Raw genomic sequence first — 50,984 nt, forward strand, 5'->3', positions numbered from 1 at the left:
AGTTACTGTAAGATCTTCATTTACTGCATCTATACTTGGACCTTGAAGCTCCACATTTATTGGAAACTCATATTCACTGTCATCTGCAACTGCACTCAAATTTTGAGCTAATGTTGAAAAACTAACGAAATTAGAACCGTCGTTAAATGTATCCGCTAGATTATCATCATCTAAGATACATGAAGTTATTGATAACCCCATTACTATTAGTAATGTAATAGACTTTATTATATTTTTCATATCTATAATATTTTTAAATTAGTTTTTATTACTGCATCCAGAATGTATGTCTGTCAAAAGCAGCATTATCCCCCTGCTCAGGAACATTAGCTGAATTTGTAGCTAATTCTGATGTAGGATACAATAAGTTAGATGGAAATACGGGAGAAAAAGCACCTGTAGGAATAGGGATCCCTGAAGGAAAACCTGTTCTAACTCTATCCATCCATACCTCAAATCCAGAAATAAATCCACCAGCAATCCATTTTTGAGTTATAATAGCCTCAATTTCGTTTCCAGCAGCAGCAGCTAAATCCCAGTTGATTTTATTACTAAATGCAGCAGACTCATAAACGTCAGCACCTGTTGCTCCTAGCTCACTAAAAGAAGCAGCTATACCTGCTCTATACAAAGCAGCTGGATCACCAGAAATTAAGCCTCTAAAAGCTGCCTCTGCTTGCAAAAATAAAGATTCAGAACCTAACATAACTTGAAGGTCTTGTGTACTGCTAACTAAAAGACCAGGGCCTAAAGCTGATGTTGCATCAGCTCTTAAAGCATTGGTGTAAACATTTTGTGGAATGCCACGAATTTCTCCATCTGAAGCAGCAGGTACAAAAAGCTGTGTAAGTCTTGGGTCATTATTGTCTCTTAGAAATTCAACAAAAAATTCATTACCCCGCGCAGCTTGATTATTGTTTGTAGGAGTTCCTCCAGGAGTTAAACCAAATATAGTGTAAAATGGATTTTGTTGATTAGCTTGATTTGCATAACCAGGGTTAACAGATACTGTGGTATCTACAAATCCAATACCATTACTTGTTAACTCACTATATTGAGATGATAAATCTACAGCAGTATTAACTTGGCGTAATAACATTCTTAATTTGAGTGTGTTAGCAAATTTTTTCCATTCTTCCATGTCACCACCTAGCATAGCATCAGTAGAAGCAGCCAAAGTTCCAGCAGGCGCATTGTCAATCATACTTATAGCTGTATTTAATTCTTCATAAATAGCATCATATACAGCTTTATCATCATCGTAAGCAGGTTGTGTGTTATTTCCTCTGCCAAAGGCTTCACTATAAGGAATATCTCCATAAGTATCTACCAACATAGCAATATGAAATGCTTTCATTATTTTAGCAATGGCTTTGTAATTATCATAACCATCCGCTTCAAAAGTTTCTATGAAGTTATAGGTAAAAAGTGCTAAAGTATAAGTGTTTTCCCATATTCTTGAATATGTACTATTAAGAATTAAATATTGTTGTTCTGGTTGATACCAAACACGATCCCCAGCATCAGCCAAAACTCCAGCATGTATACTTCCTATTCTATTAAAAGAGTCTCCAGAAGCATTCAACTTATCTGCATCATAAAGCATATCAGCCGAATTCTTTTGAGCTGCAGGCAATACTAAATCAGGTGTTGAAGAAGAAGGACTTGTAGAACTTCCATTAACATCTAAATAATTATCGCTACACGAAAATGACAGTGTCAATAACGTTAGCAGAACTATATTTTTTATATTTTTCATTTTCAAATTTTTAAAATTTCACATTTACTTTAAACCCATAAGTACCACTTGGTGGAGCCTGAGCAGAAGTTCCAATACCAGTTGTTCCGTTTGTCACAGTTGTATTGTTATTAGCACCAATACCAGTATTTTGACCAAAACCTGAGTTAAGTGAAAATTCTGGATCTGTATAGATATTTTCTGCTGCTCTCCACATGATTAAGTTGTTAGCAACAATTCCAAAAGTAATGGTTTCAAAAGGTGTTTTTTCTAAGGTTTTTCTTGGTAATGTATAGTCTAAAGCAATTTCTCTCAACTTAATAGCAGAGGCATCCACTACATAATTTTCTTTAATCTCGTTGTAAGAAGTTTGCCAGAAGTTTCTTGTACCATCTGATGTAGGTCTGTCAGTGTTTTCAACAAATACTCCAGAACCAGGTGCAGTTTCATAAACAGAGTTAGGAAAAATAAATGGCTGTCTGTTTGTAGATACACTGTTTTTTGTTAATCCAGCAAACTCTAAAGCTTCAACTACTGTGCTATAAAAAACATGGCCTGTTTTATAATCAGCAACTGCTCTTAAAGACAAACCTTTATAACTTAATCTAGTAGTAATACCAGCAATAACGTTAGGAACGGTATTTCCTAAATTTTCAAATTCACTAGTTGGAGATGGATTACCATCAGCACCAACAACTATCCTACCTTGTGGGTCTCTCACATAAGCAGGTGCAAATAAAGAAGGATATTGATCGCCTACTACAGCAAATATTCCAGCAGTGTCTGATATTGCGGTGCCGATTTGAATTCTGTCCGCACCATCACTTAATGAAATTACTTCTGAATCATTGGTTGCAAAAGTCAAACCTAAATCCCACTGGAAGTTTTCAGTTTGAAGAGGAATTAAATTTAAATCAATTTCAATTCCTTTATTTTGAATTTCACCTACATTGGTTAAAAATGAACTAGCTCCAGAAGCTCTTGAAGCTGCTGCATTACTAATTTGGTCTTCTGAATTAGCAACATAGTAGTTAGCATCAAGTGTTATTCTTTTTCTTAAAAACTCGGCTCTAAAACCTGCTTCAATAGAAGTTGTAAACTCAGGACTTAAATTTGGATCTACTGCAATAGTAGTAGGTCTTAAACCTGGGTTGGTAAATGGAAAGCCTACTGGAACAATAAGGTTTTCGTTTGTAGATTGAATACCTGCATCTTTACCTACTTTAGCATAACTAACATTAAATTTTAAGAAATCTAAAACATCTCCTTTTAAACCTTGAATAGCATCTGTTGCTATAAATGATAAACCACCACTATAGTATTGATACGTATTATTTTGAACTGGAAGTGTAGAAGATGTATCTTGTCTCCATGATCCAGTTAAAAATAAATAATCTTTAAACCCTAAAGTTACATCACCTAAATAAGAGTATAATCGCTTTTGGAATGTACTTTGTGGAGAAGCAAAATTAGTTGTATTAAATGCTAGATTTCCTTGTCTTACATTTACATTGAAAATTTCATTAGTAAATAAGTTATTACCAATAATATTCATTTGATTATTTCTACGAGATTCTAAGTGTGTTCCTATAATAACTCTTAAATTAAAATCATCTGATAATTGTTTATCTATGTTAAATAAAAGGTCAGAGTTTAATCTGAAGTCACTACTAGTACCATCAGCTACAGCATTTACTTCGTCTGAAGGTCTTGGATAAGGAGTGTTAGGAATATAAGTGAATGCTTCTTGCGTATTTTTAGTTTCTCTATTAGACCATGTACCTCCTAAAGAGTAAGTTGCAGAAAGCCAATCATTAAAAGTATATTTAAAATTTGCAACTGCTTGCAAACGATTTCTTCTGTTAGTGTCTCTATTTTGTTCTATTACTTGATATGGATTTTTAAAGAATGCATTAAAATAAGTGTCTGGAGTAGCAAATTGATCTGTTCTCCAGTTTTTATATTTTTGTAAATCTATGTGGGCAGGTGTATTTAATAAAATTCGGTAAAAACTACCATCATTTGGACTAGGCCCAGCTTGATCAACTTTATCCTGAAAGAAGGATACTATTGTTCCAGTTTCAAATTTACCATATTTTTTAGTTGCATTAAATCTAAAATTGTCTCTAAAATATTTATCACCTGGTGTAATACCAGTTTTGTCAACTCTTTGTGCTGAAAAGAAATATGTAGAGGTATCATCTCCACCACTTATAGAAATAGAGTTTTGAGTTCCAATACCAGTCTCAAAGAAGTTTTCTCTACCATTCTTTACAGGAGCATATTTGCCTGTTTGGAAAGTTCCATCAAGCAATACAGGGCCAATTTGACGAATTGTACCATCATACCTAGGACCCCAACTCTCATTTTCATCTGGAGTATAATTAAAATTATTACTAGAACCACTACCAAATTCACTTTGTGTTTCAGGGAAGAACTTTAATACTTCAAAAGTAACGGCAGAATTTATAGAAACAGTGATTTTTCCATTATTCTTTCCTTTTTTTGTTGTGATAATTAAAGCTCCATTAGCTCCTGCAGAACCATACAAGGTTGCAGAAGATGCACCTTTAAGAGTATTAACCGATTCTATATCATTAGGGTTTAAGTCTGATAGTGCGCTACTAGATTGAGGTACACCATCAATTACGATTAAAGCATCGTTATTTCCGTTAATGGAGGTAGAAGCTCTTAACCTAACAGTAGAGTTAGGTCTAACACCATTATCACTAAAGTTAATATTTAAACCAGATACTTTACCAACCAATGCTGACGTGGCATCTACAGGTGCCGCTTGTATCAGTGTCTCTTGTTCTATTACAGCAGTTGCATAAGCTAACTCTTTAGGCTTACGTTTAATACCTAATGCCGTTACTACAACTTCTTCTAGAGCGGTAGCATCTTCCTGTAATGTAACATTAACTGTATTGGATGCACCAACAGAAACTTCTTGAGTCGTATACCCAACAAAACTAAATACAAGGGTAGCCCTCTCACTAGCTCTAATTGAATATTTTCCGTCGAAATCTGAAGATGTACCAGAACTAGTACCTTTTACTAAGACAGTAGCTCCAGGTAAAGGTAAGCCAGAATCATCTGAAACTGTACCTGAAATTGTCTTTTCTTGCGCAAACGTAAGCTGCACGACAAACGCTAGTAATAGCGTTAGAATTCCACTAAACTTTGTTTTCATTTTATAATTATTTGAATTAGTCAATGCCAAAAATCATAATAAAAAGTTAATAAAACAATAAATAATGGTTAAAATTTGCCTTTTAACGGGAAATTTTAAGAAAAAAATAAAAAAACATAAGCTTATTTCCTTCTTTTTAAAAGCAAAAGAGACTGCCTTTCTAATTCAAATAAATTGTTCTTACTAATGAATTTAGTATGATTTAAAAATAATTTCAGAAGGGATTCAAATAATTTATTTAATTTTTAAAGTACTGTAGAACAAATGGAAGAAGTTATCTGAAAAGTCATTACGATTTAGTTTATCGGTTGAGCCTTTCGACTTCATTTAGTTTCGATGAACTTAACACAGAGTCAGTTTTTCTTTTCAGATAACCTATTTCATATTAATATTTTAAAATTTGTCCCAGAATAATTTTGTTTCTGCTAAATCACCACCAATGGCTGAAGACGCAGCAGTATAATTAGTGGCGTTAATAGTTTGTTCTACTATGGGATATGTATATCTGTTAGGAAAACCCGATACAGCTTCTGTTGGTGTTGCTAAAATAGGGTAGTCCATAGCTCTGATAGAGGTCCAGGCCTCTGGGCCTCTATTAAATAATGAAATCCATCTTTGGATGCCAATAACTTGTCTCCAGGTTTGAGTTCCAATTAATGTTGTATAATCAACAGTTGGTTGAGCTAGGTAAGTAGCCACATCTGTGGCACTCCCTCCCCATTCGTTTATGGAAGCCGTAACTGCATTTGTGTAATGATTGGCAGCCGTATCTCCTGTGTCGTAACCCCTTTCTGCACCTTCTGCTAGCAGAAATTGTATTTCTGAGTATGACATAATAACACCAGGAGCATCTGCTGCTGTAACTTGATCTGATAGTGGAGAATGATTTGAGTAAGCTGAAGGGCTTCCTATTTCTCCTCCTACATATACACCACCAACCGTTTTAAACCATAAAGGCCTTCTTGGATCATTAAGGGTGTTCATCATATCAATTAAAGTAGCACCTCCAACAAAATCATTTCTTCCACTAAGGATAACGTTGGTGTGTACTGGGTGTGTATTTGGAGCTGAAGATAAATAATGCATGTGGGCGTTCTCATTACTACTAGTAATAATTCCACTCGTTATTGCAGATTCTATTGTTGTTTTTGCGAAAGCATCATCGGCATCTGCTAAGAGCATTCCCATTCTTAATTTTAAAGAATTTGCGAATTTTTTCCAGCTCGTCACATCGCCATTAAAAATGTTGTCACCGACAACAAAACTTTTTTGACTGGTGTCTAAATCATTAATTGCTGTTGATAATCTTGCAATTAAATCTTTGTAAATAGTCATACCGTCATCATAAGCTGGTGTTAAAATATCTATATTCAAAGCTTCAGTGTAAGGAATATTTCCAAAAGTTTCAACTAAATGACTAAAAGCATAAGTTTTCATGATCTCAATAATCATTAGTTTGTTGTTTGTATACTGATCTTCTGGACTAAGATATGTAGTTGCAGAAATTATTTTTCCAGCCTCATCTAAATCTTTTAATGCGTCTTTGTATATAGCACTCCAAAGATTTTCCGGAATGGTTCTGGTTACTTGATCGTAATTACTTTCATCTGTATATGTGGTTTCCTGTAAAAACTGAGACCAAAGTTTCGTATTATTTTCATTTACGTTTATTTGGACAATCTGATCTACTAAAGCTTTTTGGGCTCCAGTAAAAAGAGATTCACCTGATACAGAATCAGGATCCTTAGTGTTTTTGTTCAAGTCTTCTAAGTTGCTTGAACATGATACAATTAGAAATGCTATCGCTATAATATATATGTTTTTCATGATATGAATTTTTAGAATTGTAATTTAATATTGAAACCAATATCTCTTGTGGTAGGAAGTGAACCTGTTGTATAGCCTTGTAGATTACCCGCTCCCAATCCAGATTCTGGATCTGCATGAGGAAGGTTTTTATCTATAATCCATAAATTAGAACCAATTAAACTAAATGAAGCACCTGTGATGAACCAATCTTTCATAAGGCTTTTAGGTAGGCTATATGTCAAGGTAACTTCTCTTAGCTTTACATATCCCGCATCATAAGAAAAGGCTTTGTCTGGTAATCCTCTTCTATATCCCCAAGCTCCAAACCTATCGGCTCTAATACGTGTTTGATTCACAGAGCCATCTGGATTTACACCTTGGTTAATAAATCCGCCGCTATCTGCATTGTAATTTCCTACGGTTCCAGTAACTGGATTTCTAACGGGGTTTCCCAAGTCATTAAGGAAAGATGTTTCTTCAGGTAATCCCGTTGCAAGCCCATAATATTGATCTAAAGACCAGATGCTTCCTCCTTTTTGAATATCGATTAAGAAACTAAAAGAAAGATTTTTGTAGATAAAGTTGTTACTGATACCCATTTGCCAATCTGGATTAGAATCACCAATAATATTATCGGATGTTGATGTTTTTAAATACTGTCCGCTTACAGGATCAATTAGTCGTTCGCTAGCTTTAGGGTTGTCTGGATTTAAATATGTATAATCAGAACCATAAATAACACCATAAGGTTTGCCTACTTCAGCATTAATTGTTATACCTCCTTGAAAACTACCTAATTGTAAAGTTTGTAATCCTTCTGGAAGTGATAACACTTTATTTCTGTTTCTGGTCCAATTTACGCTAGCGTTCCAGGTAAAATTATCATTTTTAATAGGGGTTCCGGATAAAGTCATTTCTACACCTTTATTTTCTATTTCACCAGCATTAATTCTTTTAAATAAATAACCCGTGGCTTCAGAAACCCTAACACCTACAATTTGGTCAATAGAATTTGAATGATAATATGCGATATCTAGTCCTAAACGATTTTTTAAAAAATCCAATTCAAGACCTAATTCATAACTGTCCGTTCGTTCAGGTTTTAAGTTTGGATTGTTTTTGGTATTACCAACTGATGTGCTTGCAGATCCAATGGGTGTATTTACATCATAAAAATCTTGTAATTGATTAGGACCAGAGGCTCCATTACCAACTTCGGCATAATTTGCACTTAACTTTCCAAAGGATAGCCAGTTTACATCTACTAGTTTGCTAAATATAAAACTTCCAGAAACTCCAGGATAATAAAAGGTGCTATTATCTTTTGGCAGGGTTGATACATGATCTCTTCTAAGAGTAACATCTAAGAAGAATGTGTCATCATATCCTAAAGAAACACTGCCGTAGATACCATCAGTACCATTTTTCCAGACAGTTTCAACTGGTAAAGCTAATGGGTCTTTACTATTTTTTAAAGCATAAAGTCCAGGTACACTAATCCCTCCTTGCGTAGCTGAAGTTAGTCTGCTAAATTCTCTTCTGTTAATATTAACCCCTAATATTGCTTTTAAATTAAGCGCATCACTTAGGTTTTTATCAATATTAAACATTAAGTCGTAGTTGCTTTCAGTTGCTGTAATATCTCTTCTCAGGTATCCCGAATCTACCGTATTCCTGTTAATACTTCCGTCTGCTCCTGTCCCAATACCAAAACCAGTAGGAACACTTCCTACTTGTCGTCGTTCTTCTTGTAGTTCATTGTAGGTATCGGTGGCAACTCTACCAGTTATGGTTAACCAATCCTTTAAATCGTAAGTCAAAGAAGCATTACCTATAAACCTATTTCTCTCGTCTGTTTGGTAATTTTCATATCTAGTCCAATAAGGGTTGTCCCAATAAATAGGAGTTAAGTTATTATGACTACTAGGGTTCCATGTTATGTTTCTTTTCGTAGCGAAATAAATACCTTTTTGTTGTTGAATGTCAACATTGGTTTGCCACCACTGTCTGAAACCACCAACAAGGTTGTCATTGTATCCTGTAGAATTCCTCCCAAGACCATTAACTTTAATGTAGTTTGCGTATCCTGTTGCATGCAATTTTTTATTAAAATCATGACTTCCGCTCATAGAAAAATTATGCCTTTTAATTGAGCTGTTTGGCATTAATCCTTTTTGATCAAAATTGGTATAATTGATTCTAAAGGAACCATTTTCATTAGCCTGATCTATAGATATAGAGTTTGTAATGGTTACTGGCGTTTCAAAAAATGATATTGGACCATTTTTAGCGTTAACCCATGGAGTTGGCATACCAAAATTGGGATTATCAGGATCTAAAGAGTCCCATTGGTATATTAGTAGATTAGGGTCAAATCTAGCACCATAAGATCCATCTTCCGTGAAAGGAACGGAGATGTCTAGTGTACCGTCTCCATTAACGTCAATATGATTATTTAAGTACAAACACTCGCAGTCACCGTAATAAGGTCCGTAACCTGCTCCATAATCTTGCTGGTATTTAATGAAAGTGCTTTTATCTATAGAACCGAACGTAATCCCAGAGTTTATGGTAACTCCATAGCCTTTAGAGGCTTTACCTTTTTTAGTCGTAATCATAATAACGCCGTTCGCAGCTCTAGAACCATAAAGAGCGGAAGCTGCTGCGCCTTTTAAGACATTAACGGATTCAATATCATCAGGATTTATATCAGAAGCTGCATTGCCATAATCGTAATTACCCCCAGTAGCTTGTTCTTGACCTCTGGTATTAGTACTTCTATTGCTAATAGGGATACCATCAATAACAAATAAAGCTTGATTGTTTCCTGTGAGGGATGTGTTACCCCTAATTAACACGTTAGTCGAACCTCCCAAATTATTTGTTCTGGTAATTTTTATACCAGAAGCTTTGCCAGAAAGTGCATTTGTGAAATTACCACTCTTTACGGCAGTAAGTTCTTCTCCTCTAACTTCTTGAGTAGCGTATCCTAAAGACTTTTTGTCTCTGGAAATACCAAGAGCCGTGATAACTACCTCGTCTAGAGTAGAGGTGTCTTCTTGTAGCAAGACATTTATTGTGTTGGAAGCTCCAACCGTAATTTCTTGAGTCGTGTACCCTAAAAAACTAAAGACAAGAATTTCTCCTTGAGAAGCTTCAATAGAATATTTACCATCAAAATTAGATGAGGTACCAGAATTTGTACCTTTAACTAAAACAGTTGTTCCTGGAAGAGGTAAACCAGAACCGTCTGAAACAATTCCTGATACTGTTTTTTTTTGCGCAAATGTAAATTGCACAGCTAACACTAACAATAATGTTAGCATTACACTAAATTTTGTTTTCATTTTATAATTATTTTGAATTAGTCAATTATAAAAGTCGGGGACAAAACTTACTCCAAAAGGATAATAGGTTACCTGAGAAGGATTTATTAAAATGTGTTAGAAATATTTATTAGAAGTGATGATGCTAAGGCTCTGTAAAATAAAATGTTAACGTTTAAGGGTAGGAGGTTTGAATATTTAATGAGGAACTCATTTAGACTTTTTCAATTTGCTAAAAAATTGCTGTTTTCAGCTCTGTTTTTGTCTTTTTTTCCTTCCATAGCTCTGCTATTGCAACTCAAAAAAGTCTTCAACATAGGCAAAAACTTCTAATTTTCGCTTAAATCCAAAAAGTCTAAAATGAGTTTGAGAATAAGAAATATATGAAGAAAACATAACAAAAGTTAGAAATTTGCTATTAAACTTATATGTATTTTAGAATTGGAGAGTTTAAATTTTTGATTTTCACTTTTACCATTTGCATAATTAAACCTAAATAATCCAGCTTGTGTAAGGATACCAAATCCAAATCCATATCCGAAAAGTTTTTCTTTGGTGTCTATAATTTTATTTTCAAAATAGGCAGCATCTATAATAGAGTGAATGTAAATTGAATTGTTAAGCTGGTACCTGTATTCTGTGTTAATTAAACCGAATAAAGAGGAAAACAGGCTGTTTTCTTCAAATCCCCTAATAGAGTTTATGCCTCCAAATCTTAGTAATTCATTTTCGAAATAAGTATTAGAATTTAAGGAAGCACCGTTCAATCTTAAAAACACACTGTTTTTTCTATTTAAGTTAAAGATTTTAAAGGCATCAATAGAAAAGTGAGATTGTTTTTCTTGGGTGTTGAGTGCTTTTCTTTCTCCAAAATTTGTTTCTAGATATAGCTTAGAATTTATTGAAAATAGTAAATTGTATGGTTGTGGTTTTATGAACTCGTATGCAAATGAGTAATATTGCGTTTTATAATCTGAAATTGCCAGTGAAGTATTTTCTGTTAATAAATTATTTGACTCGGTAGAAAGAAGACCGGTATAAATTTTATGCTTAGAATTTATTTGATAATGTAGTTTTAATGCTTGGTTTATGGTTGTGAAGGATGAATCTTTTTTAAAAATCCGTAATCCTAAATCAATCCCGATAGGTGATTTAAGCAAATAGGGGAGTGTTAAATCAGCTTGAAATGTTTTTTGATCATTTTCATCACTTTTGTATAATAGTTTAAATGATTCGCCAAAGTTTAAATTATTGGTTAAATTTAAATTTAAGTAACCATCAAACTCTAATTGGTTTGTTTCTTCATTAGTTCCAAAACCTAAAAAGCCATCAAAAGAGTTGCTTTTTGCTTTTTCAAGATATAAATACAGAGTTGTAGAGTCTTTAGAAAACAAAACTTCTGGAGACTTTATTTCGTTAGCGAACCTTAAATTGTTTAGTTGATTCGTCTTGTTTTTAATTTTAGTTAAATCGAAAACTTGAGAAGGCTTAATTTTCAAAAAGTGTTTTAGATAGGAACGGGGAAATTTTTCATAACCTTTAATTATGATATTGCTAATAATTCTTTTCTTTGTTTCCGATTTGATAATCAATTCTGCTGATAAATCAGAAGTATCCTTAACTTTAATATTTGATAAGTACAATTTTGAAAAAGGAAATCCTTCATCTGAAATTTTAGAATTAATAAAATTTAGAGTGCTTTCAATTTTGCTAAATTCTAGTTCGAAATAATCATCAAAAATATTTTTTGAAATGGGCTCTAAAAGGGAGCGTTCAATTTCAGTTTCATTATAGTATATATATATGGTGTTAAATTTCTTTTTTAAATGTATTTGAGTTTTGAATGATGAGTCATTTATCTTAGTAATATTTTTTAACTCATTTTCAATATATCCTATTTTAAAAAGTCTTTTTTGAGTAGAATCGATCTCATGCTTAATAGAACTATAATCTTTATGAGTTTTAGTATAGCTTAAAGAATCTATAGTACTAGTTTCATGTTCAGTATTACCATCAATTTTCAGGTGTAAATTTTGGCAAAACAATTCCGAAGAAAAAAGAATATATATAATAAGGAGTAAAAAAGAAACTTTTTTCACTTTATAGCTAGCTGTTTATTGTGTAAATCTAACGGAAAACATAGACTTATAATATAGCGGACGAGATAATTTTTGAATTCTATTAAAAACGTTTTGTGTTTTTTGTGAAAAAATGTCTAATAATAGTTAATTGTTTTAAGGTTAGAATTAGACAAGTGTTTAGGTAAATAAAGTGATTGAAACTTGAGCTGAATGTGGTCGGAGTATCAAGTAAAAAATAAAAATTCATTAGGATGTGAAAATTAATGATTTAGGGTTTGAATTATTAATTTTAATTTCTACCTTTGCAGCCCTCTTAGAAGAGGATTTTAAAATTTATATATAATATATATGCCAACAATTTCACAATTAGTAAGAACAGGAAGAGCCAAAATAACCAAGAAGAGTAAATCGGCTGCTTTAGATTCTTGTCCGCAAAGACGTGGTGTGTGTACTCGTGTTTACACGACAACTCCTAAAAAACCAAACTCAGCAATGCGTAAGGTAGCAAGGGTTCGTTTAACAAACGGTAACGAGGTGAATGCATACATTGGTGGAGAAGGACACAATCTACAAGAGCACTCGATAGTATTGGTTAGAGGTGGAAGGGTAAAAGATTTGCCAGGAGTTAGATATCACATCGTACGTGGTGCTTTAGACACCGCAGGTGTTTCAGGTAGAACACAACGTAGATCTAAGTATGGTGCAAAACGCCCTAAGAAGTAATTTAAAACTTTAAGAAGAAGACATGAGAAAAAGAGCAGCAAAAAAGAGACCGCTTTTACCAGATCCACGTTTTAACGATCAGTTAGTAACTCGTTTCGTTAATATGATGATGTGGGATGGAAAGAAGTCTGTCGCTTTTAAAGTATTCTACGATGCCATTGATATTGTAGATTCGAAAAAAACTGACGAAGAAAAAACAGCTTTAGAAACTTGGAAAGATGCTTTATCAAATGTGATGCCTCACGTAGAAGTACGTAGTCGTCGTGTTGGTGGTGCAACATTCCAAATTCCAATGCAGATTCGTCCAGATCGTAAAGTTTCTACAGCAATGAAATGGCTAATTAGCTATGCACGTAAAAGAAACGAAAAATCTATGGCTAATCGTTTAGCTTCAGAAATTTTAGCAGCAGCTAAAGAAGAAGGAGCAGCCGTTAAGAAAAGAGTTGATACTCACAAAATGGCAGAAGCAAACAAAGCATTCTCTCACTTTAGATTTTAATACGACATGGCAAGAGATTTAAAATTCACTAGAAATATAGGTATTGCTGCTCACATTGATGCAGGAAAAACTACTACTACAGAGCGTATTCTTTATTATACAGGTGTATCTCATAAAATTGGAGAAGTACATGATGGTGCTGCTACAATGGACTGGATGGAGCAAGAGCAAGAAAGAGGTATTACAATTACTTCTGCAGCGACAACTTGTGAGTGGGAATTTCCAATTGAGAATGGAGAACCAACACCAGACACTAAAGGATATCACTTTAATATAATTGACACACCGGGTCACGTAGATTTTACAGTTGAAGTAAATCGTTCATTACGTGTACTTGATGGCTTAGTATTCTTATTTAGTGCAGTTGATGGTGTTGAACCACAATCTGAAACTAACTGGAGACTAGCAGATAACTATAAAGTGCCTAGAATTGGGTTCGTTAATAAAATGGACCGTCAGGGATCTAACTTTTTAGGTGTTTGTCAACAAGTAAAAGATATGTTAAAATCTAATGCAGTGCCAATCGTTTTGAACATTGGTGACGAAATAGATTTTAAAGGTATTATAGATTTAGTTAAAAATAGAGCCATTGTTTGGCATGATGAAACTCAAGGGGCAACTTTTGATGTTGTTGAGATTCCAGAGGAATTGAAAGAAGAAGCTCGTAAATACCGTGCACTACTTATTGAAGAAGTTGCTGGTTATGACGAGAATCTTTTAGAGAAATTCATGGAAGATGAAGATTCAATTACAGAAGAAGAAGTGCATGCTGCACTTAGAGCTGCTGTGATGGATATGGCTATCATTCCAATGATTTGTGGTTCTGCATTTAAAAATAAAGGTGTTCAGTTCTTATTAGATGCTGTATGTCGTTATTTGCCTTCTCCAACAGATAAAGAAGGTATTGTAGGTACAGATCCAGATTCTGGAGAAGAAATTCTACGTAAGCCTGATGTAAAGGAGCCATTTGCTGCTTTAGCATTTAAAATTGCTACCGATCCTTTTGTTGGTCGTTTAGCATTCTTTAGAGCGTATTCAGGTCGTTTAGATGCTGGTTCTTACGTGCTAAATAATCGTTCAGGTAAAAAAGAACGTATTTCTCGTATCTATCAAATGCACGCTAACAAGCAAAATGCAATTGATTATATAGAAGCTGGTGATATTGGAGCTGCTGTTGGATTTAAATCTATCAAAACAGGAGATACACTTTCATCTGAAAAACATCCTATTGTTTTAGAATCTATGGACTTCCCAGATCCAGTAATTGGTATTGCGGTTGAACCAAAAACTAAAGCAGACGTTGATAAGTTAGGTATTGGTTTAGCTAAGTTAGCTGAAGAAGATCCTACATTTACTGTACGTTCAGATGAAGCTTCAGGACAGACTATTATTTCTGGAATGGGTGAGCTTCACTTAGATGTAATTGTTGATCGTTTAAAACGAGAATTCAAAGTTGAGGTTAATCAAGGGCAACCACAAGTTGAATACAAAGAAGCTATTACACAAGCGGCTGATCATAGAGAAGTTTATAAGAAACAATCTGGTGGTCGTGGTAAATTTGCCGATATCGTATTTACGGTTGAGCCAGCTGAAGAAGGTAAAACAGGTCTTGAATTTATTTCAACAATTAAAGGTGGTAACGTTCCTAAAGAATTTATCCCTTCAATTGAAAAAGGATTTAAAATGGCAATGGTTAACGGACCTTTAGCAGGATATGAAATTGATGCTATGAAAGTAACCTTGAAAGATGGATCTTACCATGATGTGGATTCTGATCAACTATCTTTCGAATTAGCTGCAAAGATTGGATTTAAAAATGCTGCAAAAGCTGCAAAAGCAGTTGTTATGGAGCCTATAATGAAACTTGAGGTAATTACTCCTGAAGAAAATATGGGTGATATTGTAGGCGATTTAAATAGAAGAAGAGGACAAGTAAGTGATATGGGTGACAGAGCTGGTGCAAAAACTGTAAAAGCAACTGTGCCATTATCTGAAATGTTTGGATATGTTACAACATTAAGAACATTGTCTTCAGGCCGTGCAACATCAACAATGGAATTTTCACACTACGCTGAAACACCTTCAAATATATCTGAAGAAGTTATCAAAGCAGCTAAAGGAGAACAATCTTAAAAGTTAAGAAAATGAGTCAAAAAATTAGAATAAAATTAAAGTCTTACGATCATAACTTAGTAGACAAGTCTGCTGACAAGATTGTAAAAACAGTAAAAAGTACTGGTGCTGTTGTAACTGGACCAATTCCTTTACCAACACACAAGAAAATTTTCACTGTATTACGTTCTCCACACGTAAACAAGAAATCAAGAGAACAATTTCAATTAAGCTCTTATAAGAGATTATTAGATATTTACTCTTCGTCATCAAAAACAATTGATGCGTTAATGAAGCTTGAATTACCAAGTGGCGTTGAAGTAGAGATTAAAGTATAATTTGTCATTCCTGCGAAGGCAGGAATCTCATAAATTGAAACTAGAAGTTTCAAGACATGTCCAGAGCTGCGAGCGAAGGAAAAACGGAAAAATGCATTTCAGGGACGAAAGGTATTTTGTCCCTGAAATTTTTTAAATAGGTAATGTTGAAACTTGTTTCAACGAAATAATAATAATTAATAAATAATAATATGTCTGGGTTAATTGGAAAAAAAATCGGTATGACCAGCATCTTCGATGAAAATGGTAAGAATATGCCATGTACAGTAATCGAAGCTGGACCATGTATCGTTACCCAAGTCAGAACCGAAGAAGTTGATGGTTATGAAGCTGTCCAACTTGGTTTCGATGACGCGACAGAAAAAAGCGCTACTAAAGCAGACTTAGGTCATGCTAAAAAAGCGGGTACTTCTGTAAAACGCAAAGTTGTTGAATTCAAAGGTTTTGAGGAGGAGTACAAATTAGGAGATGCAATCACTGTTGAACATTTCACTGAAGGTGAATTTGTTGATATCGCAGGAACATCTAAAGGTAAAGGATTTCAAGGTGTTGTAAAACGTCATGGTTTCGGTGGTGTAGGTCAAGCTACTCATGGTCAACATAACCGTTTAAGAGCGCCAGGATCAATAGGAGCTGCATCTTACCCTGCAAGAGTTTTTAAAGGCATGAAAATGGCCGGAAGAATGGGTGGAGAAACAATAAAAGTTCAAAATTTAAGAGTTTTAAAAGTAGTTCCTGAAAAGAATCTACTTGTTGTTAAAGGGTGTGTACCTGGACACAAAAACGCTTATGTAATTATTAGAAAATAATGAAAGTAGCAGTTTTAGATATAAACGGAAAAGACACAGGTAGAAAGGCAGACCTTTCTAAAGATGTGTTCGCTATTGCCCCTAATAATCACGCTGTATATTTGGATGTTAAACAATATTTAGCAAACCAACGTCAAGGAACTCACAAATCTAAAGAAAGAGGTGAGATTGCTGGAAGTACACGTAAGATTAAAAAGCAAAAAGGAACTGGTACAGCAAGAGCAGGTAGTATTAAGTCTGGTGTATTTAAAGGTGGAGGTCGTATGTTCGGTCCAAGACCAAGAAATTACAGCTTTAAACTTAATAAAAATGTTAAGCGTTTAGCACGTAAATCTGCATTAAGTATCAAAGCAGGAGAGAAGTCAATTACGGTTCTAGAAGACTTTAATTTTGATGCTCCAAAAACGAAAAACTTTACAGCGATTTTAAAAGCCTTAGAGCTTGAAAACAAAAAATCTCTGTTTGTGTTGGGTGGGTCAAATAATAACGTATATTTGTCATCGCGCAATTTAAAAAGATCTGAAGTTGTAACTTCTTCAGAATTAAGCACTTATAAAATTTTAAATGCAAATCAAGTAGTGCTTTTAGAAGGTGCCTTAGAAGGAATTGAAACAAACTTAAGTAAATAAGAAACAGATGAGTATCTTAATTAAACCTATAATCACAGAAAAAGCGACTGCAGATAGCGAGTTAAGAAACTGCTATACTTTCGCGGTGAAGACAAAGGCGAACAAGGTAGAAATTAAAAAAGCGGTGGAAGCTGCTTATGGTGTTTCTGTTGAAAAAGTTCGTACTATAAATGTCCGTCCAGATAGAAGAACCCGTTTTACAAAAACAGGTATTCAACATGGTAAAACAAATGCTGTTAAAAAAGCAATTGTACAACTGGCGGAAGGTGAAATGATTGATTTATACAGTAACATGTAATTAGACAACAATGTCAGTAAGAAAATTAAAACCAATCACACCAGGACAGCGATTTAGAGTAGTAAATGGTTATGACGCTATTACTACTGATAAGCCGGAAAAGAGTTTACTCGTTCCGAATAAAAGGTCTGGTGGTAGAAACAGTCAAGGAAAAATGACCATGCGCTATATAGGTGGAGGTCATAAGAAAAAGTATCGTATTATCGATTTTAAACGTGACAAAGTTGGAATTCCAGCAGAAGTTAAGTCTATCGAGTACGATCCAAACAGAACCGCTTTTATCGCATTATTGAATTATCAAGATGGCGAAAAAAGATATATTATTGCTCAAAACGGTTTACAAGTTGGGCAAAATGTGGTATCTGGTTTAGAAGGTGTTGGTCCAGAAATTGGAAATGCAATGCCATTAAGTGAAATTCCATTAGGAACTATTATTTCTTGTGTAGAATTACGTCCTGGGCAAGGAGCTGTCATGGCTCGTAGCGCTGGTGCTTTTGCACAGTTAATGGCAAGAGATGGTAAGTTTGCTACTATTAAATTACCTTCAGGAGAAACAAGATTAATTCTTGCTAACTGTATGGCTACAATAGGTGTTGTTTCTAACTCAGATCATCAATTAATAGTTGGTGGTAAAGCAGGTAGAACAAGATGGTTAGGAAGAAGACCACGTACAAGACCAGTAGTTATGAATCCAGTTGATCACCCAATGGGCGGTGGTGAAGGTAAATCTTCAGGAGGACACCCTCGTTCAAGAAACGGTATTCCAGCTAAAGGTTATAGAACACGTTCTAAGACTAAAGCAAGTAATAAATATATTGTAGAACGTAGAAAGAAATAAGACATGGCAAGATCATTAAAAAAAGGACCTTACGTTCATTATAAATTAGAAAAGAAAGTAGCTGTTAATGTTGAATCTAACAAGAAAACAGTAATCAAAACTTGGTCAAGAGCTAGTATGATTACTCCAGATTTTGTTGGACAAACAATAGCAGTACACAATGGCCGTCAATTTGTGCCTGTTTATGTAACAGAAAACATGGTAGGTCATAAGTTAGGAGAATTTTCACCGACACGTTCATTCCGTGGACATGCAGGTGCTAAAAATAAAGGTAAAAAGTAGTAAGCTATGGGAAGTCGTAAAAAACAAATGGCAGACGCTATTAAGGAAGCAAAAAAGCACGTTGCTTTTGCTAAACTTAATAACTGTCCTACATCACCGAGAAAAATGCGTTTAGTAGCCGATTTAGTAAGAGGTGAAAAAGTAGAACATGCACTTAATATCTTAAAATTCAACCAAAAAGAAGCTTCTGGTCGTTTAGAAAAATTGTTATTGTCTGCAATTGCAAACTGGCAATCTAAAAATGAAGAGGCTAATATTGAAGAGGCTGAATTGGTAGTGAAAGAGATTAAAGTTGATAGCGGGTCTATGTTAAAAAGATTACGTCCAGCACCACAAGGTCGTGCGCACAGAATTAGAAAACGTTCAAACCACGTAACAATCGTAGTTGGAGCTAACAATAATACACAAAGCTAAGATAGATATGGGACAAAAAACAAATCCAATCGGGAATCGCTTAGGAATTATCAGAGGATGGGAATCTAACTGGTATGGAGGTAATGATTATGGAGATAAGATTGCCGAAGACGATAAAATTAGAAAATACGTTCACGCACGTTTATCTAAAGCTAGTGTAAGTAGAGTAATTATTGAAAGAACTTTAAAACTTGTAACCGTTACTATCACTACAGCAAGACCAGGTATTATTATTGGAAAAGGCGGACAAGAGGTAGACAAGTTAAAAGAAGAGCTTAAAAAAATTACTGGAAAAGAAGTTCAGATTAACATCTTTGAAATTAAAAGACCTGAACTTGATGCATTTTTAGTAGGATCTAGTATTGCTCGTCAAATTGAAAACAGAATTTCATACAGACGTGCAATAAAGATGGCTATCGCTGCTACAATGCGTATGAATGCTGAAGGAATTAAAATCCAGATTAGTGGTCGTTTAAATGGTGCTGAAATGGCACGTTCAGAACACTACAAAGAAGGGCGTATTCCTTTATCTACATTCAGAGCTGATATTGATTATGCTTTAGTTGAGGCACACACTACTTATGGTAGATTGGGTGTTAAAGTATGGATCATGAAAGGTGAAGTATATGGAAAAAGAGAGCTTTCTCCGCTAGTTGGTCTATCCAAAAAGCAAGGAAAAGGTGGAGCAGGAGGACGTGGTGGAAATAAATCCAATCCTCGTCGTAGAAAGTAATTTTTTATAAAGTAAAGAAAAATGTTACAGCCTAAAAGAACAAAATTTCGTAAGCAACAAAAAGGACGTATGAAAGGGCTCTCTGGAAGAGGGCATCAACTTTCTTACGGGACTTTTGGAATAAAAGCATTAGACGCAACTTTTATAACGTCACGTCAAATTGAAGCAGCTCGTATTGCCGCTACACGTTACATGAAAAGAGAAGGGCAACTTTGGATTAAAATATTTCCAGACAAGCCTATCACAAAAAAGCCTCTTGAAGTACGTATGGGTAAAGGTAAAGGTGCCGTTGAATATTGGGTAGCCGTTTGTAGACCAGGTCGTGTTTTATTTGAAATTGGTGGTGTGCCGTTAGATATTGCTAAAGAAGCATTACGTTTAGCAGCGCAAAAATTACCAGTAAAAACTAAGTTTTTAATTGCTCGCGATTACGAAGCATAATTTATTTGATATTATGAAACAATCAGAAATTAAAGAATTATCAACAGCTGAGTTACAAGAAAAACTTGGTGAGACTAAAAAAAGTTATTCAGACCTAAAAATGGCTCATGCAATATCTCCTTTAGAAAATCCAATTCAGTTACGTGGTATAAGACGTACAGTAGCTAGAATTGCGACAGAATTAACTAAAAGAGAATTACAATAATTCTGCTGAAAGATGGAAACAAGAAATTTAAGAAAAGAACGTATAGGAGTTGTTACTAGTAACAAAATGCAAAAATCAATAGTTGTTGCAGAGGTTAAAAAAGTAAAGCACCCTATGTATGGTAAGTTCGTGTTAAAAACAAAAAAATATGTTGCTCACGACGAAACAAACGATTGTAATATTGGAGATACTGTAAAGATCATGGAAACAAGACCTTTAAGTAAATCTAAATGTTGGAGATTAGTTGAAATCATAGAAAGAGCTAAATAATTATGGTACAGCAAGAATCAAGATTAAAGGTAGCAGATAACACTGGAGCAAAAGAAGTATTAACAATACGTGTTCTAGGTGGTACTAAAAGAAGATATGCTTCTGTAGGAGACAAAATAGTTGTTTCAGTTAAAGATGCAACACCTAATGGAAACATTAAAAAAGGTGCTGTTTCAACTGCAGTTGTTGTTCGTACTAAAAAAGAAGTAAGAAGACCTGATGGATCTTATATTAGATTCGACGATAATGCTTGTGTTTTATTAAACCCAACGGGTGAAATGAGAGGAACACGTGTATTTGGTCCTGTTGCTAGAGAACTTCGTGATAAACAATTCATGAAAATTGTATCATTAGCACCAGAGGTGCTTTAATACATTAATTTAAGATGACAAAGCTTAAAATAAAAACTGGAGATACTGTTAAAGTAATTGCTGGAGATCATAAAGGATCTGAAGGTAAAGTACAAAAGGTATTAATAGATAAGAACAAAGCGATCGTTGAGGGTGTAAACATGGTTAAGAAACATACAAAGCCAAGTGCACAAAGTCCTCAAGGAGGAATCGTTGAAAAAGAAGCTCCTATTCATATTTCAAACTTATCATTGTTAACTTCAAACGGAGAAACAACTAGAGTAGGTTATAGAGTAGAAGGCGATAAGAAAGTAAGATTTTCAACAAAATCTAATGAAGTAATATAGTTATGGCATATTCACCTAGACTTAAAGAAGAGTATAAAAGCAGAGTAATTGCAGCTCTTACAGAAGAATTTGGATATAAGAATGTTATGCAAGTTCCAGTACTTAAAAAGATTGTAATATCTAAAGGAGTTGGAGCAGCAGTAGCAGACAAAAAGTTAATCGACTACGCAGTAGAAGAATTAACTACTATATCTGGACAAAAAGCTATATCAACATTATCTAAAAAGGATGTTGCATCATTCAAATTACGTAAAGGGATGCCAATTGGCGCAAAAGTTACTTTACGTGGAGAAAGAATGTATGAATTCTTAGACCGTTTAGTTACTTCTGCGTTACCACGTGTTAGAGACTTTAATGGTATAAAAGCAACTGGATTTGATGGTAGAGGTAACTACAATTTAGGAGTTACTGAGCAAATTATATTCCCAGAAATTAACATCGATAAGGTTAATAAAATTTCTGGAATGGATATTACATTTGTAACATCTGCTGATACAGATAAAGAAGCAAAATCATTATTAACAGAACTAGGGTTACCTTTTAAAAAGAACTAAGTTATGGCTAAAGAATCAATGAAAGCCCGTGAGGTTAAAAGAGCAAAAACAGTAGCTAAATATGCTGAGAAACGTAAAGCTTTAAAAGAAGCTGGAGATTACGAAGCATTACAAAAGTTACCTAAAAACGCTTCTCCTATTCGTATGCACAACAGATGCAAATTAACAGGAAGACCTAAGGGGTATATGAGAAACTTTGGGATTTCTCGTGTAACATTTAGAGAAATGGCTAACCAAGGATTAATACCTGGTGTTAGAAAAGCAAGTTGGTAAAAAAAGAATTATAAATTGGTTTTAGGTTCAAAAGAAGGGTTCTTTTGAAAACCACTACCGCAAATTAATAAATATGTATACAGATCCAATATCGGATTATCTTACGAGAGTTAGAAATGCAATACGAGCCAACCACAGAGTGGTTGAGATTCCAGCATCTAACTTAAAAAAAGACATCACTAAAATATTATTCGAACAAGGATATATTTTAAGCTACAAGTTTGACGATTCAACCGTACAAGGGACTATTAAAATAGCACTTAAGTACAATAAAGAAACAAAAGAACCTGTAATTAAGAAACTTCAAAGAATTAGTAAACCAGGTTTACGTAAGTATGCTGGTTCTAAAGAATTGCCTAGAATCCTTAATGGTCTTGGTATTGCCATCGTTTCAACTTCTCATGGAGTAATGACTGGTAAACAAGCTAGAAGAGATAATGTAGGTGGCGAAGTATTATGTTACGTTTACTAATCTAAAAGGGAGAAAGAAATGTCAAGAATAGGAAATAACCCAATTGCAATTCCAGAAGGAGTTACAGTAGAAGTAAAGGATAACGTCGTAACAGTAAAAGGTAAATTGGGTGAATTAACTCAAGAGTTCGATACTGTAGAAATTAAAGTTGAAGATGGAAACGTTTTAGTAACACGTTCTTCTGACTCTAAAGATCAAAAAGCTAAGCACGGTTTATACAGATCATTAATGGATAACATGGTCGAAGGTGTATCTAAAGGATGGACTAAAGAATTAGAACTTGTTGGTGTAGGTTATAGAGCATCTAGCCAAGGACAAAAATTAGATTTAGCTTTAGGTTTTTCTCATAATATTGTTTTAAACATTGCTCCAGAAGTAAAAGTTGAAACAGTTTCAGAAAAAGGAAAGAATCCATTAGTAAAGTTAACATCATTCGATAAACAACTTGTTGGTCAAGTAGCTGCGAAAATCCGCGGATTTAGAAAACCTGAACCTTACAAAGGAAAAGGAATTAAGTTTGTTGGTGAAGAAATAAGAAGAAAAGCAGGTAAATCAGCTTAATAAAATAGTTATGGCATTAACAAAGAATCAAAGAAGACAAAGGATTAAAAACAGAATTCGTAAGATAGTTTCTGGAACAGAAGCTAGACCAAGACTAACTGTTTTTAGAAGTAATAAAGAAATTTATGCTCAAATTGTGGATGACGTAAATGGTACAACTATCAGTGCTGCATCTTCAAGAGATAAAGATATTAGTTCTGCAAAAGGTACTAAATCAGAAATTGCTACCCTAGTAGGAAAGACAATAGCTGAGAGAGCTTTAAAAGCAGGTGTAGAAACAATCGCTTTCGATAGAGGTGGTTATTTATATCACGGTAGAGTAAAATCATTAGCTGAAGGAGCTAGAGAAGCAGGACTTAAATTCTAGAATATTATGTTTCAAAAATATAAAAGTGCAGAGTTAGTAAAACCAGGTGGATTAGATCTTAAAGATCGTTTAGTTGGTGTACAAAGAGTTACAAAAGTAACTAAAGGTGGTAGAGCATTTGGTTTTTCAGCAATTGTTGTAGTTGGTGATGAAGCAGGTGTAGTAGGTCAAGGTTTAGGAAAATCTAAAGACGTTGCTAGTGCTATTGCAAAAGCCGTTGAGGATGCTAAGAAAAACCTAGTAAGAATTCCTATTATTAAAGGAACTTTACCGCATGAACAAAAAGGGAAATATGGTGGAGCAAGAGTAAATATTATACCTGCAGCTCCTGGTACAGGAGTCATTGCTGGTGGTGCTGTTAGAACTGTTCTTGAGGCTGTTGGTGTACATGATGTATTATCAAAATCTCAAGGATCTTCCAATCCTCATAATGTAGTAAAAGCAACATTTGATGCTTTATTACAATTAAGAGATGCTAATGCAATTGCTAGAGATAGAGGTATTTCACTTGAACAAGTTTTTAACGCTTAATAACATCAAAGATGGCAAAGATTAAAGTAACAAAAGTTAAAAGCGCAATCAATCGTACGCAAAGACAAAAAAGAACTTTAGAAGCTCTTGGTCTTAAAAAGATTGGTCAAGTAAAAGAGCATGAAGCTACACCTAATATCTTAGGTATGGTTGCTAAAGTTTCACATTTAGTTTCTGTTGAAGAAACAAAATAATATAAAACTGAAAATGGATTTAAGTAATTTAAAACCTGCAGAAGGTTCAGTAAAAAATCAAGGGAAAAGAATAGGTAGAGGACAAGGTTCTGGAAAAGGTGGTACTGCGACACGTGGTCACAAAGGAGCTAAGTCGCGTTCTGGTTATTCTAAGAAACTAGGATTTGAAGGCGGGCAAATGCCACTTCAAAGACGTGTTCCTAAATTTGGTTTTACAAACATTAACCGTGTTGAGTATCAAGGTATCAATTTAGATACTTTACAACAATTGGTTGATGATAAAAAAATAAAAGATACAGTAGATTTTGAAATTTTATTCTCAAACCGTTTAGCTGGAAAAAATGATCTAGTTAAGATTATGGGTAGAGGAGAGTTAAAAGCAAAATTAAAAGTATCTGCACATAAATTTACAGCTTCAGCAAAAGCAGCTATTGAAGCAGCTGGTGGAGAAGCAATAACATTATAAGACCATATTAAGGTATGAAGTTTATAGAATCGCTTAAAAATGTTTGGAAAATAGAGGAACTAAGAAACAGAATCATAGTAACACTAGGACTGTTATTAGTTTATCGTTTTGGTACTCAGGTGACGTTGCCAGGTGTTGATGCCGCGCAATTAGCAGCCTTAGGAGACAGTACTAGTACAGGGTTATTAGGATTACTCAGCCAGTTTACTGGAGGCGCTTTTTCTAGAGCATCTGTGTTTGCCTTAGGTATTATGCCTTACATTTCAGCTTCTATTGTTGTACAATTAATGGGGATAGCTATTCCTTATTTGCAAAAATTGCAAAAAGAAGGCGCCAGTGGGCAAAAGAAAGTTAATCAAATTACACGTTGGTTAACTATTGCCATTTGTTTATTACAAGCACCAGGTTATTTAGCAAGTTTACCAAGTTTAGGTGTTCCTCCAAGTGCCTTTTTATTAGGAACGGGACCTTTGTTCTATTTCTCATCAGTAAGCATTTTAGTCACAGGCTGTATTTTTGCCATGTGGTTAGGCGAAAAAATTACAGATAAGGGAATAGGTAATGGAATTTCATTATTAATTATGGTTGGTATTATTGCAACATTACCTCAGTCATTTATTCAAAATGCCGCAACTAGATTAGAAGGTAACAACGTGATGCTTATTCTTTTCGAATTAGTTATTTGGTTTGTTATTATTTTAGTTACAATCATGCTTGTTATGGCTGTTAGAAAAATAGCTGTACAATACGCAAGAAGAACTGCTTCTGGTGGTTATGAGAAAAGTGCTATGGCAGGTTCAAGACAATACATTCCATTAAAGCTAAATGCTTCTGGAGTAATGCCTATTATATTTGCACAAGCTATTATGTTTGTGCCTGGTATGATTGGTGGTACAGATTTATTAAAAGATTCATCTGTAGGAGCTTGGTTAGTTACTAATCTTGGTCCAGCAAGTATGTTTGGCTTTTGGTATAATGTAGTTTTCGCTTTATTAATAATCGTATTTACATATTTCTATACAGCGATCACTGTACCAACAAATAAAATGGCAGACGATTTAAAACGTAGTGGTGGTTTTATTCCTGGTATTCGTCCAGGTTCTGAAACTTCAGAATATCTTGATAAAATTATGTCTCAAATAACCTTACCAGGATCTATATTTTTAGCACTTATAGCTGTGTTCCCAGCATTTATTGTTAAGCTTATGGATGTACAACAAGGTTGGGCATTATTTTTTGGAGGAACCTCATTATTAATCATGGTTGGAGTTGCAATTGACACTATGCAACAAGTAAATTCATACTTGTTAAATAGACATTATGATGGCTTGATGAAAACTGGTAAAAATAGAAAAGCTAGCGCTTAATATATATCTACTATGGCAAAACAGGCAGCAATAGAACAAGACGGAACAATTATAGAAGCATTGTCAAATGCTATGTTTCGTGTTGAATTAGAAAATGGTCACATTGTGACTGCACACATTTCTGGTAAAATGCGTATGCATTATATAAAATTATTACCAGGAGATAAAGTGAAATTAGAAATGAGTCCTTACGATTTAACAAAGGCTCGAATAACTTATAGATACTAATACGATGAAACCGTAAGGTTACATCTTACAGTGATATAAAATAATATAACAAGATGAAAGTAAGAGCATCACTTAAAAAGAGAAGTGCGGATTGTAAAATCGTACGAAGAAAAGGCAGACTTTACGTTATAAACAAAAAGAATCCTAGATTTAAACAAAGACAAGGGTAATTATGGCAAGAATTGCAGGTGTAGACATACCAAAAAACAAAAGAGGAGTAATCTCTTTAACTTATATCTATGGAATAGGTAGAAGTAGAGCAAAAGAAATTTTAGCAACTGCTAAGGTTGACGAAAGTACTAAAGTTCAAGATTGGACCGATGACCAAATTAGTGGTATTCGTGAAGCTGTTGGAACTTTTACAATCGAAGGTGAATTACGTTCTGAAACACAATTAAACATTAAGCGATTAATGGACATTGGATGTTACAGAGGTATTCGTCACAGATCTGGTCTTCCTTTAAGAGGGCAACGTACTAAAAACAACTCCAGAACTAGAAAAGGTAGAAGAAAAACAGTTGCTAACAAAAAGAAAGCAACTAAATAATTAAAAGTCATTAGTATTTAGTCGTTAGATGGAATCTGTTTGAAATGTAAAAGTTTAGGATTCTAATACTAACAACTAACAACTAGAAACTAAAAAAATATGGCAAAAACAAGCACTAAAAAACGTAAAGTTATTGTAGACTCTGTTGGAGAAGCGCACGTTACAGCTTCTTTCAATAATATTATTATTTCGCTTACCAACAAAAAAGGAGATGTTATTTCATGGTCTTCTGCTGGTAAGATGGGATTTAGAGGTTCTAAGAAAAACACGCCTTATGCTGCTCAATTAGCTGCTGAAGATGCTGCTGCAGTAGCACAAGAAGCTGGTTTAAAGAAAGTAAAGGTTTATGTTAAAGGACCTGGAAATGGTAGAGAATCTGCTATTCGTTCTATCCACAATGCAGGGATTGAAGTAACAGAAATTATTGATGTTACGCCACTTCCACATAATGGATGTCGCCCTCCAAAACGTAGAAGAGTTTAACGAATTACGATCGTTTGGTTTACGATTTATTAGATTGTTATAAATCGCATTTCGTAAACCTGCCCTGAGCGAAGTCGAAGGGTTAAAAATTGTCAATAAAATTAATATCATTTGATTCTCAGATGGTGTTAATTTTTTGCATAAATTTGCAAACCGAAAAATAATAACAAGTATCAACGAGAGACCAAAAGATTATCGAAGGATAAGATTAAGACCTTAATTCATAATCACTCTCAAAAACAAATTTAAAATGGCAAGATATACTGGTCCTAAAACTAAAATCGCTCGTAAATTTGGCGAAGCAATATTTGGAGACGATAAGTCTTTTGAAAAAAGAAATTACCCTCCAGGTCAACACGGAAATAACAGAAGACGTGGAAAAAAATCTGAATACGCAATCCAGTTAATGGAAAAACAAAAAGCTAAATATACTTATGGTATTTTAGAGCGTCAATTTAGAGGTTTATTTAAGAAAGCAAGAGCAGCACAAGGTATTACAGGTGAGGTTTTATTACAATTATGTGAGTCTAGATTAGACAACGTAGTGTTTAGAATGGGAATTTCTCCTTCTAGAAGTGGTGCAAGACAATTAGTATCTCACAGACACATTACTGTAAATGGGGAATTAGTAAATATTCCTTCTTACCAACTAAAAGCTGGAGATGTTGTTGCAGTAAGAGAAAAATCAAAATCACTTGAGGCTATTGAAAGATCTTTATCAAACTCAAGTCACGTTTACGAATGGATTACTTGGAATGATGATACAAAGCAAGGAACTTATGTTTCTGTCCCTGCTAGAATTCAAATTCCAGAAAACATAAACGAACAATTCATAGTCGAATTATATTCTAAATAATAAATTAATCACATTGGTATTTGGCCAAAGGATTTATTAGTCTTCTTCAAACTTTTAGATCGCGCAACCAAATAACAATTAAAACGAAGAACAATATGGCAGTATTTAATTTCCAAAAGCCCGACAAAGTAATCATGATTGATTCAACAGATTTTGAAGGCAAATTCGAATTTCGCCCTTTAGAACCTGGTTATGGATTAACAGTAGGTAACGCACTAAGAAGAGTTTTGCTTTCTTCATTAGAAGGATTTGCAATTACATCGGTTAGAATTGAAGGTGTAGATCACGAGTTTTCTGCAATTGCTGGAGTCGTTGAAGATGTTACAGAAATCATTTTAAATTTAAAACAAGCTAGATTTAAAAGACAGATTGATGATATTGATAATGAATCTATTTCAATTTCAATTTCTGGTCAAGATAGAATCACAGCTGGAGATTTTCAAAAATTCATTTCTGGGTTCCAAGTATTAAATACAGAATTAGTTATCTGTAACTTAGATCCTAAAGTTAATTTTAACTTGGAAATTACTATTGAAAAAGGTAGAGGATATGTTCCTGCAGAAGAAAATAAGAAAGCTGCTGCGCCAATAGGAACCATCTTTACAGATTCAATTTATACACCAATTAAAAATGTTAAGTATAGTATTGAAAACTATCGTGTAGAACAAAAAACTGATTACGAAAAATTAGTTTTCGAAATTATCACTGATGGTTCAATTACACCACAAGACGCTTTAACAGAAGCAGCTAAAACGTTAATTCATCATTTCATGTTATTCTCTGATGAGCGTATCACTTTAGAAGCGGATGAAATAGCTCAAACTGAAACATATGATGAAGAATCATTACATATGAGACAGTTGCTAAAAACGAAGTTAATCGATATGGATTTATCTGTACGTGCACTTAACTGTTTAAAAGCTGCGGAAGTAGATACTTTAGGAGATTTAGTATCATTCAATAAAAACGATTTAATGAAATTCAGAAACTTCGGTAAGAAGTCTTTAACAGAGCTAGAAGAGCTTGTAAACGTTAAAGGATTAAATTTCGGAATGGATTTAAGCAAATATAAATTAGATAAAGACTAGAGGGTGTAAGATTGTAAATTTAAGATAGATGATTTCTGATTTTTTACTCTTAAACTACAAACTCTATTCAACCAAAATTAATTAATCATATTTTGCTCCTCTATTAAATGAGTTTGGTAGCAAGATGATAAACAAAAGTTATGAGACACGGAAAAAAAATAAATCATTTAGGTAGAAAAACTGCTCATAGAAAATCAATGTTGGCAAATATGGCTTGTTCTTTAATAGAACACAAGCGTATCAATACAACTGTTGCTAAAGCAAAAGCTTTAAAACAATTTGTAGAGCCAATGATTACAAAATCTAAGGAGGATAACACACATAACAGACGTATTGTAATGGCACGCCTTAGACAAAAAGAAGCAGTTGCTGAATTGTTTAGAGATGTTGCAGCTAAAGTTGCTGATCGCCCAGGTGGTTATACAAGAATTATCAAACTTGGAAATCGTTTAGGAGATAATGCAGATATGGCTATGATAGAGCTTGTAGATTACAACGAAATTTACAATGCAGAAAAGAAAGCTAAGAAAACAACAAGAAGAAGTAGAAGAGGTGGTTCTAAACCGGCTGCTGCTCCAGTTGTTGAAACGAAAGCAACTAACGAAGAAGAATAAATGTTAATAAGCATTTGAAATATTAAGGATAAACTATTTTAGTTTATCCTTTTTTTTATGCAATTTTGTAAAACCTTGTTCCCGAAAAGGCGGGAATCTCATAAAAATCAGAATGAAATATCAAAAAAGACAAAAAGCCATCATTCTTCTAGCAGATGGTACTATTTTTCACGGTAAGGCAGTAGGAAACAAACAAGGCACTTCTTTTGGTGAAGTCTGTTTTAATACGGGTATGACCGGTTACCAAGAGATTTTTACAGATCCATCTTACTTTGGCCAATTAATGGTAACTACTAATGCACATATTGGTAATTATGGAACCAATGCAGATGAAGTAGAATCAGATTCTATTAAAATTGCAGGGTTAATTTGTAAAAACTTCAGTTATGTTTATTCTCGAGTTGATTCTGAAGGATCTCTAGAAGAATTTTTAAATAAGAATAACTTATTAGCTATTTCTGATGTTGATACTAGAGCTTTAGTAAGTTATATTAGAGATAATGGAGCTATGAATGCTGTTATTTCTACCGAGGTTGACAATATTGAAGGTTTAAAGAAACAATTAGCCGAAGTTCCAAATATGGAAGGTTTAGAGTTAGCATCTAAAGTGTCTACAAAAGAACCTTATTATTTTGGTGATGAGAATGCAACTTATAAAGTAGCAGCTTTAGATATAGGAATAAAGAAAAACATCTTACGAAATATAGCAAGCAGGGATGCTTACATTAAAGTATTCCCATATAATTCTAAGTTTGAAGACTTAGAAGCATTTAAACCAGATGGCTACTTTTTATCTAATGGACCGGGAGATCCAGAACCATTAATAGAAGCACAGAATTTGGCAAAAGAAATTATAAAAAGAGATTTGCCTTTATTTGGTATTTGTTTAGGACATCAGGTTATTGCTAGAGCAAATGGCGTATCTACTTATAAGATGCACAATGGACATAGAGGTATTAATCATCCGGTAAAAAATCTGGTGACAGGAAAAGGGGAGATCACCTCTCAAAATCACGGATTTGCCGTAAATAGAGAAGAGTCTGAAGCGAATCCAGATTTACAAATAACACATGTCCACTTAAATGACGATACAGTTGCAGGTTTGGCTATGAAAAGCAAAAATTGTTTTTCAGTACAATACCACCCTGAGGCAAGTCCAGGACCGCATGATTCGGCTTATCTCTTTGATCAATTCATTGAAAATATTAAAAAATAATCATTAAAATAAGGTGTCTAAAATGTGTCATTCAGAGGGAGGTACGACCGAAGAATCTCTAGAGATAAATATTTGTATTTAGAGATTTTTTGACGTAGCCTGTCTTGAGCGAAGTCGAAAGGCTCAAAATGACAGTTTCTAAACTTTTTAGATGCCTTCATTTTTACTAAAACGTTATAGATGTCGTTTTGAGTATTTCTTCAAAAACATCTTAAAATAAACAAGATTTAGCCGTAAATTTGAAGTATTAAAGATTAAAAATAACCAATTATGAGTATTATAATTAATATCCACGCAAGACAAATTCTAGATTCAAGAGGAAATCCTACGGTTGAAGTAGATGTAGTAACAGAGAATGACGTATTAGGAAGAGCTGCTGTACCATCTGGAGCATCAACTGGAGAACATGAAGCTGTTGAATTACGTGATGGAGGTAGTGCCTATATGGGAAAAGGTGTTACTAAAGCTGTAGATAATGTAAACTCTATTATTGCTGAAGAATTATTAGGAGTTTCAGTATTCGAACAAAATTTAATCGATCAAATAATGATTGATTTAGACGGTACACCAAACAAATCAAAACTAGGAGCCAATGCTATTTTAGGTGTTTCTTTAGCTGTAGCTAAAGCAGCAGCAGGAGAATTAGGCTTACCATTATATCGTTATGTAGGAGGCGTTTCTGCTAATACATTACCATTACCAATGATGAATATCATTAATGGAGGATCTCATAGTGATGCACCTATCGCTTTTCAAGAGTTTATGATCATGCCAGTTAAAGCTAAAAACTTTACGCATGCTATGCAAATGGGAACTGAAATATTCCATAACCTTAAAAAAGTATTACATGATAGAAATTTAAGTACAGCAGTAGGTGATGAAGGTGGATTTGCTCCAAACTTAGCAGGAGGAACAGAGGATGCTTTAGAAACTATAGCAAAAGCAGTTGAGAATGCTGGATATAAATTTGGTGATGAAGTAAAAATCGCTTTAGATTGTGCTTCAGCTGAATTCTATGAAAATGGACAATACGATTATAAAAAATTCGAAGGCGATACAGGTGTAGTAAGAACGAGTAAAGAACAAGCGGATTACTTAGCAGAATTAGTAGCGAAATATCCAATTATCTCTATTGAAGATGGTATGGATGAAAATGATTGGGAAGGTTGGAAATACTTAACAGAATTAGTAGGAGATAAAGTACAGTTAGTTGGAGATGATTTATTTGTAACTAATGTTGAGCGTTTATCTCGTGGTATTGAAGAAGGTATTGCTAACTCAATTCTTATAAAAGTGAATCAAATAGGAACATTAACAGAAACTATTGCAGCTGTTAATATGGCACATAATGCAGGTTATACATCTGTAATGTCTCACCGTTCTGGAGAAACTGAAGATAATACGATTGCTGATTTAGCAGTTGCTTTAAATACAGGGCAAATAAAAACGGGTTCTGCGTCTCGTAGCGACCGTATGGCTAAATACAATCAATTACTTCGAATTGAAGAAGAACTAGGAAGCGTTGCTTATTTCCCTCAAGAAAAAGCATTCAAAATAAAATAGTAAAAAATAAACTTTATATTTTAAGCGGTTATTATTTATTAATAATCGCTTTTTTTATTATCAATTTTAGTAATTTGATCATTACAAAAACCTTTGATAGTTCTTTTTATAAATACCGACATATTTTGTAATTTAGCGTGGAACATAATAAAATAAATTCATTTAAAATATGGCAAATACTGCTACTATAGAAATAGACGGTCAGAAACATGAATTTCCTTTAATAACAGGAACAGAAAAAGAAGTTGCAATTGATGCAAAGGCATTAAGAAGTAGTACAGGAGGTGTAATTACACTTGATCCTGGTTATAAAAATACAGGTTCATGCGAAAGTGCTATAACATTTTTAGATGGTGAAAAAGGAATTTTAAGATATAGAGGTTATAGTATTGAAGAATTAGCAGAAAAGGCTGATTTTTTAGAAGTCGCTTATCTACTAATATTTGGGGAGCTTCCAACAAAAGATCAAAATGATAAATTTCATGATGATATTAAGGCACAATCTTTAGTTGATGATGATATCAGAAAAATTGTTGATGCATTTCCTAAATCTGCGCACCCAATGGGAATTATATCTTCATTAACGAGTGCATTAACAGCTTTTAATCCAGGATCTGTAAATGTTGATTCTGAAGAGGATATGTACAAAAGTGTTGTTAAAATTATGGGGAAATTACCTGTACTTGTAGCTTGGACACTTAGAAAAAAGCAAGGCTTACCTTTGGATTATGGTGATAAAAATTTAGGATATGTAGAGAATGTTTTGAAAATGATGTTCAAAAGTCCTAATGAAGAATATAAACAAAATCAAATCCTAGTAGACGCTTTAGATAAATTATTAATTCTTCATGCAGACCATGAGCAAAACTGTTCTACATCGACAGTAAGAATAGTAGGTTCAGCTCATGCTGGATTATTTGCATCTTTATCTGCAGGTATATCAGCACTTTGGGGACCACTTCATGGAGGTGCTAATCAAGCTGTATTAGAAATGTTGGAAGCTATTAAAGAAGATGGTGGAGATACTAAAAAGTATATGGCTAAAGCAAAAGATAAAAACGATCCGTTCCGTTTAATGGGCTTTGGACACCGTGTTTATAAAAACTTTGATCCTCGTGCAAGAATTATCAAGAAAGCTGCAGATGAAGTATTAGGCGATTTAGGAATTGAGGATCCAATTTTAGATATCGCGAAAGGACTCGAAAAAGAAGCCTTAGAAGATCAATATTTTGTAGATAGAAAACTATATCCAAATGTAGATTTTTATTCGGGTATTATATATAGAGCTATGGGAATACCAACAGACATGTTTACAGTAATGTTTGCTTTAGGACGTTTGCCTGGTTGGATAGCACAATGGAGAGAGATGCGCTTACGTAAAGAACCTATTGGTAGACCAAGACAATTATATATAGGAGAAACAGAAAGATCTTTTATTCCCATCTATAATAGATAAAGTATATTATTACGATATTATTAAGCTTCATAAATTTTTTATGAAGCTTTTGTTTTTTACAGTAATATTTTTAAGAATAATTCAAAAAATATTTTAATTATGATTAGTTTTGCCTCCTCAATAATTAATTTTTTAGGGCGATCATAATATGTTAGAATTAAATATTAAAAATGAAACTTCAAGGTTAAGAGCAGTTGTACTAGGTACCGCGAAAAGTAGTGGGCCGACTCCTAAAGTTGAAGAGTGTTATGATCCAAAAAGTGTCGAACATGTTATAGCTGGTACATATCCGAAAGAAGAAGATATGGTTTTGGAAATGGAAGCTGTTGCTGCAGTTTTTGAAAAATATGATGTTAAAGTATATAGACCAGAAGTTATCAAAGATTGCAATCAAATTTTCTCAAGAGATATTGCCTTTGTCATTGAGGATAAAATCATCCGAGCTAATATTTTGCCTAATAGAGACAAAGAGGTAAAAGCGATAAAGCACGTTTGGGATCAGGTGAAAAAAGAGAATAGAATTATATTGCCAGAAGCGTGCCATGTTGAGGGGGGAGACGTAATGCCTTGGAATGATTACATTTTTATCGGAACCTATTCAGGAGAAGATTACCCAGACATTATCACAGCTCGCACAAATGTAGATGCCGTTATAGCCATTCAAGAACTATTTCCTGAAAAGATTGTAAAATCGTTTGAACTTAGAAAGTCTAATACAAATGCAAAAGAAAATGCATTGCATTTAGACTGTTGTTTTCAGCCTATTGGAAAGGGTAAAGCTATTCTTCATAAAAATGGATTTTTGGTTGAACGTGAGTACGAGTGGTTGGTTGACTTTTTTGGAAAAGAAAATATTTTTGAAATAACTAAAGACGAAATGTATCAAATGAATAGTAATGTGTTTTCCATTTCTGAAAATGTTATTATTTCAGAAAAAACCTTCATACGATTAAATACTTGGTTACGAGAAAAAGGGTTTACAGTAGAAGAAGTCCCTTATGCTGAAATAGCTAAACAAGAAGGTCTGTTACGTTGTTCAACGATGCCTCTAATTAGAGATTAATGTTTTAAACAGGTTAACCTTCATTGTAGATTAAACAAGTTTCTGTTTTAGAAGTTATAATTTGGAAAAATAATACAATTAAATAAAAATGCAACAAACCACAAATACTATTTTAATGATTCGTCCTATAGGCTTTAGGATGAATGAACAAACCGCAGTAAACAATTATTATCAAAAAGTAATTGATAACTTATTGCCAGAAACAGTTAATGCTAAAGCACAACAAGAATTTGATGCGTATGTTGAAAAACTAAGAACCATAGGAGTAAATGTTATAGTTGTTAGTGATACTGATGTTTCCGATACACCAGATTCTATTTTCCCAAATAATTGGGTGTCTTTTCATGAAAATGGAAATATAGGTTTATATCCTATGTTTGCTGAAAATAGACGTCTAGAACGTCGTGAAGATATTTTTAATACTTTGGAAGAAAATGGGTTTTTAATTAATAATATTGTTGATTATACTAGTGCCGAGGAAGAAGCTGTATTTCTTGAAGGTACTGGAAGCTTGTTGTTAGATCGTGAAAATAGAAAAGCATATTGTGCGTTATCTCCAAGAGCAGATGAAGATTTAGTTATTGAATTCTGTGAGGATTTTGAATTTACTCCAGTAATATTTACTTCTAATCAAACAGTAGATGGGGAACGTAAAGCCATTTATCATACCAATGTCATGATGTGTTTAGGTGAGACTTTTGCGGTTATTTGTTTAAGTAGTATTGATGATAAAAGAGAACGTGAAAATGTGGTCAGTCATTTAAAGGAAACGAATAAAGATATTATAGATATCACGGAAGCTCAGGTAAATAATTTTGCAGGTAATATGTTACAGGTAAAAGGAACCAATGATGAACGTTATTTAATTATGAGCCAAGCGGCTTACGACTCTTTAACAAAATCTCAAATAGAACGTTTAGAAAAACATACAAAAATACTATCTAGTTCTTTAAATACCATTGAAGCTTGTGGAGGTGGAAGTGCACGTTGCATGATGGCAGAAGTATTTTTGCCAAAAGCTTAATCTTAATTTAATCTTTTAATCACCATTAGGTCTAGACTTAGGTAATTGTACATAGAATGTACTACCTACACCTTGTGTACTTTCAACCCAGATTTTACCATTATTCAATTCTATGAGCTCTTTACAAATTGAGAGCCCTAAACCAGTACCCTTTTCATTATTAGTACCAACAGTGGTAAACGAACTATTTTTAAATAGTTTCTCTAAATTCTGTTTAGAAATACCTATACCTGTATCCGCTATACTAATAATACAACTTCCATTGCTAATATGATTAGAAATAGTAATAGTATCACCGTTTTTACAGAATTTTAAGGCATTAGCAAGTAAGTTCTGAATAACAATTTCAAACATACTTCTGTCGGCATAAGCAAAATCACGTAAAGAATGGTCGGTTAAAGTGATACCTTTACTTTCCATACGCTGTTCAACAAGCTTAACCTTATCTTCAAAAACTTCCTGAATGTCGAATAGACTAGGCTTAGGCTCTAATGACTGCATTTGAGATTTAGACCAGTTTAATAAATTGAACAATAAAAGAGAAGCATTGTTTGCATTTTCACTTAATTCTGGAATTAAATTATCAAACTCTTCTCTAGTTAAAGAACCATCTTTAAGTAAATCTATAAAACCATTAATAGAAGACAAAGAATCTTTTAAATCATGAGAAACAATAGAAAATAGCTTGTCTTTTACATTGTTAACATTTTCAAGATGTTTAGTTTGCTCTTGAAAAGCGACGTTCTGCAATTCAATTTTAATATTCTTTTCTTCTAATTCTTGTGTATACTTTATGTTGTTATTACGTTTTAGATAAATTAGAATTAAAAAAGTAGACACAATAGCAAGAGCCGCTAATAAAGCGTAAAGAATTATTTTAAATTTGTCAAAACTTTCTTTAGGCTGTATGGGGGCTGTTTTCATTACAGGATCAATTTTTTCTGTAGTGGTAACTGGTTTGTTCAAATCCAGATCTAATAATTCTATAGGTTCATTTGTTATTTTCGAATCTATTTTTACTTCATCTTTTCTAAGCGTATTTTTTAAGTCATAATATCGCCGTTGCCAAACAAATGCTCTTTCAAATCGTTTTTTCGTAGAATCTAACGATTTCATGAGCCTGTAATGCTTAAGCAATTCGGTTTTATTATCTATTTTTTTAGCAATAGCACCAGCTTCAAGCAATTGTTTTTCAGCTAATATTTCTTTGCCTTTTTGTAAATTTAAATCACCAAGGTTGTTCAAGGCAATTAATATGCCTTCGTTATAACGACTACGTCTATTAAGTTTTAATCCTTTTACTAAATAATTAGCTGCAATATCATACTCTTTAAACCTTAAATATTCACCACCTAGTTTAGGATAGATACGTCCACGTACAGAATCAATGTTTGTTACTTTATTGGCCAATACTTTTTCGTAATATTCTATAGCTTTTCTATGTTCCTTTTTAAAAGAGTATAATTCTGCTAATTGACTGTTAGATCGGCTTGTGCCCTTAACATCATTTAATTGCTCCTGAACATCTAAGGCTTTCAAATAAAATTCTATGGCTTTATCGAAAGCATTAATGTTATAATAAGCATCTGCTAAATTACTATAAGCTAATCGCAAGTCATTAACTAAGTTCCTTTTCTCTAATTCTTTAATAGCAGCAAGCGAGAATTGTAAACCTTTAGTATAATTTCCTCGTTTAATTTCAATTAAACCAATACTGTTATTTACTTTGGCAACACCAAGTATGTCATTTAATTCATTAAATAAAGCTTTAGATTTTTCATAACCACTAATGGCATTTATATAATCGTCTTTTGCAGCATAAATTAATGCTTTATAATAAGTGATTTCTGCAATACCTTTTCTGTAGTTTAAATTATTAGAAAGTTTTTCACTTTCAATAATATATTTTAAAGCTCTATCATAGTCGTTTATATCATAAAGCGATTTAATAAGCTTTATAGAAGTATCTATTTTTAAAGTATCTTGATTTTGATAAGCTAATTCTAAGGCAAGACTATCTACCTCGTTAGTTTGGGAATAACCAATCGATATAGATAAAAGTATAATTAAAGTAATTATTTTCCTCATACAACATTCAAATTACAACTATAAAACAAGCAATAATTAAAAGTGTCTTAATTTTGAGGGAAAGTAAGATCGCTTTATTCTTTATTAAGTTGTAACGTATTTGTTAGTGTTAAAATTTCCAAATAAATGGATTTACTAATAGCTTTACTGAACAAAAGTTGGAAAAAGCAACTTTAAAATCTAATTTCTGCGTTTTAATACCAATAAATTAGACGAAAGGAAATAAGAAATTTAACATAAAAATCGACGAATAGACAAACGGCAAAAATCATGGAATAAGAGCACTCTTATCGATGAAATGCACCTTTTTTCTTAAAATGATTTTTTGTTTTTAACATAATCATATGTTAATGAATTATTTGTGTGTTTTTCATTTTAAAATATAACTATTTTATTAAGATTAATTTTGAGGGTAATGCTTTGATAAAAGTTTTATCTTTGCTCTCTTAAAAATTCACTACATAATGAGCCTTCAAGAGACTTTATCTAATCAAGTAAAGCAAGCTGTAAAATCCAGTTTTAACATCGTATTGGAAACAGTCGAATTTCAAGCAACTAGGAAAGAGTTCGCTGGTGATATTACTGTTGTTATTTTCCCAATGTTACGTTTTGTTAAAGGAAATCCTGTGCAAATAGGAGAAACAATTGGGGATTATTTAGTGGAACATGTAGCAGATGTTAAGGCTTTTAATGTGGTGAAAGGTTTTTTAAATGTTGAAATAAGCGATTCATATTATATCGACTTCTTTAATGGTATTAAGAATAATGAAACCTATGGCTTTGTTTCATCAATAGCAGAAAAAAAGGCAGTCATGGTTGAGTATTCCTCACCAAATACGAATAAGCCTTTACATTTAGGACACGTACGAAATAATCTTTTAGGTTATAGTGTAGCCGAAATTTTAAAAGCAGCAGGAACAAAAGTTTACAAAACTCAAATTATAAACGATAGAGGGATACATATTTGTAAAAGTATGTTAGCCTGGAAACGTTTTGGAAATGAGGAAACTCCAGAAAGTACAGGGTTAAAGGGGGATAAGTTAGTAGGTAATTATTATGTGAAGTTTGATCAGGAATATAAAAAAGAGATTGAAGACTTAGTATCTACTGGTATGTCTCAGGAAGACGCTAAAAAGAATGCCCCTATTTTATTGGAAGCCCAAGACATGCTTTTAAAATGGGAAGCAGGTGATGAAGAAACGGTGGCGCTTTGGAAGAAAATGAACGGTTGGGTATATGAAGGGTTTGATATCACCTATAAAAATTTGGGTGTAGATTTTGATACATTGTATTATGAAAGCAATACCTATTTATTAGGAAAGGAATTTGTTGCAGAAGGCTTACGATCTGGTGTTTTTCATAAGGAAGATGATGGCTCCGTTTGGTGTGATTTAACCGAAGATGGACTAGATAAAAAAATTGTATTACGTGCTGATGGTACTGCGGTATATATGACACAGGATATTGGTACGGCAATACAGCGTATTAAAGATTATCCAGATGTTGGTGGTTTGGTATATACGGTTGGTAACGAACAAGATTATCACTTTCAGGTATTATTTTTAATTCTTAAGAAACTTGGTTTTGAATGGGCTAATAATTTATACCACTTAAGTTATGGTATGGTGGATTTACCTAGCGGAAAGATGAAAAGTAGAGAAGGTACAGTAGTTGATGCCGACGATTTAATTGATGATATGGCTAATACAGCTGGTGAGATTTCAGAGGAACTAGGAAAATTAGAAGGTTATTCTGATGAAGAAAAACAAGCCCTATATAAAACTATTGGTTTAGGAGCCCTAAAATATTATGTTTTAAAGGTAGACCCTAAAAAGCGTATTCTGTTTGACCCTAAAGAATCTATCGATTTTCAAGGCAATACAGGCCCTTTTATTCAATACACTTATGCTAGAATTCAATCCATTCTAAGAAAAGCTAATTTGGATGATACTGTCACACTGAGTACTTCGACTTCGCTCAGTATAGACTCCGACAAAGTGCCTTTACACGAAAAAGAAAAAGAACTTCTAAAACAAATACAATTATTTCCGGAGATTATACAAAATGCAGCATCACAGCACAGTCCAGCATTAATTGCTAATTATACTTACGATCTGGTTAAGGAATTCAATTCCTTTTATCAAAATGTATCCATCTTAGGTGCAGACAATGATAATGAAAAAACATTTAGAGTTCAGCTTTCAAATACGGTTGCTAATACGATTAAAAATGGGTTTAAACTGTTAGGGATTGATGTTCCGGAGCGTATGTGATTTTTTTATTCGTTTAACAACTTAATATAAAACTGTTTCAATATTTTATATTTAAAGTTAAACGAAATTATATATTTTTTTACAAAATAAAATCATAAAACTTCTTTAATAACTTCAATTTCAGTATCATCATCTTTCTTTTCAACAAGTTCAATAGTATACTTGGGAAGATTGTCTTTTTTATAAAACGTTATAGGTACGGGCAATACAGATGCTAAAGCAATCATGAGTATTAAAGCGAAAAGGCTTAATCCTTTTTTTAAAGTCTTCATTATAAGTAATGGTAAATGCGGCATCAAAATGATGTTGCAGATTAAAAAAATAAGTTAAAATATTGCCAGAATTCTGGCGGCTTATTATAGAATAATTATTATATGAAGACTCCTTTAGACTTGATGGTGTGTGTTTGAGCAATAAGGTTTTGCTCTAGAAGGTTATTGTAATTTTCAAACTGTAGGATAGTTTTCTTTTGAGACTTTAAAGTGATATTGAAATCAAAAGCGTGGATGTTTAATAAAGATTTAAAACTAAAAACAATGTATTGATTTAAGACTACTTTTTGAGCCTTTTTTGTAAAAGGCTTATATTGCTTAACTGAAGAATTGTTGTTTTTATATTTGCTAACAAGAAGTTCGGTCTGTGGTTTTTCATAATTAAAAGAAACACTTGTAAACCCCGAAAACGATACTAAAGTAATTAGTAAAGCAAGGCAGTTAAATATATTTTGTATGCTTTTAAACGACAACATACAGTAAAAGTAAGCATTAAAAATGAATTCTTAAACTTACGTTAGGCGTGATGCCAAGAGATTCATTTTCAACAGTATTAATCTCATTGTTGTCATTCAAGGTATAATAGGTATTTATAATGTTTTTTTTATTTAAAAGATTCCAAACAGATGCACCTATAGTGGCCCGAGTTGCATCAGAAATATTAAAGTTATAAGTAGCGGAACAATCTGTGCGTAAATAATCATCTAAATTATCACTATTAGGCTCTGTGTAAACAATAACTCGTTCATTTGAATCATGATTTGAATCTGGAAGCGTGATAGGTTTCCCAGAATGCCAATTGAGCCCTATAGCTAACTTAAGGCCGTTTTGTGTATAAGCCCCAGCAAAAGAAAATGTATGCTTAATATCTACATTATTAGGGAATTTTTTACCATCATTCAAAGATGGGAATATGTAATTATTATCACTATAAGAATAAGAAAACCAACAGCTTAAAATATCTCCAAACTGTTTGTTTAATAAGAAATCTACTCCCTGAATTTCATAACTTCCTATACTGTTTATAAATTGATATTGGTTTTGAAACCCTTGACTTCTGGACGTTATACCATCTACTTTTTTTATATATGCTTCAGCACTTATTAATAATTTGTTTTTGTTATAGTGAACGCCTGCCGAGAGTTGTTTACTTTTTATTACAGGAACAGGATAGATGGTTTTATTATTAATAACAATATTCTCTTCATTGTTGTTAGATAGTACCCATCTCCGATTTTCAATACCTAAAAAATCATTTTGTAAATCAATAATTTGAGAAGTTGTTTGGTGTTTGAATTCACCTAATACTTCAAATTTAAAATTATTTAAAAAGCGTTGATTAAATCTTAATCTGGGTTCTGCTAAAAATAACTTAAACTTATTTATATAGTTTAAACGACCACCTATTTTTAATTTGGTTTTGGCATTATTAGATAAAAGAGATGTTTCTGCGTAAATGGCATGACTTCTAATAACGTTTTTAATAAAGCTTCTAAAAGCAGGGTTGTTAACATCCTCTAAATTACTAATACCAACTTCAGAGAATTGATAGCCTCCGTTTATTTTCAGATAGCGATTATACTTATAGTTAATGTCAAATCTTGAAGAACCATCATAGACTTCGTTTTCTTGAATGAGACGTTGATTGTTAAAAATGTCATAATTTGTAGCATCTAAATCATAATTAGAAACATAAACTTGATATGTTGTAGAAAGTCTGTTGGTCCAATCTCTGGTATAAGTTAATCCAATTGCTGAGTTTTGTTGAGATAGTTTACTATTTAAGGCTTCATCTCTATCATTAATTGTAGATTGTTCATCATAATTTAGTTTGTTATTCACGTTTAGAAAATGAAATCTAATTTTATCTTTTTTAGAGATATCATATAAAAACTTTGCATTAATATCATAAAAATAAAATGTTTCATTTTGAGAAATAGAATTATTACTGGATTTACTAAAATCTGAATCTTCAAAAACACGTTTAAGGTATTGATCGTATGTCGGAGTAATAACTAAATCGGTAACAGAACGTCGTGTTGATAATTGTAACTCTGTTTTTTTTGATAATGGAATTTTAGCATATGCATCCACATTAATCAAATTAAAACCAATCCCTCCTTTAAACTCGTTATCAATATCATTGGGTAATTCTATATCTATAATACTAGAAATACCATCGCCGTATTTAGCACTGGTCCCATTTTTGTACATGTTAACACGTTTAGTTGTATGTGGATTGAAGGCTGAAATAAGCCCGAAAAAGTGTCCGGATTGATACATTTTTATACCATCCCATAACAATAAATTCTGATCGTGTGTACCACCTCTAACATTTATATTAGACACTTTTTCATCAGCACTTAAAACACCTGGAAGTGCCTGAATGGTTTGTAAAACATCAGGTTCTATTAAACCAGGAAGAATGCCAAAAGATTCTGGTTTTATAGTAATGGAACCGTCATTTAATTTAGTAATACCATTGGTAAGATAGTTAGTAACAACAATTTCTTTAAGTTTTTGTACTCTGTAGTTGTCTTTTTCTTTTTCTAAACGTTTAATAGCTATGAAACGACTATCTAATAATTCAAAATCAAGTTTAATGTTCTCTTTTAGAAATTCTAAAAGATCAACTAATGTTAAGTCTTCACTTGGTAAGGAGGCTTCTTTATCCTTGATAGTTTCGTCTGCATAAGAAAAACTGATGTTATGGCGTGCTTCAAGAATATTTAAAATAGCCGAAAGAGGTTGCTTTTCTTTTTGAGTATTTTGGGCTTTAAGGCTGGAAACATTCAAAAAAAATACTATAGAAAAAAAAGAAAGAAGTACTTTTCTACTCACGTTTTAATATTATAGTATTGTTTGTTTTACTATAAGTTACACGTAAAGGTAAGGTAATTGCTTTTATGGCCACATCCATGTTGTCATGGGCAAAACTACCTGTAAACAACTGATCCGAATCAATATTTACTAAGGTAATTCTAACACCATATTGTCTTTCAAATTCGGCAATAACTGTTTTGTAAGGTGAGCTTTTAAAAGTACTTTCATTACTTAACCACGAAGGTTGTGAGCGGTTTTCTTTTTCTTTAGCAATTATTTTCCCATCGATAATTAAAAAACTGTCGCCAGGATTTAACTTCGTTTCTTGAGAATTGTAATGAACGCCAACTAAACCTTCGTAGCAAATAACCTCAAAATAATTGTCCCATTGTTTTACATTAAATTGAGTTCCGTAAACAGTAACAAGCCCTGTTTTTGTTTTTACTTTAAATGATGATCCTTTAGCCACTTTAAAAAAGGCTTCACCATCAAGTTCTACTTCTCTATTGTGTTTCCAATCTTTTTTGTTGAATGTTAATATCGATTTTGCATTTAACGAAACATTAGAAGCATCTGGTAGTTTTATGGTTGTTTTTTGTGCAAACTCAGTAGTAATTGTAGTATCTAAAGTAGTTGTATAATAGTATAAACTAAAGCAAACAGCAAGTATAGCAGCAACACGCATAAATGGTTTAAACCATTGTGTTGATTGCTTTTTATTACTTTTAATAGTATTTAAAACAGTATCTAATTCTTCAGAAGTGTTATAATCATCTACTTTAAAAGCTTGTAAGCCTTGGTTTAACTTTACTAAATCATCATAATCTTCAAGCGCTTTAAACACTTCAAGTTCCTGATCATTCAGATCGTTATCCAACCATTTCGATATTAAAATGTCTCTGTCCATGATTCCTTAATTCAACTATATAACAGTTAACTTTTATTTTTTCCTACCCTTAATTTAATTTTTTTTTCAAAAAAGCTTAAATTTCAGTGTTCAGTGTTCAGTGTTCAGTGTTCAGTGTTCAGTGTTCAACCAGTTTTGCATCTTTATGAGTAACTAAAGGATATAAAAATTAAAAACCAAATTCCAAAAGTTTATTTTCTAACAACTAACAACTAACAACTAACAACTAACAACTAACAACATCACAACTCCTTAATATCCTTTCGTAATTTTTCTAAAGCACCATAAATACGTTTTTCTACAGCTTTAGTAGAAATGCCTAGAAGTTCAGCAATTTCTTTAAAACGTTTTCCTTCAACGCGATTCATCATAAAAGCAACACGCTGTGCTTCCGTTAAATTAGCCAGTGCTTTTTGTAATTTATCATGATACTCATTCTCTTGCATTAAAAATTCAGGATTTTCATTAGTATACATTTTAGGTTTGGTTTGCTGATGTTTTAGAACAACCTTTTGGTGTGCCGTTTCATTCAACATTAAATTATTAGCCGTAGTAAAAACAAAACTCTTTGCTTTATCTGGAGAAACCTTAGCGCAGTTTTCCCAAAGCTTAACAAAAGCCTCCTGTACTTTATCTTTAGGGTTTAGTAATTCACCAAACTTATAGTATAAAAAATTGTGTAAATCTTTAGAGTGTTTATTAAATATGGAAGAAAACATACGCTCTTCACAAATGTTTTCATGTAACTGTTTATCCATGTATTATTGGAGATTGATCACGCTAAATTAAAAAAAAACAAAACTAAAGGGTAGGAATTTTTAAAGTTATCCTGTTTTATAAATAAAAAAGCTATGTTTAACCCAAAATTAAATGTTATGAAATCAAAAATGAGAACATTATTATTAATGCCTTTTTTTGCCCTTTTATTATTTACTTCTTGTCAAGAAGAAAAAGTTGATATTACGCCACCAGCAGAAAGTGAGGCTCTTGTTGCAAATTCAGAACTAACAAGTTTTATTAGTGCCACGTCTGCCAAAGACGGATCTGCAGATAATATTATTGATAAAGCAAGTTGTTTATCTGTCGAATTACCAGTAACAGTTGTTGTTAATGGTCTTGAAATTATTGTAGACTCTACTGAAGACTATAAGGTCATCGAAGCTATTTTTAATAAATTTGAAGATGACGATGATAAACTAGAGATTGTTTTTCCTATAACTATTGTTTTAGCAGATCATACGGAGATTGTTCTTAATAATCGTACCGATTTAGAAAATTTAATAAAGGAATGTAAAGGTGAAAATGAAGCAGACGATGATATCGAATGTATCGATTTTCAGTATCCAATATCTTTTTCAGTTTACGATACAGAATTTCAGGTTATAGATGTTATTACTGTTGAAAATGACAGACAATTACACCGTTTTGTTAAACGTGTTGCCAATGCTGAAGTTTTAGCAAGTCTTAATTTTCCGGTAACTATGATTTATGCTGATGGTTCTACTACAGTTGTAAATAACAATGAAGAATTAGAAAGTACTATAAACGAGGCAAAAGATGATTGTGATGAAGATGATGATAATGATTATGGTGATGACGATTTTACTAAAGAGCGTTTAGATGAGTATTTAAAAATTTGCCCTTGGGTTGTTCATGAATTTAAAAGAGACAATCAAGATAATACTCCTGAGTACAAAGAATATGCTTTAAACTTTAAAGAAGATGGTGTTGTTGTAATGCGTGCAAGAGGTGGTGATATTTTAACAGGTACCTGGAATACGCGTGTAACTGATAGAGGAGCGCTTTTAAAGTTAGAATTTGATACGCTGGCTGACTTTACTTTAGAGTGGGTTGTATATGATATTGAATATGGTAAAATCAAACTTTACGAAGTTGGAGGTAACAGAATCATTATGAAGAAAAATTGTGATGTTGTTATAGATCATACAAAAGAAAGAGTTGAAAACTATTTACAAGAGTGTTTATGGAGAGTAGCACGCTTAAGTGTAGATGGTGCAGATAATGAAAAAGATTATATAGGTACACCTTTAAAATTCTTTGCAAACAATGTTGTTAAAATTAGAGTAAATGGTGAGTTAGTTGAAGGTACTTATGAAGTATTAGTTAGAAATAATGGTTTAGGCTTAAGCATTAATCTTGAAGGAAGACCAAACTTAAAATTAGAATGGTTAATTACGTTCCTTGAACCAGGTTTAATAAAACTGGAGTCATTAAATAACAGAGAAAATAAAATGGTGTTGAAAAGACATTGTCCAGAAGGTGATGAAGATATAAACTATATCAATGATGTTCTTACTTCCCCTTGGGGGGGAATTTGGGATGGAGGTTGGACTGTAGCCTCTTATCTTGATGGAGATGTAGAAAAAAAGGAGAGTTTTGAGTTATATGTAATTACTTTTTCAGAAGAAGGGAAAATAAATGTTTACAAGGAAAATAATAATGATGTAAAGTTTGATGGTTCTTGGTTAGCTTACAGAAATGATGATTTATTCCTTGGTATGCATTTTGGAATTGAAGCACCGTTTAATGATCTTAACCATAGATGGGTAATAAAATCCATTACATCAAATAGAATTGAGTTAAAAGATTACAATGCCAATGGTGGCATAGAAAGAATATTAGTTCTTGAACACGTACAATAAAATAAGTAATCTTACTGTTTTTGATTAAAAAAGGAAACACTTATCTTTCGGTTTGTTAGGTTAATTAGAGTTAAGTCTCCTTTTATATAGGCTGTCAAATTATATAATTTGACAGCTTTTTTTATTCCATTTTTTTATAATGAGCCTCTTTATTAATACGCTTCAAATCATTAACTTTGCATTCTTAAAATTAAAAGTAAATTATGTTTAATAATTTAAGCGATAAATTAGATAAAGCCTTACACGTTTTAAAAGGGCATGGAAGTATCACAGAAGTTAATGTAGCCGAAACTTTAAAAGAGGTTCGTCGTGCTTTGCTTGATGCCGATGTTAATTTTAAAATAGCCAAAGAATTCACCAAAAGAGTCAAAGAAAAAGCACTTGGTCAAAATGTTTTAACAACATTACAGCCAGGTCAGTTAATGGTTAAAATCGTAAAAGATGAGTTAACTGAGCTTATGGGAGGAGATGCAGAAGGTCTGAATCTTTCTGGTACTCCAAGTGTTATTTTAATGTCTGGATTACAAGGTTCTGGTAAAACTACTTTTTCTGGTAAACTCGCTAATTATCTTAAAAATAAGAAAACTAAAAATCCATTATTAGTAGCTTGTGATGTATATCGTCCAGCTGCAATTGACCAATTACATGTTGTTGGAGATCAAATAGGCGTAGAGGTTTTTAGTGATAGAGGAAATAATGATCCCGTAGCTATTTCTAAAGCAGGTATTGCTCATGCTAAAGCTAACGGACATAATGTAGTGATTATTGATACCGCAGGTCGTCTAGCTGTTGATGAGGTCATGATGACCGAAATATCAAACATTCATAAGGCTATACAACCACAAGAAACATTGTTTGTTGTAGATTCTATGACAGGTCAGGATGCTGTTAATACAGCAAAAACCTTTAATGATGTACTGAATTTTGATGGTGTTATACTAACAAAACTAGATGGTGATACACGTGGTGGGGCAGCAATTTCTATAAAATCTGTAGTAAATAAACCAATCAAGTTTATTGGTACAGGTGAAAAAATGGAAGCGATTGATGTATTCTATCCATCTCGTATGGCAGATCGTATTCTTGGAATGGGAGATGTTGTTTCTTTAGTTGAAAGAGCTCAAGAACAATTTGACGAAGAAGAAGCACGTAAACTTCAAAAGAAAATAGCCAAAAATCAGTTTGGTTTTGATGATTTCTTAAAGCAAATTCAGCAGATTAAGAAAATGGGGAACATGAAAGATCTTATGGGGATGATTCCTGGTGCTGGAAAAATGATGAAAGATATTGATATAGATGATGATGCCTTTAAAGGTATTGAAGCTATTATTCATTCTATGACACCTAAAGAAAGAAGCAATCCATCTATTATAAATTCAAGTAGAAAAATACGTATCGGTAAAGGCTCAGGGACTTCTGTTCAGGAAGTCAACCAATTGTTAAAGCAATTTAACCAAATGAGTAAGATGATGAAGATGATGCAAGGTGGCGGAGGCAAAAAAATGATGCAAATGATGAAAGGGATGCGTTAGTTTTGTTAGAAGTTAGAAGTTAGAAGTTAGAAGTTAGAAGTTAGAAGTTAGAAGTTAGAAGTTAGAAAGTGGATTTTTCACCAAATACCAAACAGAAAATAATGACAATCTTAGACGGAAAAAAAGTTAGCAATGATATTAAAAATGAAATTGCAGTCGAAGTTCAAAAAATAAAAGATAAAGGAGAGAAAGTACCTCATTTGGCAGCAATCATTGTAGGCAACGATGGCGCAAGTTTAACCTATGTTGGAAGTAAAGTAAAAGCGTGTGAACGTGTTGGTTTTGAGTCTACTTTGGTACAAATGTCTAATACCACAAGTGAAGTTGAATTATTAGATAAAATTAAAGAACTTAATGAAAACCCAGAGATAGATGGTTTTATAGTTCAGTTACCATTACCACCGCAAATTAATGAGCAAAAAGTATTATTAGCTGTTGATCCTGATAAAGATGTAGATGGTTTTCACCCTACAAATTTTGGTAAAATGGCTTTAGATATGTCTACCTTTATTCCAGCAACCCCATTTGGTATTTTAGAATTACTAGATCGTTATGGTGTAGAGACAAAAGGAAAACATACGGTTGTTATTGGTCGTTCTCATATTGTGGGTAGACCTATGAGTATTTTAATGGGACGCAAAGGATTCCCAGGAAACTCAACAGTAACCTTAACACATAGTCATACTAAAAACATCACTCAAATTACATCGCAGGCAGATATTATTATTTCAGCACTAGGAGTTCCTAATTTCTTAAAGGCAGAAATGGTTAAAGATGATGCTGTTATTATAGATGTAGGGATTACAAGAGTTACAGATGAAACCAGACCTAGGGGGTATAGAATAGTCGGTGATGTAGATTTTGCAAATGTTAGTAAAAAAGCAAGTTATATTACACCTGTTCCTGGTGGTGTTGGACCTATGACAATTGCTATGTTACTTAAAAATACATTACTAGCAAGAGAAAGACATAACATATAAAAGGTAGCATAATTAGCTTATATAAATGCGTTATAAATTTTTAATTTGTAACGCATTTTTTTATTGCATAGAAATGATAAAATAATACCATTTCTTGTTTGGAATTACAGTAAAATAAAATAATGATTTTTTGCTTTATACAAAATATAAAAATAAAGCATAGCCTAAGTTACGGTTTCTTTTTCTATTGAAGTAGAAGGCGAAAAAGGGTGTTTTATTACGGTTATTTCAAATGAGAATTGGTATAAGTATAAAAATGATACAGATTAGTATTATTCATTATTAGAAATTACAATCTTTTTCTTAATAACCTTATCATTGGCTGTATTTATTTGAATAATATAAACCCCATCACTGAGTAACCTAGTAGAGTAGTTGTATGCTTTTTTTGAATCATGAATCTTTTTATGTAATACTTCTTTTCCAGTAGCATTAAATAAACTAAATGTTTTTAAACTTAAAGAATTAGGGTTTAAGATTTTTAATTCAGAAATGGAATTATTTTGGAATACTTTTAAATTATCTAAATTAGTTTCAGTAGTGTGTAAGCTATTCTTGTTAAAAACAATTTCAAACCGATCTTTATAATTGTTGGCCTTAAGATTAATATTAAAATCCTGAGCTTTTAAATTAACAAAAGAGTCGTTTTCGTTATCATGTAGATAAATAGGCTGATCACTTTCAAAATTCTGAATGTCAGCAATTCTAATTCTAATCTGCGAGTCTTTGTTTAATTTGATCACCAAAGGGATTTTTAAAGTAGCATCAAAAGGCAGTGCCTCTGCGAGATAAGGCTTTCCATCCACTAACCAATGCGCGTCCAAAGCCAAAATATCATCTTGGTGTATATTGGATTCCATACCATAATCAAAACCAAAGGTTGTAGAGTTATGAAATGTTTCTACTAATTGTCTTGTATAGCTATTATTGAAATCAATATTCAATCTAAAACGTTTGTAGCCACTTGGAACTTTAAAAAAACCTTTAGTTTTTTTTGAAGTTTTCTTTTTTGTGTTAGAAGACTTAAAAAACTCACTGTCAGCATGTGTTTCCTTTATAAATATTCTATGGTCGTTTTTCGCTTTCAC

The 50,984-nt window shown here is 32.9% G+C and carries 54 protein-coding genes (1 of these 54 only partly in view); 41 read left to right on the plus strand and 13 right to left on the minus strand.

Annotation, left to right across the window (positions count from 1 at the left end):
• From EM932_RS12760 to EM932_RS12785, 6 genes are all read right to left on the minus strand, one after another.
• Positions 1-240, minus strand: the start of a protein-coding gene (locus tag EM932_RS12760) for a DUF4843 domain-containing protein (protein WP_135877583.1). It extends 594 nt beyond the left edge of the window; 240 of the gene's 834 nt are visible here — the first part of the coding sequence; the start codon lies at positions 238-240; the stop codon falls past the left edge of the window.
• Positions 241-268: 28 nt separating this feature from the next.
• Positions 269-1,759 carry a SusD/RagB family nutrient-binding outer membrane lipoprotein gene (locus EM932_RS12765; RefSeq protein WP_135877584.1) on the minus strand — a complete coding sequence of 497 codons (1,491 nt, stop codon included), beginning with the start codon at positions 1,757-1,759 and terminating at the stop codon, positions 269-271.
• A 10-nt stretch (positions 1,760-1,769) separates the two neighbouring features.
• Positions 1,770-4,931, minus strand: coding sequence for a SusC/RagA family TonB-linked outer membrane protein (locus EM932_RS12770; protein WP_135877585.1), 3,162 nt, complete (start codon positions 4,929-4,931; stop codon positions 1,770-1,772).
• 393 nt (positions 4,932-5,324) lie between these two features.
• Positions 5,325-6,758 (minus strand): SusD/RagB family nutrient-binding outer membrane lipoprotein, encoded by a 1,434-nt coding sequence (locus EM932_RS12775; RefSeq protein ID WP_135877586.1) that lies wholly within the window; start codon positions 6,756-6,758, stop codon positions 5,325-5,327.
• A gap of 11 nt (positions 6,759-6,769) precedes the next feature.
• Positions 6,770-10,087 (minus strand): SusC/RagA family TonB-linked outer membrane protein, encoded by a 3,318-nt coding sequence (locus EM932_RS12780; protein ID WP_135877587.1) that lies wholly within the window; start codon positions 10,085-10,087, stop codon positions 6,770-6,772.
• A 383-nt stretch (positions 10,088-10,470) separates the two neighbouring features.
• Positions 10,471-12,165 (minus strand): POTRA domain-containing protein, encoded by a 1,695-nt coding sequence (locus EM932_RS12785; protein WP_135877588.1) that lies wholly within the window; start codon positions 12,163-12,165, stop codon positions 10,471-10,473.
• A gap of 330 nt (positions 12,166-12,495) precedes the next feature.
• On the opposite strand from EM932_RS12785, the gene rpsL reads away from it, so the two are divergent.
• The 37 genes from rpsL (at position 12,496) to ctlX (ending at position 36,358) form a co-directional block, all read left to right on the plus strand.
• A complete protein-coding gene (gene rpsL, locus EM932_RS12790) occupies positions 12,496-12,870 on the plus strand; it encodes a 30S ribosomal protein S12 (protein ID WP_102756994.1) in 375 nt (124 codons plus the stop codon).
• A gap of 22 nt (positions 12,871-12,892) precedes the next feature.
• Positions 12,893-13,369, plus strand: coding sequence for a 30S ribosomal protein S7 (rpsG, locus tag EM932_RS12795; protein ID WP_135877589.1), 477 nt, complete (start codon positions 12,893-12,895; stop codon positions 13,367-13,369).
• Between the two features lie 6 nt (positions 13,370-13,375).
• Positions 13,376-15,502, plus strand: a complete 2,127-nt coding sequence (fusA, locus tag EM932_RS12800) for an elongation factor G (RefSeq protein WP_135877590.1) — start codon at positions 13,376-13,378, stop codon at positions 15,500-15,502.
• Positions 15,503-15,513: 11 nt separating this feature from the next.
• A complete protein-coding gene (rpsJ, locus tag EM932_RS12805; protein WP_007650482.1) occupies positions 15,514-15,819 on the plus strand; it encodes a 30S ribosomal protein S10 in 306 nt (101 codons plus the stop codon).
• 191 nt (positions 15,820-16,010) lie between these two features.
• Positions 16,011-16,628, plus strand: a complete 618-nt coding sequence (rplC, locus tag EM932_RS12810; RefSeq protein WP_135877591.1) for a 50S ribosomal protein L3 — start codon at positions 16,011-16,013, stop codon at positions 16,626-16,628.
• The gene (rplD, locus tag EM932_RS12815; RefSeq protein ID WP_135877592.1) at positions 16,628-17,257 is read left to right on the plus strand and encodes a 50S ribosomal protein L4; all 630 of its coding nucleotides are present in this window, start codon (positions 16,628-16,630) and stop codon (positions 17,255-17,257) included. The genes rplC and rplD overlap by 1 nt, the downstream gene beginning before the upstream one ends.
• 7 nt (positions 17,258-17,264) lie before the next feature.
• On the plus strand, positions 17,265-17,555 hold the full coding sequence (gene rplW / locus EM932_RS12820; RefSeq protein WP_135877593.1) for a 50S ribosomal protein L23: 291 nt from the start codon (positions 17,265-17,267) through the stop codon (positions 17,553-17,555).
• Positions 17,556-17,565: 10 nt separating this feature from the next.
• The gene (gene rplB, locus EM932_RS12825) at positions 17,566-18,393 is read left to right on the plus strand and encodes a 50S ribosomal protein L2 (RefSeq protein WP_135877594.1); all 828 of its coding nucleotides are present in this window, start codon (positions 17,566-17,568) and stop codon (positions 18,391-18,393) included.
• 3 nt (positions 18,394-18,396) lie between these two features.
• Positions 18,397-18,675: a 30S ribosomal protein S19 gene (gene rpsS, locus EM932_RS12830; RefSeq protein WP_042499126.1), complete on the plus strand. Its 279-nt coding sequence runs from the start codon at positions 18,397-18,399 to the stop codon at positions 18,673-18,675.
• Positions 18,676-18,681: 6 nt separating this feature from the next.
• A complete protein-coding gene (gene rplV, locus EM932_RS12835; protein WP_135877595.1) occupies positions 18,682-19,089 on the plus strand; it encodes a 50S ribosomal protein L22 in 408 nt (135 codons plus the stop codon).
• 7 nt (positions 19,090-19,096) lie between these two features.
• Positions 19,097-19,822, plus strand: coding sequence for a 30S ribosomal protein S3 (gene rpsC / locus EM932_RS12840; RefSeq protein ID WP_135877596.1), 726 nt, complete (start codon positions 19,097-19,099; stop codon positions 19,820-19,822).
• A gap of 21 nt (positions 19,823-19,843) precedes the next feature.
• Positions 19,844-20,263 carry a 50S ribosomal protein L16 gene (gene rplP, locus EM932_RS12845; protein ID WP_135877597.1) on the plus strand — a complete coding sequence of 140 codons (420 nt, stop codon included), beginning with the start codon at positions 19,844-19,846 and terminating at the stop codon, positions 20,261-20,263.
• A gap of 13 nt (positions 20,264-20,276) precedes the next feature.
• Entirely contained in the window at positions 20,277-20,468 is a 192-nt protein-coding gene (gene rpmC, locus EM932_RS12850) for a 50S ribosomal protein L29 (RefSeq protein ID WP_135877598.1), read from the plus strand.
• A 12-nt stretch (positions 20,469-20,480) separates the two neighbouring features.
• Complete coding sequence (gene rpsQ, locus EM932_RS12855; RefSeq protein WP_072399584.1) at positions 20,481-20,738, plus strand: 30S ribosomal protein S17; 258 nt, start codon at positions 20,481-20,483, stop codon at positions 20,736-20,738.
• Positions 20,739-20,740: 2 nt separating this feature from the next.
• Entirely contained in the window at positions 20,741-21,109 is a 369-nt protein-coding gene (gene rplN / locus EM932_RS12860) for a 50S ribosomal protein L14 (protein ID WP_019386277.1), read from the plus strand.
• 14 nt (positions 21,110-21,123) lie between these two features.
• A complete protein-coding gene (gene rplX, locus EM932_RS12865) occupies positions 21,124-21,435 on the plus strand; it encodes a 50S ribosomal protein L24 (protein ID WP_135877599.1) in 312 nt (103 codons plus the stop codon).
• A 2-nt stretch (positions 21,436-21,437) separates the two neighbouring features.
• Positions 21,438-21,989: a 50S ribosomal protein L5 gene (rplE, locus tag EM932_RS12870; RefSeq protein ID WP_135877600.1), complete on the plus strand. Its 552-nt coding sequence runs from the start codon at positions 21,438-21,440 to the stop codon at positions 21,987-21,989.
• Positions 21,990-21,992: 3 nt separating this feature from the next.
• Positions 21,993-22,262 carry a 30S ribosomal protein S14 gene (gene rpsN / locus EM932_RS12875; RefSeq protein ID WP_135877601.1) on the plus strand — a complete coding sequence of 90 codons (270 nt, stop codon included), beginning with the start codon at positions 21,993-21,995 and terminating at the stop codon, positions 22,260-22,262.
• 73 nt (positions 22,263-22,335) lie between these two features.
• Positions 22,336-22,734 carry a 30S ribosomal protein S8 gene (rpsH, locus tag EM932_RS12880; protein WP_135877602.1) on the plus strand — a complete coding sequence of 133 codons (399 nt, stop codon included), beginning with the start codon at positions 22,336-22,338 and terminating at the stop codon, positions 22,732-22,734.
• Positions 22,735-22,752: 18 nt separating this feature from the next.
• Entirely contained in the window at positions 22,753-23,295 is a 543-nt protein-coding gene (gene rplF / locus EM932_RS12885) for a 50S ribosomal protein L6 (RefSeq protein ID WP_135877603.1), read from the plus strand.
• A 10-nt stretch (positions 23,296-23,305) separates the two neighbouring features.
• Positions 23,306-23,662 (plus strand): 50S ribosomal protein L18, encoded by a 357-nt coding sequence (gene rplR / locus EM932_RS12890; RefSeq protein WP_135877604.1) that lies wholly within the window; start codon positions 23,306-23,308, stop codon positions 23,660-23,662.
• 6 nt (positions 23,663-23,668) lie between these two features.
• Positions 23,669-24,193 (plus strand): 30S ribosomal protein S5, encoded by a 525-nt coding sequence (rpsE, locus tag EM932_RS12895; protein WP_135877605.1) that lies wholly within the window; start codon positions 23,669-23,671, stop codon positions 24,191-24,193.
• 11 nt (positions 24,194-24,204) lie between these two features.
• Positions 24,205-24,387: a 50S ribosomal protein L30 gene (rpmD, locus tag EM932_RS12900; protein WP_054729595.1), complete on the plus strand. Its 183-nt coding sequence runs from the start codon at positions 24,205-24,207 to the stop codon at positions 24,385-24,387.
• A gap of 13 nt (positions 24,388-24,400) precedes the next feature.
• Positions 24,401-24,853: a 50S ribosomal protein L15 gene (gene rplO / locus EM932_RS12905; RefSeq protein WP_135877606.1), complete on the plus strand. Its 453-nt coding sequence runs from the start codon at positions 24,401-24,403 to the stop codon at positions 24,851-24,853.
• 14 nt (positions 24,854-24,867) lie between these two features.
• Positions 24,868-26,220, plus strand: a complete 1,353-nt coding sequence (gene secY, locus EM932_RS12910) for a preprotein translocase subunit SecY (RefSeq protein WP_135877607.1) — start codon at positions 24,868-24,870, stop codon at positions 26,218-26,220.
• A gap of 12 nt (positions 26,221-26,232) precedes the next feature.
• Complete coding sequence (gene infA, locus EM932_RS12915) at positions 26,233-26,448, plus strand: translation initiation factor IF-1 (protein WP_007094967.1); 216 nt, start codon at positions 26,233-26,235, stop codon at positions 26,446-26,448.
• Between the two features lie 53 nt (positions 26,449-26,501).
• Positions 26,502-26,618 carry a type B 50S ribosomal protein L36 gene (gene ykgO / locus EM932_RS12920; RefSeq protein ID WP_010181906.1) on the plus strand — a complete coding sequence of 39 codons (117 nt, stop codon included), beginning with the start codon at positions 26,502-26,504 and terminating at the stop codon, positions 26,616-26,618.
• Positions 26,619-26,620: 2 nt separating this feature from the next.
• Entirely contained in the window at positions 26,621-26,995 is a 375-nt protein-coding gene (rpsM, locus tag EM932_RS12925) for a 30S ribosomal protein S13 (protein WP_135877608.1), read from the plus strand.
• Positions 26,996-27,094: 99 nt separating this feature from the next.
• Complete coding sequence (gene rpsK / locus EM932_RS12930; protein WP_135877609.1) at positions 27,095-27,478, plus strand: 30S ribosomal protein S11; 384 nt, start codon at positions 27,095-27,097, stop codon at positions 27,476-27,478.
• Between the two features lie 250 nt (positions 27,479-27,728).
• Entirely contained in the window at positions 27,729-28,334 is a 606-nt protein-coding gene (rpsD, locus tag EM932_RS12935; RefSeq protein WP_135877610.1) for a 30S ribosomal protein S4, read from the plus strand.
• Positions 28,335-28,429: 95 nt separating this feature from the next.
• A complete protein-coding gene (locus EM932_RS12940; protein ID WP_135877611.1) occupies positions 28,430-29,422 on the plus strand; it encodes a DNA-directed RNA polymerase subunit alpha in 993 nt (330 codons plus the stop codon).
• Positions 29,423-29,562: 140 nt separating this feature from the next.
• The gene (gene rplQ, locus EM932_RS12945; protein ID WP_135877612.1) at positions 29,563-30,036 is read left to right on the plus strand and encodes a 50S ribosomal protein L17; all 474 of its coding nucleotides are present in this window, start codon (positions 29,563-29,565) and stop codon (positions 30,034-30,036) included.
• A gap of 112 nt (positions 30,037-30,148) precedes the next feature.
• Complete coding sequence (gene carA, locus EM932_RS12950) at positions 30,149-31,252, plus strand: glutamine-hydrolyzing carbamoyl-phosphate synthase small subunit (RefSeq protein WP_135877613.1); 1,104 nt, start codon at positions 30,149-30,151, stop codon at positions 31,250-31,252.
• Between the two features lie 270 nt (positions 31,253-31,522).
• On the plus strand, positions 31,523-32,815 hold the full coding sequence (eno, locus tag EM932_RS12955) for a phosphopyruvate hydratase (protein ID WP_135877614.1): 1,293 nt from the start codon (positions 31,523-31,525) through the stop codon (positions 32,813-32,815).
• A gap of 169 nt (positions 32,816-32,984) precedes the next feature.
• Positions 32,985-34,271: a citrate synthase gene (locus EM932_RS12960; protein ID WP_135877615.1), complete on the plus strand. Its 1,287-nt coding sequence runs from the start codon at positions 32,985-32,987 to the stop codon at positions 34,269-34,271.
• A 148-nt stretch (positions 34,272-34,419) separates the two neighbouring features.
• Entirely contained in the window at positions 34,420-35,334 is a 915-nt protein-coding gene (locus tag EM932_RS12965; protein WP_135877616.1) for a dimethylarginine dimethylaminohydrolase family protein, read from the plus strand.
• Between the two features lie 88 nt (positions 35,335-35,422).
• Positions 35,423-36,358: a citrulline utilization hydrolase CtlX gene (ctlX, locus tag EM932_RS12970; protein ID WP_135877617.1), complete on the plus strand. Its 936-nt coding sequence runs from the start codon at positions 35,423-35,425 to the stop codon at positions 36,356-36,358.
• A gap of 15 nt (positions 36,359-36,373) precedes the next feature.
• Here ctlX and EM932_RS12975 read toward each other — a convergent pair whose 3' ends face one another.
• Entirely contained in the window at positions 36,374-38,446 is a 2,073-nt protein-coding gene (locus EM932_RS12975) for a tetratricopeptide repeat-containing sensor histidine kinase (protein ID WP_135877618.1), read from the minus strand.
• A 464-nt stretch (positions 38,447-38,910) separates the two neighbouring features.
• On the opposite strand from EM932_RS12975, the gene argS reads away from it, so the two are divergent.
• On the plus strand, positions 38,911-40,719 hold the full coding sequence (gene argS / locus EM932_RS12980; RefSeq protein ID WP_135877619.1) for an arginine--tRNA ligase: 1,809 nt from the start codon (positions 38,911-38,913) through the stop codon (positions 40,717-40,719).
• A 92-nt stretch (positions 40,720-40,811) separates the two neighbouring features.
• Here the strand turns inward: argS and EM932_RS12985 are convergent, their stop codons facing one another.
• The 5 genes from EM932_RS12985 to EM932_RS13005 all read right to left on the minus strand — a co-directional run bounded on the left by EM932_RS12985 (position 40,812) and on the right by EM932_RS13005 (position 45,479).
• On the minus strand, positions 40,812-40,991 hold the full coding sequence (locus EM932_RS12985; protein WP_135877620.1) for a hypothetical protein: 180 nt from the start codon (positions 40,989-40,991) through the stop codon (positions 40,812-40,814).
• A 98-nt stretch (positions 40,992-41,089) separates the two neighbouring features.
• Positions 41,090-41,467, minus strand: a complete 378-nt coding sequence (locus EM932_RS12990; RefSeq protein ID WP_135877621.1) for a hypothetical protein — start codon at positions 41,465-41,467, stop codon at positions 41,090-41,092.
• 16 nt (positions 41,468-41,483) lie between these two features.
• On the minus strand, positions 41,484-43,832 hold the full coding sequence (locus EM932_RS12995) for a TonB-dependent receptor plug domain-containing protein (protein ID WP_246041062.1): 2,349 nt from the start codon (positions 43,830-43,832) through the stop codon (positions 41,484-41,486).
• Positions 43,825-44,721, minus strand: coding sequence for a FecR family protein (locus tag EM932_RS13000; RefSeq protein ID WP_135877622.1), 897 nt, complete (start codon positions 44,719-44,721; stop codon positions 43,825-43,827). Before EM932_RS13000 ends, EM932_RS12995 begins: the two co-directional genes overlap by 8 nt.
• Positions 44,722-44,963: 242 nt before the next feature.
• Positions 44,964-45,479, minus strand: coding sequence for an RNA polymerase sigma factor (locus EM932_RS13005; protein ID WP_135877623.1), 516 nt, complete (start codon positions 45,477-45,479; stop codon positions 44,964-44,966).
• Between the two features lie 117 nt (positions 45,480-45,596).
• On the opposite strand from EM932_RS13005, the gene EM932_RS13010 reads away from it, so the two are divergent.
• The 3 genes from EM932_RS13010 to EM932_RS13020 all read left to right on the plus strand — a co-directional run bounded on the left by EM932_RS13010 (position 45,597) and on the right by EM932_RS13020 (position 49,896).
• A complete protein-coding gene (locus EM932_RS13010; protein ID WP_135877624.1) occupies positions 45,597-47,384 on the plus strand; it encodes a hypothetical protein in 1,788 nt (595 codons plus the stop codon).
• A 203-nt stretch (positions 47,385-47,587) separates the two neighbouring features.
• Positions 47,588-48,916 carry a signal recognition particle protein gene (gene ffh / locus EM932_RS13015; protein WP_135877625.1) on the plus strand — a complete coding sequence of 443 codons (1,329 nt, stop codon included), beginning with the start codon at positions 47,588-47,590 and terminating at the stop codon, positions 48,914-48,916.
• A gap of 101 nt (positions 48,917-49,017) precedes the next feature.
• Complete coding sequence (locus EM932_RS13020) at positions 49,018-49,896, plus strand: bifunctional 5,10-methylenetetrahydrofolate dehydrogenase/5,10-methenyltetrahydrofolate cyclohydrolase (RefSeq protein ID WP_135877626.1); 879 nt, start codon at positions 49,018-49,020, stop codon at positions 49,894-49,896.
• A 272-nt stretch (positions 49,897-50,168) separates the two neighbouring features.
• Here the strand turns inward: EM932_RS13020 and EM932_RS13025 are convergent.
• Positions 50,169-50,984: T9SS type A sorting domain-containing protein (locus EM932_RS13025; protein ID WP_135877627.1), on the minus strand; the 816-nt coding region annotated here is incomplete at its 5' end.

Source organism: Flavivirga rizhaonensis (assembly GCF_004791695.1).
In the GTDB taxonomy this organism is placed as follows: domain Bacteria; phylum Bacteroidota; class Bacteroidia; order Flavobacteriales; family Flavobacteriaceae; genus Flavivirga; species Flavivirga rizhaonensis.

Bases quoted from the DNA above. Each gene is read 5' to 3' on its own strand.
- rplV (WP_135877595.1), top strand. From the start codon at position 18,682: ATGGGAAGTCGTAAAAAACAAATGGCAGACGCTATTAAGGAAGCAAAA.
- rpsQ (WP_072399584.1), top strand. From the start codon at position 20,481: ATGGAAACAAGAAATTTAAGAAAAGAACGTATAGGAGTTGTTACTAGT.
- secY (WP_135877607.1), top strand. From the start codon at position 24,868: ATGAAGTTTATAGAATCGCTTAAAAATGTTTGGAAAATAGAGGAACTA.
- rplF (WP_135877603.1), top strand. From the start codon at position 22,753: ATGTCAAGAATAGGAAATAACCCAATTGCAATTCCAGAAGGAGTTACA.
- rplC (WP_135877591.1), top strand. From the start codon at position 16,011: ATGTCTGGGTTAATTGGAAAAAAAATCGGTATGACCAGCATCTTCGAT.
- ctlX (WP_135877617.1), top strand. From the start codon at position 35,423: ATGCAACAAACCACAAATACTATTTTAATGATTCGTCCTATAGGCTTT.
- rpsC (WP_135877596.1), top strand. From the start codon at position 19,097: ATGGGACAAAAAACAAATCCAATCGGGAATCGCTTAGGAATTATCAGA.
- rplD (WP_135877592.1), top strand. From the start codon at position 16,628: ATGAAAGTAGCAGTTTTAGATATAAACGGAAAAGACACAGGTAGAAAG.
- EM932_RS12960 (WP_135877615.1), top strand. From the start codon at position 32,985: ATGGCAAATACTGCTACTATAGAAATAGACGGTCAGAAACATGAATTT.
- EM932_RS13005 (WP_135877623.1), bottom strand. From the start codon at position 45,479: ATGGATAAACAGTTACATGAAAACATTTGTGAAGAGCGTATGTTTTCT.
- rpsH (WP_135877602.1), top strand. From the start codon at position 22,336: ATGTATACAGATCCAATATCGGATTATCTTACGAGAGTTAGAAATGCA.
- EM932_RS13010 (WP_135877624.1), top strand. From the start codon at position 45,597: ATGAAATCAAAAATGAGAACATTATTATTAATGCCTTTTTTTGCCCTT.
- fusA (WP_135877590.1), top strand. From the start codon at position 13,376: ATGGCAAGAGATTTAAAATTCACTAGAAATATAGGTATTGCTGCTCAC.
- rpsJ (WP_007650482.1), top strand. From the start codon at position 15,514: ATGAGTCAAAAAATTAGAATAAAATTAAAGTCTTACGATCATAACTTA.
- EM932_RS12775 (WP_135877586.1), bottom strand. From the start codon at position 6,758: ATGAAAAACATATATATTATAGCGATAGCATTTCTAATTGTATCATGT.
- rpsM (WP_135877608.1), top strand. From the start codon at position 26,621: ATGGCAAGAATTGCAGGTGTAGACATACCAAAAAACAAAAGAGGAGTA.
- EM932_RS12770 (WP_135877585.1), bottom strand. From the start codon at position 4,931: ATGAAAACAAAGTTTAGTGGAATTCTAACGCTATTACTAGCGTTTGTC.
- EM932_RS12985 (WP_135877620.1), bottom strand. From the start codon at position 40,991: ATGAAGACTTTAAAAAAAGGATTAAGCCTTTTCGCTTTAATACTCATG.
- rplW (WP_135877593.1), top strand. From the start codon at position 17,265: ATGAGTATCTTAATTAAACCTATAATCACAGAAAAAGCGACTGCAGAT.
- rplP (WP_135877597.1), top strand. From the start codon at position 19,844: ATGTTACAGCCTAAAAGAACAAAATTTCGTAAGCAACAAAAAGGACGT.
- argS (WP_135877619.1), top strand. From the start codon at position 38,911: ATGAGCCTTCAAGAGACTTTATCTAATCAAGTAAAGCAAGCTGTAAAA.
- EM932_RS12940 (WP_135877611.1), top strand. From the start codon at position 28,430: ATGGCAGTATTTAATTTCCAAAAGCCCGACAAAGTAATCATGATTGAT.
- rpsD (WP_135877610.1), top strand. From the start codon at position 27,729: ATGGCAAGATATACTGGTCCTAAAACTAAAATCGCTCGTAAATTTGGC.
- EM932_RS12765 (WP_135877584.1), bottom strand. From the start codon at position 1,759: ATGAAAAATATAAAAAATATAGTTCTGCTAACGTTATTGACACTGTCA.
- rplE (WP_135877600.1), top strand. From the start codon at position 21,438: ATGGCATATTCACCTAGACTTAAAGAAGAGTATAAAAGCAGAGTAATT.
- rplQ (WP_135877612.1), top strand. From the start codon at position 29,563: ATGAGACACGGAAAAAAAATAAATCATTTAGGTAGAAAAACTGCTCAT.
- carA (WP_135877613.1), top strand. From the start codon at position 30,149: ATGAAATATCAAAAAAGACAAAAAGCCATCATTCTTCTAGCAGATGGT.
- rplO (WP_135877606.1), top strand. From the start codon at position 24,401: ATGGATTTAAGTAATTTAAAACCTGCAGAAGGTTCAGTAAAAAATCAA.
- rpsE (WP_135877605.1), top strand. From the start codon at position 23,669: ATGTTTCAAAAATATAAAAGTGCAGAGTTAGTAAAACCAGGTGGATTA.
- EM932_RS12990 (WP_135877621.1), bottom strand. From the start codon at position 41,467: ATGTTGTCGTTTAAAAGCATACAAAATATATTTAACTGCCTTGCTTTA.
- rpsK (WP_135877609.1), top strand. From the start codon at position 27,095: ATGGCAAAAACAAGCACTAAAAAACGTAAAGTTATTGTAGACTCTGTT.
- rpsL (WP_102756994.1), top strand. From the start codon at position 12,496: ATGCCAACAATTTCACAATTAGTAAGAACAGGAAGAGCCAAAATAACC.
- ykgO (WP_010181906.1), top strand. From the start codon at position 26,502: ATGAAAGTAAGAGCATCACTTAAAAAGAGAAGTGCGGATTGTAAAATC.
- rplB (WP_135877594.1), top strand. From the start codon at position 17,566: ATGTCAGTAAGAAAATTAAAACCAATCACACCAGGACAGCGATTTAGA.
- rpmD (WP_054729595.1), top strand. From the start codon at position 24,205: ATGGCAAAGATTAAAGTAACAAAAGTTAAAAGCGCAATCAATCGTACG.
- ffh (WP_135877625.1), top strand. From the start codon at position 47,588: ATGTTTAATAATTTAAGCGATAAATTAGATAAAGCCTTACACGTTTTA.
- EM932_RS12780 (WP_135877587.1), bottom strand. From the start codon at position 10,087: ATGAAAACAAAATTTAGTGTAATGCTAACATTATTGTTAGTGTTAGCT.
- EM932_RS12965 (WP_135877616.1), top strand. From the start codon at position 34,420: ATGTTAGAATTAAATATTAAAAATGAAACTTCAAGGTTAAGAGCAGTT.
- eno (WP_135877614.1), top strand. From the start codon at position 31,523: ATGAGTATTATAATTAATATCCACGCAAGACAAATTCTAGATTCAAGA.
- rplX (WP_135877599.1), top strand. From the start codon at position 21,124: ATGACAAAGCTTAAAATAAAAACTGGAGATACTGTTAAAGTAATTGCT.
- rpsG (WP_135877589.1), top strand. From the start codon at position 12,893: ATGAGAAAAAGAGCAGCAAAAAAGAGACCGCTTTTACCAGATCCACGT.
- EM932_RS13000 (WP_135877622.1), bottom strand. From the start codon at position 44,721: ATGGACAGAGACATTTTAATATCGAAATGGTTGGATAACGATCTGAAT.
- rpsS (WP_042499126.1), top strand. From the start codon at position 18,397: ATGGCAAGATCATTAAAAAAAGGACCTTACGTTCATTATAAATTAGAA.
- EM932_RS12975 (WP_135877618.1), bottom strand. From the start codon at position 38,446: ATGAGGAAAATAATTACTTTAATTATACTTTTATCTATATCGATTGGT.
- rplN (WP_019386277.1), top strand. From the start codon at position 20,741: ATGGTACAGCAAGAATCAAGATTAAAGGTAGCAGATAACACTGGAGCA.
- EM932_RS13020 (WP_135877626.1), top strand. From the start codon at position 49,018: ATGACAATCTTAGACGGAAAAAAAGTTAGCAATGATATTAAAAATGAA.
- infA (WP_007094967.1), top strand. From the start codon at position 26,233: ATGGCAAAACAGGCAGCAATAGAACAAGACGGAACAATTATAGAAGCA.
- rpsN (WP_135877601.1), top strand. From the start codon at position 21,993: ATGGCTAAAGAATCAATGAAAGCCCGTGAGGTTAAAAGAGCAAAAACA.
- rpmC (WP_135877598.1), top strand. From the start codon at position 20,277: ATGAAACAATCAGAAATTAAAGAATTATCAACAGCTGAGTTACAAGAA.
- rplR (WP_135877604.1), top strand. From the start codon at position 23,306: ATGGCATTAACAAAGAATCAAAGAAGACAAAGGATTAAAAACAGAATT.